This is a genomic window from Sulfurospirillum diekertiae, assembly GCF_011769985.2.
GTDB classification, from domain to species: Bacteria; Campylobacterota; Campylobacteria; order Campylobacterales; family Sulfurospirillaceae; genus Sulfurospirillum; species Sulfurospirillum diekertiae.
The window spans coordinates 1,094,016-1,151,686 of record NZ_CP039734.2; the positions used below are offsets into that span (position 1 = coordinate 1,094,016).

Below are 57,671 nucleotides of genomic sequence, written 5' to 3' on the forward strand. Positions count from 1 at the left end.
TCGCTCAAACTATCCCTATCATCCTTTTATGCATGCAGACACCACCGCCAACACGGTGATGGACTCACTCCGCGCAGCACGCAATACGGCACATCTTCGTGGTATAACCCTCAGTGATAAAGTTATGTTAACAGGCTTTTCGCAAGGGGGACATGCATCACTGGCGACACAGCGTAGGATTGAGGCAGACCATACAGGAGAATTCAATGTCGTGGCGACTGCGCATTTGGTTGGACCGTATGAAGTCTCTAAGGCTTTGATTAACGGTGTGAGTCAACCCATTGGTGGTGTGCAGGCGCTAGTGCCGTTTCAAATTATCTCTTGGCAGAAAATTTACGGTGATGTCTACGCACAGGCATCGGATGTTTTCAATGCACCGTATGATAGCACCATAGAGACACTGATGCCGATAGTAAATTATCCACTTGATTTGGGAAAGCTCCCAAGAGGAACGCCAGAAGAGGCCAAAAATGCAATGTTTAAGCCAGCGTATCTTAGGGACCTTGTAGAAAATCCTGCCAATGGCACTATTGTTGCCGCGAAGAAGCAGGATGTATTGGGCTGGGACCCCAAAGCTCCTATGATGTTATGTTCAGGAAAAAATGACCCCGTTGTTAAATTTTTTCATGCGCAAGATGCCTTCGATGATTTTAGAAGTCGTGGGATGAAGAATATCGCGTTAGTCGATGTCGATAAGAACATTGCACAGACCTTTGGTCATGTGCGAGACACTGATATGCCGACCTATCTTAGGGAATACCATGGCACCTATGATTTCCAGTTTTGCACGCAGGTTGCGAAACACTTTTTTGATGCGTATCAGTAGAAGATGAGCTTATGTGATGCCTGAGGTCTGTTTATTTACTAAAGGAGAAAAAATGAATAAAAGTACATCCGTTCGATGTGTATTGATGCTCTTGAGTATCATGGTTTGGATCAGTTGTGGCAATGCGTCTGAGATAGCGCAACTCGATGAGAAAAATGTCAATCTCATTTTTGTGGTTAGCCCCGATTTAGCGTACCATACGTCAGGCGATATTGACAAAAATACCGCCAATCTCACGCCCCAAGGGCTTAATCGCTCTTTACAAATGGCAACCTACCTGAAAAAGAACCTTCTTCGTTCAAAAAATGCTACGAGTATTTATACCCTAGCGCCCATGACGCATTTACAAACCTCCCATGACTATCCCGATATGACCTCCATTGGCTATATCCAACAGTTTGCTCTTTTGAACCAAACCACGTTGCCTATCAGTGAAACATCATTTTACACGGCAAATACATTGCCCATTAAGGTTTCATACCCTGAGGGCTCTGTGCCTCAAAATGTCTCTGTGCCGTCTTCGTTTTGTACCAATTGTTCAGGACTCGATTTTAAAAATACGAATGGCAGTAACGATGCGTTGGTATCGCATCTTATTCAACAGAACCAATCAGGGTTTTATATTTTCTCCGCGCCATGGGAGACAATCCATGCGATGATGCAAGCTCTGAATGTGCGTTACGGGCATAAACTGGGTCTACCACTTGAGTATCAAGGCTCAAACTATCTCTATGCGATCTCAATTTCTCCCAAGGATGAAGCTCAGCTTATGGTTTATGATAGCCAACTCAAACCATCCAAGGATTACCCTAAATTGCCCAAAAAGGTTGTCAAGGCTTTTTGCAACCATACGCTTCAGCCCTATTTTAATGCGAAACGAACAGGCGGTGTAAGTGATGTTGTGGTTCCTTCCAATGCCAATCAAAATCAAACGGTCTATATCGTGCGTCACGCAGAAGCGCATCCGGATAAAGCGTTTAAGTTTGAAGATGGTAATTACGTTGCCGCAGGTCAGTGGCGTGCTTTGGAACTTTACCGTGCGCTGAAGGGTAAAATGAACCCCGATATGGTCTATTCGATTGATCCCGCACAGTGGTATCACGCAACAGGAGCGTTTAATTTCTCCTATGTCAGACCCTCTCTTACCGTCTGGCCTTTTGCCATTGCCAACAATCTGCCTTATTTTTTGGTCAGCGAGTTTCAACTGATGACAAAGGCAACCGATGTGCCGACCGCTCAAAAAACAAGCGATTTTTTCTTTACAGGCGGTAAGTTTTCCAATAAAACGATCTTGCTCGCATGGGAATCAGGGCATATTAGACCACTCTTAAAATATCTTTTGGATTCGTACGGTGGAACTAATGTAACAGAACTGGATATCGACCTTCCCAATACTGGCTGGCCAGGCAACGACTACGATACGATCTGGCGCGTGAAGCTTGATCATCAAGGCAATCTCATCGTTGATAACGTACTGTGTGAAGGGATAGAAAGTAATCGTTTACCATCCACCGCGCCGATATTTTAGGCATATTAGTCCAATGGGTTTTATGGACTCATTTTCGTGCGTGTGATTGTTTACATGTAAGGTTTTAATCCTTACATGTAAACTCTTTTTGAAGGGCATATCTTCAAGAAGATGATTGGTAGAGAAGTGATTAAGTAGCACAAACACACGATAAGTCAAGATAAATCTAGCAAGAGATAAACCAATCTTTTTTACGTTTTCAATAAAGTGTCGAAATTCTTTTGAATATAATCTGCAACGCGAAAGGCATTGGCGTAAATCGTCCATGTATAAGGGACACTTCCTCCCGTTGGCATGAAGCTACCGTCGGTTACAAAAAGATTGTGTATGTCATAGCTTTGACAATAACGATTGAGTACGTGTTTTTTCGGATCATTTCCAAAACGACATCCTCCTGCTTGAAGATTTTGCGGAGGTAGTGGTGAGATAGCGTAGGTAATATTTTTTGCTCCCATTATCTCAAGCACTTGTACCGCTTTTTTGGCTAAAAATTCTCCTACTATGACATCTTGAGGGTGTGCTCCTATACGAATATTTGCAACAGGAATACCGTATTTGTCCTTGTATGCTTCATCAACAGAGACAAAACAGTTGTCATTGGGCATCCAATCATTAAAGACTTCAAAATTGAGTACCCTTTTTGTTGTTAAGGTTTGAAAAATTTTATCTTGAAGTTTTTTCCCAAAGATCAATGTCCCATCTTCTCTTTTCAGGCTGTTTGCACGTCGTATCGGATTGGCATGTTCAAATAAAAAATCAACAACGCCCCCTTTAAACTCTTTCGTAAAATACCAATCTTTGAGCGCACGATTGACAAAAAGCCCTGCTTGTAACAGTGCCTCTTGATTGAAATGGCTTAAATCAAACTCTCCTGAACCGATACCTCCACCTGAAAAGACCATATTTTTTCCAACAGCCCCTGATGAGTTTGCAAGTCCTTTTGGAAATGCCTTGTTTTTTGAATTTAATAATAAGCGCGAACTCTCCACCGCTTGTGCTGCAAGGATAAAAAGCTTAGCATGGACATACTTTTTCGTCCCTTCTTGTGTGAGGTACTGGGCTCTTTTAATGGTACGGGTGTTATCTGTTTCCAATTTCACAACAAACGCATTGGCGATAATATGCAGATTTCCCGTCGCTAAAGCGGGCTGAATAAGCGCAGCACGTGAACTTCCCTTTGCTCCACTTGAACAAGCATACGAACCGCAGTAATTGGAGTAATAACAAGGGTTTCGTCCTTCCTTGGGCTCTGAGAGAATAGCCCTAGGCGTTTTAAAAGGCGTAAAATGCAAAGCCTTGCAAGCCGTGTCAAAATTTTCAACAATAGGATGTTCCGCTAAAGGAGGGTACGGATATTGCGTGGTACTGCGTGGTTCTTGGTGCGCGTACTCTGTTATCTCGCCTGAGACACCTACGATTCTCTCTGTGCGTTCATAAAAAGGTTCAAGCTCTTCATACGTAATAGGCCAATCTTCAATAGTGGCTCCTTCATAAGCCCCATAAAGAGTTTTTAATTTAAAATCATTGGGTTTGAGGCGATGAAAAAATCCACTCATAAAGTTTGAAGAGCCTCCTAAAAGGCTACCGTTCCAGAAACTCCAGTTATTTTCATACGAAGGTGTTTTGACCCATTTCCCCTCTTCAAAGCTCTCAATGACATGGTATTCGTCTTTTAATTTTGGGGTAAAAACATCACGCTTGGTATAGGCTATCTCATCTTTTGAAAAATCTTTTTCACTGTAGATGTCTCCTTTTTCAAGAATCACCACTTTTTTACCCGCACGAGAGAGTTCATAAGCAAGAGGCCCAGCACCTGCGCCGCTTCCTACAATACACACATCATATGTCATATTTTTCTCCCATAGGTACTTTTTGGACGCGGGTCTCCGTTTACATGTAAAACAGATTTCCATCCCATTTCCTCTGTGTTTCCCCCGTAAATTGGATCACCGAACATTGCTTCAAGCGTGTAATAAATCAGCCGTGAGAGCCATTGCTCCAAATACGCATCCTCACTTGCTAGCTCTACGATACGGTATTGAGCTTCTGCATTTTCTTGAAAAAAATGAGAAAATTTTTGGTTAAAAACAGAAGCCCCTTCGATCAAAAGTTCCAAATCATTTTGATCAAAATAGGAGCTGGTGCTATTGACGATTAAAAAGGAAAGGGCATTGACATTTTTTGCAGAGGGCATCTGCTCGGTTGCAGGCAGTAAGACTTCTTGGACACTTTCGATGGTTCTCCACACAGAAGCAGGAACATCTTTAGCATACGCGTCTATGCTTAAAAAAAAAGGTGATGAAGCACTCAGTGCCATAAATGTACGTCTATTCATAGGGTGCATTCTAACACATGCATGTAAAACTTTTGTGTAATACGACTACATATTCACTACACAAAATGTCATTATACTGTCACTATCCAAACCCAAAAGGAGATCTACAATGCAAGTATTTTCAAACGTTAAACCTCTCGCAGCACTCTTCATCGCGGCTATGTTCGTAAGTGGCGCTATGGCAGCTGATAGTAAATGTGGTGGTGATATGAACACTACGAAAGATGCGAAAGAGATGAAAAAACCAGCTGACGCTAAATGCGGAGGCGACAAAGCGAGTGATGCTAAAAAACCAGCTGATGCCAAATGTGGTGCTGCTAAATGCGGTGGCGAAAAGAAATAATCTGCAATGCGGTTATTTCTTGTTAACACAATGCAATCAATCGTATTGTTGAGCGTCAGAGTTATGTTGGCATATGGATTTTATGAACCATCTGTACGGAAGTGGAGCGATATTCACTCCGTTGCAGAGTGGTTTGAGACACTCAATATTCCTCTGCCTTTACTCAACGCTTACCTTTGCGCAAGCATTGAGAGTGTGGGTGTTGTTTTACTGATTTTAGGCTTGTTAACGAGATGGATTTCGTTACCATTAAGTGCTGTTATGGTGGTTGCAATTCTGAGCGTTCATTTAAGCAATGGCTTTAGTGCAACCGATGGAGGTTTTGAAATTCCTCTTTACTATCTGATATTTCTTGGGGTACTATGTGCCTTTGGCGCAGGAAAAATCAGCGTAGATTATTTTCTTTTTGAGAAAAAAAAGCCATCATCGTGTACGCCATAGCTTTGCAAAAGGCTATGGTATAATTGGCTTAAAAGGAAGTGGTCGATGAAAATTTTATTGCTAGAAGATGATCCAATTTTATCTGATATTCTACTCTGTCATCTGAATCGCCATCTTCATCAAACGACTCACTTTAGCGATGGGCAGTCGGCTTCTGATGCGCTCAGTATCCAAAAATTTGATCTTTTAATTCTTGATATTAATGTCCCAAAACTCAGTGGTATTGATCTTATTAAAGAAATTCGTACCTATAAGGACACGACACCTGCTATTATCATTACCGCATTTCAAGATACGGCTCATTTGAAAAAAGGATTTGAAAATGGTTGCGATGATTACATCAAAAAGCCTTTTGATCTTGAAGAGCTTGACTTACGCATTAAAAACATTCAAAAACGATTTAACCTTATCAATGAACAAGCCATCATTATCGATTCCCATCTTTCATTAATGGCTTCTAAAAACCGCTTGTATGTCAATGAAGTACCTTACACCCTGACGCGTAAAGAGTGCAAAATCTTACTCTATTTAAGTAACCACAAAAGTAAGGTTGTCTCCTCAGAAGAGCTGATGCAAAATTTATGGGATTATGATGAAATGCCTAGCGAAGCGACGATTAGGGTTTATATTAAAAATCTACGCAATATTATTGGAAAAGATAAAATTCAAACCGTTAGAGGGAATGGATATATTTTTGAATAAAGAAGAACAGGGCGCATTATGGCGATTTTTAATCATCTATGTTACTTCTGCACTCTTTCTCATGAGTATTATTGCTATCTTGTACTACAACAATGAAACCAATAAGCTTCATGAAAAACGTTCAATGGAAATTAAAACCGTTGTGATGAGTTACGAAAAAGAGTTGATGCAAGCGGAGATGGATAAAGTGCCGTATCTGTTTCATCCACCCAAAGAATTTTTCACGGTTGCTTTGTTAAAAGAGGATAAACAGACTCTTTTTTCAAGCTTTAAAACTCCGTTGCTTGATTTAAATACAACACCCTATGCTGTTCATCAATTAGCAACTCCCATTAATGGCGTAGCTTACATTGTTGTTGATGAAGACATGAGCGAACGAGAGATACTCAGGCTTAAATTTATTATTTTGTTTACGATGGTTATATCTGCGCTCTTTGTGGGTGTTGAAGGTTACTTTTTAAGCCGTTTGTTGCTTAAGCCAGTTCACTTGCGCATTGAAAAGCTCAATCATTTCATTAAAGACAGTTCTCATGAACTAAACACGCCCGTTGCCGCTTTAATGATGAGCGTTTCAAACTTGAAGCAAAGCTCTTTTAAAGATATACGTGTTATCAACCATATTTCCATTAGCACAAAACTCATTTCTCAAATTTACAATAGCCTGAGTTATATTGCGTTTCATGATATTGATGAAGTGTTTGAAGAGTCATTTGATCTTGCCCTTTTAATTCAAGAGAGTGTTGGATTTTTTAATGAAATAGCTTCCACAAAGGACAATATAATTACGGCACAACTTCAAACAACATTCGTTTACATGGATAAATCACGTATTCAAAAAGTGATCCATAATCTTCTCTCGAATGCTATTAAATACAGTTATCCCCAAACAGCGATTTGCGTTGAGCTTTCAGAACATCTTTTAACCGTTAAAAATGAAGGTATTGGCATTCATAAAGAGAATCAAAAGAGCATTTTTAAGCGTTTTGAGAGACGAAGCAATGCGGTGGGAGGCTTTGGTATAGGGCTGGATATTGTCAATTCTGTTTGTAAAAGGTATGATATAAAAGTATGGGTTGAATCCATCCCAAATAAAGAGACAACCTTCTTTTTACACTTTCCTATCACTCACATAGGTGTAAAAGATTAACTTCATTAATGCATTTATTCAACCAAGCCTAAATTCAAACTGTGCTAAGATGACTCTTATACTTTTACCTCTATTTTGGAAAAGAAAAGGAATTTTTTTATGGGAAACAGTGACGATTTAAAACAGACAAACAAACTGATACTACGTAATTTAGAACTCGAAGATTATGAGCAAGTTAAAAAGATTATGGACAGAGTTTACCCCACTCTTGGGGGTTGGACGATTGCAGAGTTTAGCGCACAACTGAGCACGTTTGCGGAAGGGCAAATCTGCATTGAAGATGATGGCAAAGTGATAGCCGCGGCACAGAGTTTGATCGTCGATTATGATAAATTTGGCGATCGCCATACCTACAACCAAATCACAGACAATGGACTCATCTCCACACACGATCCCAAAGGCAATACGCTGTACGGGTTAGACATTTTTGTTGACCCCGATTACCGAGGGCTTCGCCTAGGGCGCAGGCTTTACGATGCGCGTAAAGAGCTCTGCTACCGTCTGAATCTCAAACGTATTATCGCGGGAGGGCGCATTCCAGGCTACGCGGAACATGCGCATGAGATGACCCCTTCCAAATACATTGAACTCGTCAAAGACAAAGAGCTACGGGACCATGTTTTAGGCTTTCAACTGGCCAATGACTTTCATGTCAGGCGTGTTTTAAAAGGCTATCTCAAAGGGGACGCCGCATCTCGCGAGTATGCCACGCTTCTGGAGTGGAGTAATGTGGACTATGAAGAACCGCATACAAATCCAACGGTCAATCGTGGTATCGTGCGTGTGGGTATTGTGCAGTGGCAGATGCGCAGTGTTAAAAGTGTCGAAGAGTTTTTGGATCAAGTCGAGTTTTTTGTGGACGCGATGGCGGGCTACAATGCTGACTTTGTCCTTTTCCCTGAATTTTTCAATGCTCCACTCATGGCTTTACGCTCCGATGAAAACCCTGAAACGGCGATTCGTACTGTTGCGGCACACACAGACACCTTAGTTGAGAAAATAGGGCAATTTGCGGTGCGTTACAACATCAACATCATCGCAGGCAGTATGCCCGAATACGATGGCAATACACTCTACAACGCCAGTTATTTGTGCCGTCGTGATGGTACGAAAGATTCACAGAAAAAACTGCACATCACGCCCGATGAAGAGGCGTACTGGGGCATGCACGGAGGGGACAAACTCTGCGTGTTTGAAACCGATGTGGGACGTGTGGGCATTTTGGTCTGTTACGATGTCGAGTACCCCGAACTTCCACGCCTCTTAGCCGATCAAGGCATTGATATTCTTTTTGTGCCGTATTGGACAGATACCAAAAACAGTTACTTACGTGTGCGTCGTTGTGCACAAGCAAGGGCGATTGAAAACGAGTGTTATGTCGCTATTTCAGGCAGTGTCGGCACGCTTCCAAGGGTTGAAAACATGGATATTCAGTACTCTCAATCCGCGGTCTTTAGCCCGTCTGATTTTGCATTTCCGCACGATGCCACCATCGCCGAAGCAACGCCAAATACAGAGATGACCTTGGTCGCCGATCTTGATCTCAGTCTTTTAAAAGAGATACGTGAACGAGGAAGCGTGCGCAATTTACATGCACGCCGTAATGATTTGTATAGCTTGCGTTGGAAGGGTGACAAAGATGATTTTGTTGTCGTTAGCGGCTAGGTGATACGACTTTTTAGCGATGGCAGTGTCAATACCCAAACCCACGTTGGGTTTGGCGCGTATCTCATTGTGCTTGAAAATACGACGTTAGAAGCGCTTAAGACTTTACATGTAAAGGTCAAAGCCTTTACACAAACCTCTTCAACGAAGCTTGAACTTCAGACGTTACTATGGGCATTGGACGAGGTCAAAGATTTGGCGGATGAGATTGTGATTTACACCGATTCCCAAAATATTATCGGTTTGCCGAGCAGAAGAGAGCGGTTTGAGCGCAATGAGTATGCGACAAAACAGAAGAAGGTTCATGAGCATGCCGCGTTATACCAAACGTTTTACAGGGTAATGGATGAACTGAAGTGTTCTTTGGTGAAAGTAAAAGGGCATAAGCTCTCATGCGATAAAGATGAAATCGATCAGTACTTTACCTTAGTAGACCGTGCCTCGCGTGAAGCCCTTCGAAAAAGTAGTCTTTCCTAGTTTACATGTAAAACACGAAGAGAAAGTTAGGGGAGAACTTTCTCTTCGTGAGTGGCAAAAATTATTTGCCGAAATGTTTTGAAGCGTGGTGAAGCGTCGATTTGGTGGATTGCCAAATAGATTCAACCCCTTTTTTCATCTCATCAAATTTCTCTTCGCTTGCATCGGCAAGCTCTTGAAGTTTGGTTTTACCCTCACTCATTTTTTCTTCAAGTTGTTTGATCTGTTTATGCATCTCTATTTGAGCATTGGCACTCGCACCTGAAGCTTCCGCTTTAAATTTATCTACTTGTGCTTTGCAGGTGTCAAATTCTGCTTGTATTTTTTGTTCGTAAAGTTTTTTATCACTCATATTCGATCCTTTAGTTGTTTGTTATCATAAATATTGATGCAGATGCACGACACACAATGGAATAGAAAACTATGCAGTAGCTTTGAATCTTACAGAAGCATCTTCGAAGGCAATGACAATAGAATCCCACGTCTCTTCAAAGCTTTTTTTAGTTGATTCAAAGTTGCTTCCTGTCGTTTTATTGAGCTCTGCAAGTTTGTTTCTCCCTTCTTCAAGCTTACTCTCAAGCATTTTAACATGCTGGTTGAGTTCCACTTGAACATTGGTTCTAGCTGCAAATGATCGTGTTCGAAAGAGGATCATTCCCATTTTCCATTCGTTAAGTTGCGTCTGTTTTGTTTGTTCGTAAAGTTCTTTACTGCTCATTGAAATCCTTTTTTAGGGTAGATTTTATTCGTGTTAGTGTGATACGTCATCTGTCCTTGGGTTGGTTCGTACGTAGATAGTAAAAAAGTGTTGAAACGTGAAGTGCGCAGGGCTTACAAATGTTATTGAGCGATTCTTCCTCTCAGGACACGCTCGAATACGCCTCATTGTAAAAAATGACATTTAGAATACGGACGATGAGGGGTTGTGACTGATGTTACAAAGCCAGTGTTCCTATCAACCTCTTTCACTATACTCTTATTTGAACGATTGTGGTGCTTTTTGAAAATAGAATGGAAATAGAGGGGCGTTTCTTCTTAAAGTACCCATTATCATTTTTTGAAAACGGTTTGAGAGGTTACATGTAACCTCTCTTTTAGACTTTAAATTCATTCAGTTTTTCTTGGAGTGTCACACCCCATTTATCAAGCACGGTTGTAATTTCCATAATCTCTTCACTTTTTTGATAAGTTGCATGAAAGATTGTCTCTATTTGCAGTGAAGCTTCTTTGATTTGCTCCGTTTCTTCTTTGAGGTTGATGGATTTTGTTGCAATATCATTGGAGAGAGCTATGTTTTTATCGGCTACGTTGACGAGTTGCTCAAGTACGACGTTCGCATTGGTAGAGACATCTTGAAGAATGTTGATCTCAGAAGCATTGTCTTTCATCTGCTGACTGATGGAGGTGATGGAGCTCACGATGGAGGTAATGGTTGTATTGATCTCTTCAAGGCTTTTTTGTGTCTTCTCTGCCAAAAGTCTTACTTCATCCGCAACAACGGCAAATCCACGACCGTGTTCGCCTGCACGCGCTGCTTCAATGGCAGCATTAAGTGCCAATAAATTGGTTTGATCGGCGATATCGTCGATGACGCTGAGAATATTTTTGGTCTCTTGGGTATCTTTACTCAAAGCGTTGAGTTGTATGACGAGAAGATTCTCTTTTTGAACACTTTGAGCAATCTTTTCACCTAATTCGATGATGTTTCTTTGTGTATCGCCAAGATACGTACCGATCTGTTGCATCTGTGTTTTACTCGCATGCGCGTTGTGACTGATGTCGTCAAAAACAACTTGCATATTGTTGACATGCTTAGTACTCTCATCGATGATGATCTTCTCTTTTTGGGTTTGAGCATGAAAAAATGAGACGATGTGTTGCAGTTGCGCTGAGATTTGACTGTGCGTTGTGGCATGCGCTTGAAAGCCAAGAATGGCATGTCTGATTTTCTCTTTGAAAAAGACAACAGAGTCAAGCATTCTGGCAGATTCAGCATTGAAGCTGGTGTTGATCTTGATCTCTTTGGTCAGATCCATTGAGGCTAAAGCTTGGTTTATTTTAACACTGAGATCCACGCCCCATTTTTTTTCATCAATATCATGCACGATGAGGATCACGGCAATAGCGTATTGAATGATAGCTCCTAGTGTGCTGGTTGTAAAAAAATAGGCATTGAGTGGAAGGATCAAAAAAGCTGCAATGTGGATAACTCTCATTCTAAGAAACAGAGATTTCATTGTATTTCTCCTGTATGAAATAGAATTCACATTCTACTTCATACGCAAAAATAAAAGATTGATCTGTATCAAAAAATAAGATAATTTTACTCTCTTTTTAAAATAAACAGTTAAAAGTCTTTACATGTAAAAAATATGAAGAGAAAATATGAATACTTTCTCTTCGTTTTGATAGATTAGCGGTCGTATTTTTTAGCGTACTCCGCATCATTATAAATAGCTTCACCGTAAAGTTCTTTACCAAAGCTACGGATCACTTTTTGTCCATCCCCTTTGGTCACAAATTCAATAAACTTAGCACTCATGTTTTTTTGAGGTGTCTCTAAACCATTTTGTTTGAGAGCGTTATAGGTATTGACTAAGAAAATATCACCTCTAAAAAGGATTTTCATGTTTTTAAGCTCTTTTTGTGCTGCGACCCATGTGCTACTATCGGTCATAAAGTAAGCTCCTGTGGTATCGGCTTTTTTTAGCGTTGCTAACATGAAATCTTTGTTGATGGTATACCAACTACCTTCAGGTGAAATATTGGCTTTTTTCCAAATTTCAAGCTCTTTTTTATGCGTTCCTGAGTTGTCTGCACGGGTATAAAAAAGGGCTTTTTTGGCAGCAATGCGTGAGTATGCTTCGACGACACTGGAAGAGTCTTTAATGAGAGCCGGGTCTTTTTTGGGACCTGTAATGTAAAATTCATTCGACCCAATGAGAGAACGATCGCTTGCCCAGCCCTCTTTAAGAGCCTCTTTTTCGCCCTTTGGCGCATGCACCATAATCAAATCAACCTCTTTGTTTTTAAGCAATGAGAGAGATTCTCCCGAACCTGCTTTGATCCAACACAGTGACATATCATTTGATTTTGCAAACTCTTCCGCTAAGGCTTTAACAAGACCCAATTCCCCAGGGCTTCCTGTTGCAAGTTTGATCTCTAGTGCGCCCTTGCCATAACGCTCTGTGCAGTTTGCCGCAAACATGACACTACACAGTGCCAGTGTGGTAATGAGAACTTTTGTAAGCATAGAAACTCCTTTGATATATGTTTAGAATAACGTATCGCAAAGTTACTAATCTCTCATTTAAAAAGATGCGTTTGGTAGTAAAAAAATGACAAATGTTATAAATGAGCCTATTTCTGTTTCTCAAAGAAGCAATCAACCCAAAAGCTTTTACATGTAAAGCTTCTGATCCTCAACGAGTCCTAGTTTTCGTGCGATTGCCACAGCGGCTTCTCTGCCATCAAGGGCGGCATTGACCACCAAGTTTGCACCTCTGACTACATCGCCTCCTGCAAAGATAAATGGATGAGAGGTCTCTTTATGTTCATCCACAATCAGCGTATTGGATTTACCAATGGCGAGGTTGAGTTCATCGTAAAAGTCAAAATGTTTAGCTTGAAAGCCAAGGGCAAGAATGATACTGTCGGCGGGTAGCGTTTGAAAGCTTTGCGGTTTAGTTTGAAGACGGTTATTTTCATCGGTATAGGTTTCAAGAATTTCAAGCCCAACGACACGATGCTCAGCATCCACAATCGCTTTTTTAGGCAGTGCGTTAAAGATAAACTGCACCCCTTCTTCTTTGGCGTTAATCACTTCTGCTCGACTTCCCGGCATACTCGCTTCATCTCTTCGGTACACACAGGTGACACTTTTGGCTTTATGACGAATGGCAGTACGAAGGGCATCCATCGCAGAGTCACCACCACCGATAACGACAACATGTTTATTGCGTAAGATTGATTTTTGAAGCGCATGGTCGAAAAGATTTTTTTGCGTCTGAGTGAGTAGGGTCATGACTTGATAAACCCCATTGGCATCTTCATTTTCCATGTCGGCACTGCGACCTTTAGGCACACCAAGCCCCAAAAAGACGGCATCAAATTTTTCTTGAAGCTCACTGAGGCTTACATCTTTTCCCACTTCGGTATTAAGATGCACTTTCATGCCTGCTTCTTTCATCCACTCAAAACGTCTTAAGATGACGCTTTTAGGAAGTTTAAAATTAGGAATGCCGTACATTAATAGCCCACCTACACGGTTTTCTCGTTCAAACATTTCCACTTCAATGTTGGAGCGCAGTAAAAAGGTCGCGCAGCTAAGACCTGCTGGTCCACTGCCGACAACGGCAACTTTAAACTTTCGTCCATCTGCTTGACCATAATCAGGAATAGCCCCTTGCTCATACGCTTTTTCATTGAGAAAGACTTCCACATTACCGATGGAAACGGCATGATACTCTGTTTTTTCGAGTGTACATGAACTTTCGCACAGTCCTTTTTTAGGACAAACGCGACCCAGAATTTCAGGAAAAGGAGATCTGGCATTGGAGAACTCAAACGCTCCTAGATAGTCGTGTTCATAGGTTTTTTTAAGCCATCTTGGAATGTTGTTATTGAGAGGGCACCCCGTGCGACAAAACTTGAATTCACTCTCAAGTCCACGTAAAAGATCAATGGGGCATTGCAAACAACGGCTTGCTTGCGCCTTGGCTTCACTTTCTTCAAAGTTGTGATAGATCGGGTAATAATCCTCAATGCGCTCAACGGCGGGGCGTTTTTTTGGATAGGCTTTTGCGATTGTTTTATATTCTCTCATGCTATTCCTCTATGATCTCTATACTTTTTACATGTAACTCTTGTCCGCCTATCATGGCGACATCCTCGCTATAACATTTCGGACAGATAAAATGGTTCTCTTTTACGACACTTTGCTCATGACACGAGGCGCACAAAAGTACCACGTCACACAGCTCTATACTCAGCGTGGCATCATGGCAGATGGTCTCTTCTTTAAAGGTATCAAAACACTGTTCTAAAAAATGAATTTCAATGCCACTGAGCCTTCCCACACTGATTGTAAGGCTTTTGATTGCTTTGGCATGATGCCTCTTCGCCTCTTTTTCGCACAGATCAATGAGTGAAGCGACGATGGAGTATTCATGCATAAAAACTTAGCCTTTTTGCGCCATCAATTTTGTGTATTCGTCATAATCCACTACCGAAATAGCACTGGTTGTGCAGACACGAATGCACGAAGGTCCCTCTGGGCGTTTAAAGCAGAGATTGCATTTCACAGCGATACGACGATCTTCTTTTTGAATCATCGTAATAGCGCCATATGGGCACACCAACGAACAACACCCACACCCAACACACGCCTCCTCATGAATCTTGATAAAATCATCCATTTTTTCAATGACACCATGCGGGCAGACCGCTAAACACGAAGGTGATTCGCAGTGCATACACTGAAGAGGGGACGTTTTACCTTCAAACTTGATCACACGGTTACGCGAAATAAGCGGTACTTTGGTTTCATAAGCTTCTTCAAACGTAATGCCTTGAAAACTGGCCGCACAGGCTAACTCACAACTTAAACATCCGACACATTTGGTACTGTCAGCAAAGATAAAATGGTTTCGCATCTTAACGCTCGGTACAAGAGATACAAGGATCGATGCTATTAAAAATGAGTGCAACATCCTCAATATTATTGTTTGGCATCATCACTTTAAGCGCCTCCCAGTTCATGTAGGTCGGCACGCGCCACTTCATACGCTCTGGTTTTTGGGTGCCATTGGTTTTGAGATAATAAACCAGCTCACCGCGTGGTGCTTCGGTGCGAGAGACAGCTTCACCTTCAAGAATGTGTGTGCGTGTTGGAAGTACAACATCTCCCGTTGGCATGGAATCCAGTGCCTGATGGAGCAGTTTCATGGACTCTAAGATTTCATACAGTCTTACTTTGGCACGTGAAAGCACATCGCCATCTTTTTGGAGTGCAACATCAAAGTGTAGGTTGGCATATGCGGCATAAGGAGCGCGTTTTCGTACATCATTGTTGACACCACTTGCACGTGCTACTGGACCTACAACGCCTAGTCTCAGGGCATCTTCATAACTAAGTACGCCAACTCCTCCAATACGCACGATCAGCGTTGGGTCAGTTTCAAACAGAGCGATAAACGCTTCAATTTTAGGTTTATTTTTATCCAGCGTCGCTTTGATAGAAGCGATCAGTGTAGCGTCCAGATCAAACTTCACGCCACCAATCGTATTGGCACTTAAGTCCATGCGATTGCCCCAAATGGCTTCTTTCAGGTCTTGAAAATCTTCACGTGTCTCTAAAAACTGTGTCATCAAGGTTTTGTTATGAATGAGATGGCTAAGCATACCAAGGTTAAAGAGATGACTGGCTATACGTTTGATCTCATCGGCCACAACACGTAAGTAAAGGGCGCGCTCAGGCAGGCTGAGTCCTGCGATCTTCTCCACCGCCATGCAGTAGGTAAAGGGATGGTTGTTGGAGCAGAGTGCACAGACTTTCTCAGTGATGATCAGGTTTTGTAAGAAGTTTCGTTGAAGCACGATAGATTCAATGCCACGATGAACAAACCCGTTGATCATATCAACACTGTGAATCGTTTTTCCATCACTGTTGGGTTCGATTTTAAAGTAAACGGGCTCTTCAAGCGCCACGTCAAAAGGTCCTAAAATCACTTTTGTTTTATCCACGGTTGATCCCTTCTTCTGCTTTAACTTTACTCCAAAGTTCTTGGCTTACTTTGCCACTCATGGCTGAAGAGAGCGAGTAATACTCTTCAAGTACGCTCTCCTTAATGGACTCATCCAAAAAGAGGCGTTTGGGATTGGGATGGTTCAAGATGGCTATACCATAGATTTCGCTAAGCTCCCTTTCTGTCCAGTCGGCACTTTTAAACAGAGGCGTGATGGAGGGAACGCTTTTGTCGGTGATGTGCAGTTTCACATTGAGCATGATGCCATCAAGGTCAAAATGGTAGACCAGCTCATGCCCCTTTTCTTTTTCATAAGCAGTGATCATACAGACTCGAGCGTTCATTGTCTGTAAGATCTCTGCAAGTTGTGAAAGCATATTTTTAGCATCTATCTCGCACCAAAGACTGTCACCTTTTACGTCAAAGTGAGCATTAATTTTGAGTGTGGAAAGAATATCGTTTAACTTTACATGTAAAGATTTCATTTAAAGGACTCGCTTTGCAAAAGTATGGTCACGTCTGCATTTAGGACAGAGGTTAAAGAGCGATACAAGCTCTTCACTCACGTTTTTAAACCCTTTTTGCAGCATGGTTTGAGGTACATTTATCATGGGTTCATGACATTTTTGGCATTCACCATATTCGACCATATTGGCAGTAATGGAGGTGTATTTTTCATTTTGCGGTGTTGCTTCCGCCAAGGTATTACTTAAAGCAATAGCGCCTGTGGGACAAAAATAAGTACAGTTACCGCATACGGTACAGGTGTTGTGCCAAATAATAAAGTCATAGCTTTTGTGTGGCTCAACACAGGAGATATTAATCGCTCCAGCAGGGCAGACAAACACACACGTTTGGCAGAGCACGCATAGCTCTTTGTTAAAGGTGATTTTTCCTTTGTAGGCATTCATGCGTTCACCTTCTCTTTCCAAAGCGAACACGCTTGAATGAGTCCATCCACAATGCTCTGAGGGGAAGGAGGGCAACCTGCGATGTTGACATCCACATTCACAAAACGATCGAGTGGTCCTTCGATAGAGTAGCTATCGCGAAACACGCCACCCGTTATTGGACAAATTCCCATCGCAACCACGACTTTTTCATCAGGCAAACGTTTAAGCGTAGCTTCTAAAAAAGGTTTGGAACGTGTGGTGATAGAACCCGTGACGATGACAATATTTGCCTCTTCAGGATTGTTTGTGTAGGTGCAATGAAGGGTATCAAAACCAAATTTAGGAACAAGGATGCTTGCTAAGAGCTCGACATCACAGCCATTGCAGGAACCTGCGTTGATACGATAAACGTTGATATTATCTACCATAAAGGGTCTCTTTAAAGTGCAATTTTTTAAAAATTAATTAATTAAATCTGTAAAGATTGAATTAAAGTTTGTATTGTAACACAATAATGAATGATTTTAGAAGATTTAATCATGTATTACATCACAAAAAAAGCGCTATAGTGCAAAGAATTTTGGGATGAAAAAGGTAAAATACTCTATTTTACATGTAAAGGATAAAAATGCCAAAAAGAGAAGAGGCGTTTGCTTTGCTTAAAGCCTATAACGGCGATGCGCTTGTGACTCATGGTCTTGCCGTTGAGGGAACGATGCGTTACTTTGCAACCAAAGCGGGTGAAGATGAAGAAACATGGGGTATTGTTGGGCTTTTGCACGATATTGACTATGAAAAATTCCCTGAGCTTCACTGTCACAAAGGTGCGGAAATACTCAAAGAACAGGGGTATTCAGAAGTCATTATTCGCGCGATGATGTCCCATGGATGGGGTATTTGCACCGACGTTGAACCACACAGTCAAATGGAAAAAACGCTTTATGCAGTGGATGAACTGACCGGTCTTATTACTGCGTGTGCACTGGTTCGTCCTAGTAAATCAGTCATGGACTTAGAGCTTTCATCGGTGAAGAAAAAGTTTAAGACAGCCTCTTTTGCGGCAGGTGCGAGTAGGGAAGTGATTCAAAAAGGCGCAGACATGCTTGGTGTGAGTCTCGATGAACTTATCGTTGATGTGATCGCTGCCATGAGAGCAATCGCACCAAATCTTGGATTAGAGCTCAAAAACTAATTCAGCGACGACGCCTTTTGGAAGGCGCAGGGGCTTTTTTCACAATAGGGCGGTAATCGACGATGGTTGCTGTCCCTTTTCCCGGGTAACGATTCATCTCAAAATGCTCACCGAGTTTGGCAAGAAGTGATGTGATCTTACTTGAACCATAGGTGCGTGGGTCAAAGTCAGGCGATTGACGTTTGATGTACGCACCCGCAGCCGATACACTTGCCCAACCCTCATCATCTTGAGTCTTTTCCCATCCGATGAGTAGTAGTTTGATAAGCTCTTTGAGACCATCGTCATTGGATGCTTTATTGGTGGTTTTAATTTCTTCTGGCACATCCTCAAGGGGTTCGGCATTGACACTAAGATTTTCGGTGAAGATAAAATCATCGCAGGCATTACGAAACGAAATAGGTGTTTTGTGTTCGCCAAATCCGAAGACATAAATCTCTGATTCTTTCAGGCGAGAGGCAAGCTTGGTAAAGTCACTGTCACTGGAGACCAGTGCGAAGGCATCAAACTTTTGGGTGTAAAGCAGATCCATTGCATCAATAATCATGGAAGCATCTGTCGAATTTTTCCCTGTTGTATAAGCAAACTGTTGAATAGGCTGTACCGCAAGCTCGTTGAGAATCTCTTTCCAGTTTTTAAGGTAACTGCTTGACCAGTCACCATAGGCTCGCTTAACAATGATATGACCATGGGTGGAGAGTTCTGCAAGAATCAGTTCGATCTTGCTTTGTTGGGCATTATCTGCATCTATGAGGACAACAATTCGTTTTTCTTCACTAATATTTTTCATCGAAATGCCTTTAAATCTAATGGAAGCATTATAGCCTAGTTATGATCTCTTAGCGTTTTGTATGCTTCTCCATAAGTAGGGCAAAAAGAGTGCGATGATAAGAAGAGCAGAGCATCCCTCTAAAATAAGAGTTTCCTCTGCTCCTATATAATGAGAAATCGTTCCGATCAAGAGTGCACCGAGAGGTTGCATACCAAAGAAAGCCATCGCGAAATAGCTAATGACACGCCCCCGCATTTCACTTGAAGAGGTGGTTTGAAGCAAGGTATTGATGATGGTAACATGTAACATCATACCAAAGCCCGCAAGGGTGCAAAATAAAAAAGAAAAGCTGAGCGTATGGGAGAGGGCAAAAAAGAGTATGCCTAAGCCAAAAAGCGTGGTAGCGATGATCAGTAATTTTCTGAGATTGTTATTGGTTCTTAAAGAAGCCAACAGTATGGCGCCACTTAAAGCTCCCACGCCCACAAAACTGTTCAAATACCCATAAATCGTCGCATCTCCTCCTAATGTTTCCTTGGCAATAATGGGAAACAAGGTTGTATAAGGAAGTACGAGCAGACTCATAAGAGAAAGCAGTAAGACCAAGACACCAAGAGAGGGCGTTGATTTGAGATAATGCAAACCGTCTTTAAGATCAGCAAATATTTTTTGTGTATGCGCTTGGGGAATATACGCGGGTAATTTCATTGCAAGCAGTGAAACAATAACCGCAATAAAACTCAGAGCATTAAGCATAAAACAGATACCTGCTCCAAACGTTTCGAGGATAAAACCCGCAACAGCAGGACCGATGAGACGGGCTAGATTGACCATGGTCGAATTCAGTGCTATCGCATTGCCCACATCTTCCTTTCGCTCAACCATGTAATGTACTAAAGATTGACGTGCTGGGACATCAAACGCATTGACAATGCCCAATAGGACACTAAGAACAATAAGCTCTACCACCGAATAATCCGTAAAAACAACCACCAACGTCATCGCAATGGCTTGTACCATCGAAGCAATCTGAGTGAGGAGAAGGACTTTAAAACGATCATACCTATCGGCGATCGTACCGCCAAGCAGTGAAAATAGAAACGAAGGAAATTGGCTTGCAAACACACTAAGACCTAGTATAAAAGCAGAGTTCGTTTGCATGTAGATAACCCAATAAACGGCAGTACGTTGCATCCATGTGCCCATCAAAGAGATGGATTGTCCTGAAAAAAAGAGTCGATAATTGCGGCTTTGAAAAGCCCTGAAGGTGTTGATGTTCATTTTTTGCTCTTATTTTCTATTGCGTAATGCTGCAACAATCTGATCTGTATCTCCTATCTCCCCAATACGAGGGAAAATAGTGTTAATACTGTGCTGATGTGCCTCTAAAATTGAGTCACTCATCGCATCGATTGCAAAGCTAATGTTGTAGCCAAGCTCACTGGCTGCGCGTGCTGTTCCTTCCACTCCAATACTTGTGGCAATTCCTGCTAAAACAATGCCTGTGATATTTCGCTTTTGTAAAGCTTCATGCAAAGGTGTATTGTAAAAAGCATTCCATGTCTGTTTGGTAATAAAAACATCCTCAGGCTTTGTGTGAATCTCTTCCACAATTTTTGTAAAATCAGCACTTAGTGTTGGCGAAGAATGTTGAGCATTACCCTCTTTGCGTGACTTTGTCCACGGTGCATTGGTTGGATCAACATTAACGATGACAATGGGGAGTGTTGCGATACGAAAAGCATTGATGAGGTCTATTACTTTGGCAAGAAGTTCTTTTCTTGGGTGAATACGAGGGACATGCACGATACCTTCTTGTAAATCAATTAAAATAAGGGCAGTATGCTTATCAAGAGCTGTTATCATGGCAATATCCTTAGTCTTGTTGGTCTATGAGTTTATGCAAAATAGGGAGTGCTTGTTCCAAGAGTAAAACTTCTTCCTCATTCAAGACAGCTTCAATCGTATTTTTCAGCCATTCATTTTTATCTTTTTTCATCTTCTCTAACATTTGTGTGCCATACGCAGTGAGAGAAATATAGATTTTACGTTTATCTTTTGAACAAGGTTTTCGTTGAATCAACGCATCATTTTCGAGTTTATGCAGTATTTGTGACATGGATTGTGTTTTCACACGTGTTAATGTCGCAAGTTGTGAAGGTAGCAAAGCAGGGTTTTTTGATAAATGTGCGATGGTTTCTAACTCTGTCATAGAATAGATACTGACCAAGGAGATATGCTTGCGTAATTCTTTATGAAGTGTTGTGATCGTTCTTTGCAGAGAAGAAGAGAGCTCAAAAATATCCATAATGCATCCTTTTATTCGTTAAACTTGTAAGTTTAACGAATAAAATTATAACGTTATTTATGCTAGTAGTCAATAAAAATGAATTCAAATAAGTATAATTTTATGTACTATTATATGTAAATCATACAATAGACTTCACACAATATCGAAGAGCGATGGTATAAAAAGGCTTTACATGTAAACATCAAGTAGATATGCAAACACCAATACTACGTTTTTATGGCTAGAAAAAGACTTTGTTAAAAGACTCACCTTATGGGTACTTTATTTTAAGAACCTATACGTAGCGTACAAATATCTTTGTCTTTTACCAGCCATTTTTTAATTTGAGGAGAAAAAGACCGCCAATTGAAGGTTTTATCTGTAGCGGTCTTTTGCGTGTTATTTATCTTGCGTGCTCTTCTTTGATCTCTTTTGCGGTAGCTTTACGCACGTCTAATACTTTGGCTTTAAAGATAACATCAATGCCTGCGAGTGGGTGATTGCCATCTAACGTGACATTGTCTTTGGTGATCTCTTTGATGGTGTAAGAAATTTTTTTGATCTTCCACGGCATCGTCTTCATCTTCAATGATTTCAACAAATTGCTCTCCAACAAAGATTTGGTCATCAAATTCACCACGCTCTTCGATGGTGACTAACGATTCATCGTATTCACCAAAGGACTCTTTTGGGCTTAGTTGTACACTGATGCTATCGCCTACTTTTTTGCCATCAAGCTCTTTTTCGATTTTAGCAAAAATATCGTTGTAGCCACCGTGAAGATAGATGAGCGGATCAGCGCCTGAATCAAGCAAGTTTTTTGTTGTATCGGTAATGGTATATTCAAGTGTTACCACCGAATTTTTTGAAATGGTCATCGTTCTTCCTTCTGTATATTTGAGTGGATTTTATCTTCTTTTGGACAAATAATCCCTGAGTCGTTCAATGCCTTTTCGCATATGTTCTATATTTCGTGTGTAGGCAAAGCGAAGGTAGCGGTTTGTGCCATTGCTTCCAAAGTCAATACCCGGTGTTGTCGCAACATGGATATTTTCTAAGAGTTCTTTAGCAAATGCAAAACTATCATTGGAATATTTCGAAATATTGGCCCAGATGTAAAATGCTCCCTCAGGCTTTGCATCAATCTCAAAAAGTGTGGAGAGTTCGGTGTATAAAAAATCACGTCGGGCTTTGAATTCGGCTTTTATTTCTGTGAGATACGCTTCATCAAAGGCTTCAAGTGCTCCGTATTGGCTAAGCGTGGGTGCTGAGATGAAAAGGTTTTGCGCGACGATTTCGGCATGGCGAACTTTTTCTTTAGGAACAATCACCCAACCCAAACGCTGACCAGGCATACAGTAATACTTCGAAAAGCCATTAATAACCAAGACATTTTTGCTAAACTCAAGCGCACTGTGGGCGTTTTCTTCATAGGTTAACCCATGGTAAAGCTCATCGGAGATAAAGGCGATATTTTCTTTTTCGCAGTACTCAACCAACGCTTTGAGATTCTCTTTTTTATAAATATTGCCCGTAGGATTGGCAGGTGAAGAGATTTGAAGGGCATCAAGTTGATGTGGTTTTAAATCCTTTACATGTAATTCAAACTCATCTTCTTTACCGATGGACATAAACAGAGGTTTGATATCAAGAAGATGTGCAAAATTTTTGTAACACGGATAGGAAGGATCACTTAGTCCAAGTGTTGCGCCACCTTTGAGGGTGAGGGCATAGGCGATTAAAAAAGCACCGCTGGTTCCTGGAGTTAAAAAGATTTGATCGATGTCTATGCTTACACCATAGGTTGTCGCATAATGGTTCGCTATTTTTTCACGAAGTGCTATAAGACCGTGACTTTGTGTATATGAAAAGCGGTTTTCATCAATGCTTACATGTAACGCTTTTTTAACCTTAGGAGAGGGCGGAAGGTCGGGCTGACCAATCTCAAAATGGATACTATCTTCAAACTTTTCAGCCTCTTTGACAATGTCCATAACAATAAAAGAACTCATTTCGTTGCAACGCATATACTTACCTTTTGATTTTAAAGCGGATATTATAGCTCATTTGAAAGCAGAGGGAAGTGAAGGCTTCCCTGAAAAAGTTTACGAAGCTACGGTTTGAAGAAATTCGGTTTTGAGCTTTTCGTAAGGCAGATAACGACCAATGACGACAAGTAAAGATTTGCGCTCGCCCTCAAAAGGTGCTCCAAAATCAAAGCCAACGACTTTATGAACCCCTTGAACAATTAACCGTCGCTCATCGCTAGAAACCGCTAAGACACCTTTGTAGCGTAGCATATCGTTTCCATACTCTTCAACAAGGTTTTCCATAAAGGTACCGATTTTTTTGATATCAAGTTCTCCCGCCTCAAAGACATAGGAAGTAATATCATCATTCCAAGATTGTGTCTGTTTTTGAGCACTAAAACTCTTAAATTGGATGTTTTGAACATCACGAGCTTGATAGAAACCTTGGTTTACATGTAAAGCATCACTCAGATCAAACGCTCCAATTCCTATCCAAATCTCTTTTGGGAGTGCGCCATTAAATGCTTCAAAAATCTCAGCTTTAGAGTTGATGGCATTAACACGTGAGAGTACACGCTCTTTATGCGTTTCATCAACGCTATCTGCTTTAGTTAGGATGATGCGATCTGCAAAACCAATTTGGGAAGCAGCCACTCGGTGTTCATCCAACTGTTTGATGATATGAATGCTATCGACTAAGGTAATCACCGCATCTAACATGATGCGCTCACGAATAATTTCATCAACAAAAAAAGCTTGAACGATGGGTGCGGGATCAGCCAGTCCTGTTGTCTCTAAAAGCAGGCGATCAGCCTTAAAAGCACCAGAGTCTATTTTGGCAAGCAATTCGTGAAGTGCTTGGGTTAACTCGCCTCTAATGCTACAACATACACATCCATTGCTGAGTTCAACGATTTCAACATCGGAGTCTTTTTTCAACAGTGCGCCATCGACATTGACGGCACCAAACTCATTTTCGATAATTGCGATACGTTCACCGTGATTGTGTTCTAAAAGATAATTGATTAGTGTGGTCTTGCCTGCTCCTAAAAACCCCGTAAGGATTGTCACAGGAAGGGGTGTAGTATAACTTAAATTCTCATCAACAACAGCGTCCGCCATTTTTGCCTCCATAACGTGCTTCAACTCTCTCTCTATAAAACTCTTCGTAACTCATAGGTGTTTGTTCAGGATGCGTTAGACGGATATGTTGTACATACGTGTCATAATCAGGCACTCCCACCATTAAACGTGCGGCTTGACCCAAATATTTTCCAGCTTTTGCAAGATTTTCAAACATCGTTTTCCTTTAAATATCTGAAGAGGTGTTACCACCTCTTCATGTTTAGTAATTAGTGTGCAGTACCACTCACAATTGCTTCTGCATTCGCAGGCATTGGAGCATAAGGAACTTCAACCGCTGTTGGTTTATCAGATGCAAGTGCTTTAAAGCACGCTTGGAGTGTAAAGCCAATCATGACAACAACAACAACCATAAATCCAATGATCAAAATGCCATCCAATTGATTGTTGAAGATAACGCGTTCAACAGCCTCTTGAGATTTAAAGACAGCATTGGGTTTAAAATTACCACTTGCAAGAAGTGCTTGTAGTTGGTTTGCTTTAGCAAAGAAACTGATGGCTGGATCAGAACTAAATGCTTTCAACCAACCAGCACTCATAGTACAAATCACCAACCAAATCGTTGGAACAATAGAAACCCATGCAAAAGCTTGTTGTTTCATTTTGAAAAGTACCACAGTACAAAGCATCAAGGCAATTGCGGCTAGCATTTGGTTGGTAATACCAAAGAGTGGCCATAAGGTATTAATACCGCCCAATGGATCAACAACACCCACATAGAGGAAGTAACCCCATGAAGCAACAACCAACGCCGTTGCAAGTAGGTTTGCAAACCATGAGTTTGTACGTTTAAGGTTTGGATTGATGAGTCCGAGTAAATCTTGTAGCATAAAGCGTGCTGAACGCGTTCCTGCATCAACGGCTGTTAAGATGAAGAGTGCTTCAAACAAAATGGCAAAGTGATACCAGAAAGACATAGAGCCAAGTCCACCAAGAGCGCCATGAATGATATGTGCCATACCAACAGCGAGTGTCGGTGCACCACCTGCACGAGAGATGATACTTTTTTCACCCACGTCGGCAGCAATTTGAGTCAGAATATCAGGAGTGATAACAAATCCCCAAGTACTCACAGTTGAAGAAGCTGCTGCTGCAATATCTGCCAATCCTGTTGGATTAAGAGCACCCATAGGAGAGTTCATTGCAAAGTAAACACCTGGATCAATGATAGAAGCTGAAATCAATGCCATCATTGCGACGAAAGATTCCATAAGCATACCACCGTAACCGATCATACGTGCTTGAGTTTCATTGGCAAGCATTTTGGGTGTTGTACCTGAAGAAATAAGAGCGTGGAAACCAGAAACGGCACCACATGCAATCGTAATAAACAAGAATGGGAAGAGTGTTCCTGCCCATACTGGACCATGACTATCAAAAGCGTATTTGGTAACAGAAGGCATTTGCATCGCTGGCATCATGACAACAATACCAATGGCTAAGCCAACAATAGCACCAATTTTTAAGAAAGTAGAGAGGTAATCACGAGGGGCAAGGAGTAGCCATACGGGAAGTACGGAAGCTACGAAACCATAAATAACCAATGCCCATGTTAAAGTAACCCCGCTAAGATCAAAGAAAGGTGACCATGTTGGGCTAACTGCAACTTGTCCTCCAAGGATAATTCCAAAGATAAGACCTGCAATACCAAACACTGAAGCTTCAAGAATTTTACCTGGACGAATAAAGCGGAGGTAAATACCCATAATGAAAGCGAGTGGGATTGTAAATGCAACGGTAAAGGTTCCCCAAGGACTGTGTGTAAGAGCTTTAACAACAACCATTGCAAGGACGGCTAAGATAATGATCATAATCATAAAACAAGCGATCAAAGCAATAACACCAGGAATTGTTCCCATCTCTTCTTTGACAAGCTCACCGAGTGATCTACCATCGCGTCTTGTGGAAACAAAGAGAACCATATAGTCTTGTACAGCACCTGCTATAACAACACCGATTAAGATCCAAAGCATACTTGGAAGGTAACCCATTTGTGCCGCTAAAACGGGTCCAACGAGTGGACCAGCACCTGCGATGGCTGCAAAGTGGTGACCAAAGAGAATGACTTTGTTGGTTGGGACATAATCAAGTCCATCATTATGACGAAATGCTGGCGTCATACGTGTCGCATCAACTTTTAAAACCTTGTCCGCGATGTAAAGGCTGTAGAAGCGGTATCCAATTAAATAGACACACACTGATGCGGTCAATACCCACATAGCATTAATCGATTCACCTCGATTTAACGCAATATAGCCAAACGCAAAAGCGCCTAAAATGGCTACAAATAACCAAGCGATCTTCGTTGAAGTGCTTGTACTGTTTGTCGACATATCTTACCTCCGTATAAAATTTGCAATCGTAACGCGCTCAAGGTAACCCTGAACATTGTTAAAGTGTCTCTAATAAGCGAAATACCTTAACAACGCCAAAAGTTAGCATATATTTTTTTAGTTTAGCTTTAATTGTGCGTATCTTTAATAAAAGATAACGTATTTGAGGGAACAGTGTTTCAAAAAGTGTTTTTCTCTCAAACTAGGGAGTTTCGGCAAATTTATAATAACCTAAAAATTGTTTTTTATAGGGTCAATTTAAGGTTAAAAGAACTTGCACGGAACGCTTCTTGTATAATAACAACGAGGGTCTATTTTAAAGCAAATTCAATTTATGTGAGGTACACAATGCGTTTTTCTCATGCAACTCCTGAAGCGACTTATGGTTTTGCCAAACGTTTTGCGCATTACAAAGACTTTTATGCAAGGCATGATGGACTTATATTTTCTAAACTTGGCTTTGGAACCTTTAAAAAAGAGCCTTATAAAGAGGAAAATTATACATTTGACTATAAAGATGCTCTCAAAACAGCCATACACCATGGCGTGAATGTCATTGACACTGCCATTAACTACCGATATCAACAAAGTGAACGTGAAATTGGTGAAGTTTTAGAAGAACTTTTTAAGAATGGTGACGTGAAGCGTGAAGAGCTGATCATCTGTTCAAAGGGTGGATTTGTCCCGCTTGATTTTCCTTTCCCTGAAAACCCCTATGAGTGGATTAATGAGCATATCATTCAGAAAGGTTTAGCAACTTCTTCTGACATCGAATTGGATCAGCACTGTATGACGCCAGCTTTTTTGAATAACTCATTAGAACGCTCCCTTGCTAATTTACATGTAAAGTGTTTGGACATCTATTTTTTGCACAATCCAGAGACACAACTGACTAAAATTGGTTATAACCATTTTTTGAAGCAGCTTGAAGAGATTTTTGAAAGTTTTGAAGCGCATGTGAGAGAGGGAAAGATCAAAGCGTATGGAATTGCCGTGTGGAATGCGTTTACGTATGAAGAAGGCAATAGTGAGTATATTAACCTTGAAGAAGTGTACGATGTTGCGCGTAAAGTTGGTGGGGCTAGCCATCATTTCAAATACATTCAACTTCCGTTTAATATTGCAAAAACAAACGCGTACAGTGTACTCAATCAAAAAATGTCTGATGGCAAGTATTACACGCCATTGCAAGTAGCTCATAAACTAGGGCTTGGTGTGATGAGTAGTTCTTCATTGTTGCAGATGCACCTTTTTCAAAAACCTTTTAAGCCTGAAGTGGGTTATTTATTGGATTCACATATGGAGTTACAAAGCGACATTCAGTTAGCCCTTCAATTTGTACGCTCAACAAGGGGTATTGTAACGTCACTGTTTAGTTCGAGCAAGCGTGAACATGTCAGTAGCAATCTAGAAATTGCCACGATAAATGCTACCAACACTACAAAATACAATCTTCTATATAAAGTGGAGCGATAACATGACATATGATGTAGTCGTAATTGGCTCAGGGATTGCGGGTCTCATGGCGGCAATCGAAGCAAAAAGTGAAACGAACAGTGTCGCCATCATGACCAAAAGCAATATTTTTAAATCTAACAGTGCCGTTGCCAGTGGTGGTATTAATGCTGTTTTAGATGAAAAAAATGAGGTAGAAATTCAAAAGCATATCGATGACACGATGAAAAGCTCTAAAGAGCTGGGAGATAAAAAAGCAATTAGTTATCTTTGTCATCAAGCACCTTTGATTATCAAAAAATTAGAAGCATATGGTGTCGCGTTTGATCGTGATGAAAAGGGAAAAATTTTACAACGCAGTTTTGGTGGTGGAAGTTCCAAACGTACCTGCTTTGTCGGTGATAGTACCGGTTCAGCCATTACTCAAGCACTCATTAAAAAAGCAAAACTGGTAGGTGTTGATTTTTTAGTCAATCATTTTGTGATGGATATTACGAAAATAGAAGAGTATGTCAGTGGAGTGGTTGCGCTTAAAAAACTAGACTCTACCGTAACCGTTTATCCTGCTAAAGCGGTTGTCTTTGCAGGTGGCGGCTATGCTGGAATTTACAGGGGGTTTAGTACCAATGCACAAGATTGTACGGGGGATCTTTTAAGTATAGCGCTTCGCGCTGGCATGAGTTTAAAAGATATGGAATTTGTGCAGTTTCATCCAACAGGTTTTGCAAAGACCAGTTACCTAGTCTCTGAGGCAGCACGTGGCGAAGGTGGGTATTTGGTTAACAGCGAAGGTGAACGCTTCGTCAATGAACTTGGCACTCGTGATGTGCTTGCACGCGCCATTTTTGAGCAGATTAGATCAGGTCAAAAAGTTTATCTTGATATGCGTCATATCTCCAAAGATATTTTAGAAACACGTGTTCCGTCTTTATACAAAAGTGCTTATACCCAAGTTGGCGTTGATTTGTCCTGTGAGCTTTTAGAGATCAAACCCGTGGCGCATTACAGTATGGGTGGGATTGCTTCTTCGTTGACTTCAAGTGAAGTTAAAGGGCTTTTCATTTGTGGTGAATGCGCTGCGCTTGGTGTGCATGGTGCCAATCGTTTAGGTGGTAATTCACTCTTAGAAGGAGCCGTTTTTGGCGAACTCGCAGGAAAAAAAGCGAGAGAGTATGCGTTTAATAAAGAGTTCTTACCCATTGATTACAATGTGGTGATTAAAAATATGGATTTGGTACAACGCATTTTTGATGGAGATTGTTCCAAAAACTTCAATGCAATGCGTATCTCTGTAGGAAAAATTATGTTTGATAAAGCAGGGATTTTTCGCAATGAAAACTCCTTGCAAGAGGCATTTGATTATATGAAATACTTACGTCTTGAGTCCAATACTCTGCATTGTATTGATAAAGGCAAACACAATAATGTAGAGCTTATCTCTATTTTAGAGCTTAGAAATGCGCTTGAACTTTCTGAAGCGATTATTCTCTCCGCTATGCAACGACGTGAGAGCAGAGGAGCACATTTTAGAGAAGATTTTGCCTTTACATGTAAAGAGGGAAAAGATCATGTTTTGATTAAAGAGCTTCAAAAAGGGTTTTTTAAAGTACATTACGAAGAGAGTGGATTGACCAAGTGGTTGAAAAAAATCTTAACATAAGGAAAAATGAATGGCAAAAGTAATGCTAAGAGAAGAAAATGGGGAAATCTGCTTTTATATCGCCAAGAAAGATATGGAAGAAACAATTACAAAAATTGAGTTTAGTTCAGAAGAAAATTGGGGTGGCGAAGTCGTGCTAAGCAATGGTGAAACGTGGTGGATTCAGCCAGGTCGTAAAAGTCTTCCGAAAGAGGAAGTTTGTAAGAAATTATCGGATTGATTTGATTAAAATATAAACATAAAAGGTGAGCATAAATGACTCATCTTTAAGTATAATATTTTAAACAGATGAAGGAGTGCAAAATGGTTCAATTTGATGCTAAGTGTGGAGATTGCCTCACTACCAGAGAACTCATGACACTCTATGAGACAGCAACTGTCGTTTCAAACTCATTGGATTTAGTTGCTTCGCTCGAAAAAGCATTACTTATTTTAAAAAATAGATTACATTTAGAAAAATGTGTGATTCATACGCTGGGTGAAGATAATCTTTTAACGGTTTATGCTGGTATTGATTTTAGCAAACATCAAAAAGAGTTAGCCACCTATAAATTGGGTGAGGGTGCTACAGGATATGCTGCCGAGAGTAAAGAGCCTGTCGTCATAGAAAATTTACATAACGATATGATGTTTCTGAATAAATCAGGAAATCGTGATCAAAATGCCATTTCATATATTGCTGTTCCGATGTTGGTTGACCAAGAAGTGATTGGAGTATTGGGCGCAAATATTACCAAAACAACTGCCATTAATTTTGAAAGTACCATTCGTGTTTTAACGATTTTAAGTTCAATTTTTGCTCAATCTATTCGGTCACATGACATCAATCTTAAAGAAAAAGAGCGTTTAAAAGAGCTTAAACTTTACTATAAGATGGAGTGGGATTCTAAAGTACACAATTTTGGGGATATCATTGGTGAAAGTCCTAAAATGAAGATGGTGTATAACGTTGTTGAACGTATTGCTGAGAGCAATGTCACCGTTTTAGTGCGTGGTGAGACAGGAACAGGCAAAGAGCTTGTTGCCGCTGCTATTCACAAACGTTCTAAACGTCGTGATGAGCCTTTTGTCAAACTTAATTGTGCCGCTATTACCGATACGCTCATTGAAAGTGAGCTTTTTGGGCATGAAAAAGGTGCTTTTACCGATGCGAAAGAAGCACGTAAAGGTCGTTTTGAATTGGCTGATGGTGGAACACTCTTTTTAGATGAAATTGGTGATATTTCTGCTTCTGCTCAAGTGAAACTCTTACGTGTTTTACAAGAGCGTGAATTTGAACGTGTGGGTGGAAGTAAGACTGTTAAAGTGAATGTGAGGTTGGTCGCCGCAACCAATCGAAATCTTGAAGAAATGGTTAAAAATGGTACGTTTAGAGAAGATTTATATTATCGTCTGAACGTCATTCCCATTGATTTACCTGCTCTTCGTGAGCGTGGCGATGATATTCCCCTTCTGGTCAATTTCTTTTTGCAAAAATCGATGAGTAACCACAAAAAACGTGTTGTTATTACCGATGAAGCGATGGACATACTCTGTCAATATACATGGCCTGGCAATGTGCGAGAACTTGAAAATACTGTTGAGCGTATCGTGCTTATGGGAAGTGAAGATGGCATAACTGCCGATGAGATGTTACTACTGCTTCCAGCCTTTAATCAAAAATTGATGTGTCAACGAAGGATCATGAGTGAAGAAGAGTGAATTAGAAGCACAAATCAAAGAGGGTCGTTTGATTCCATTTATTGGGATGGGTGTCTTTAAAGAGACTAAAACAGAAGATGGTGAGCAAATACCATTTGATAGTGATTCAATGATTTTACGTCTGAATGGTGGTCGCGCAATGTCTCAGCGCTTGATGTATGAGTATTCTCGTGCTGCGATGAGTTTGGAACAACGTAAAGGACGACCTTATATTGAGCAGATGACCAATCATATTTTTACGTTTAAACCTTATCCTATGCCCTTAGTCTATACGTGGCTTAAAACATTAATGCCTCGTTATGTCATTGATCTTAATTTAGATGATTCGCTTTTGAAGCTTTATGCGGATAGAGACCATTTTTTAGTGACAGGTGTGAGCCGCGTTATGGCAGGGTATGATCGCTTTTTGGTATACATGTATACGGCTTCCAGTCAAGAGTATAAACGTGTGGATAAAGAGTTGCTCAGCCAAATGTTACCCATTCTCTTTAAGCCTTTGGGATGTACTGTACCTGAAAAAAGCTTTATTATCAGTGATGCAGACTTTGTGGATTGGCTTACCGAGGCCATGGGTGGTTATGCCCTTCCTCCTTTTTTAAAAACCTTCAAAAATGACAAAAGTTATCTTTTTTTAGGGATTGATTTTGACCGTGATACCTATAGAATGGTGGCGAATGAAGTCACATTAGGATTGAGTGGTGGCTATTTGGTGAATGATAAAGAAGAGATGAGTAAAAAAGAAGAGAAGTTTTTAACATCTCATAAAATTGAAAAATTTAGCACTTCGTTAGAAGCTTTTCTGAAGAGTGCAGAGTAGGTTTTGAGGGTTTTGCAAACTCTCTGTAGTTTTCCAAGCAAAACTTGGAAAACTACACGAATGTTTTAAAGAGATTATTCTTCGACAGTTACTTCGACAGGATCACTTTCCCAAACACCATGTTTTGTACAGTAGCTTTGTGCAACAAGGTTCAGTTTTTTACCTGTTGGAACGATGGTAAAGGTCACTTCAGCTTGTCCTTTTTTATCTTGTCCACCAAGGGTTCCGGCAATAAAATCAGCACGTGCTAACAGTACATCTCCATTGAAAAGTTGTATATTGGCAATGTAATGATCAAAATCATCGGGATGAGTATACGCATTTCCAACTTTTATAGTCACTTTAAACGGCGCATTTTGTTTTGCCGTAGCATTACAGGTAATAAATGGAGAGTGTCTATCGATGTAATCTTTACGTGCTTCTCTCTCAACAGTGTCAATATCAACATAACGATTGATTTTTGGCATTTATAACTCCTTTTTAATATTTAGTGATGAAATGATATTACATTTTCATGCAAATGTCTCTTAAGAAAGGGATAAAATAAGTCTTATTTATATTTGTTTAAGGAGCAGAAAGTTTCTGCCCCCTCATAAGAAAGTTTTAGATAAGTGTAATGGCAACTTTGTGCTGGTCGAGTCCAATGCTCTTTTTATGCGTTTCACCCAAAGCGAGGAGTAGTAGTTCCGCAAGGCTTAAAACACTTAAGCCAATCTCTCGACCTACAATTTTTTCAAGCTCTTTTTGGTAAAAATCAAACATGATAAAGCTACGGGCATCACTCACTAGTACAAAATCAGCAGCATTGTCAAACATATCGAGCATGACTTTTGAAGCAAGTTTTTTAGCCAAAAGAGGCGACGCATCATAGACTTCAAAACCATCACTTTCAAACGTACTCGCATGTTTAATTTGCTTGAGTTTGATAAGATCAAGGAGTTGTGTGAATAGCTCTTCTTTGCGGTATTTTTTGGCACGGCAAGAATTTGAGCCTAAGAAAAGGGCTGTTTGAAAGTTTTCAAATGGTTTTTTGAGTAAACTAGTTAGTTTTTCAGTGCCTATCTCTTCGATAAGAAGTTCTTCCAGTGAAATGACATTCGCATTGAGATTAAGAGAAAGATTGTGCTTTTCCAACCGCAATGCAATTTCAAATTTGAGATTAGAATCATTGAGTAAAATCTCTTTGGTATGGGCATGGCAGACAAGAGAACTTTGTTCAAAACAGAGAATATCACGTTTTTGCTCAGCAGCCAATGTAAGATTGTACGCATAATGCTCTAAAAACTTGAGACGATCAAGTCCCATGTATTCGCTTCCAAGATCATTTTTTGCCCCTTTGAAGGAGATGGCATCTATCTGTAAAAATTCGATGAGTTTTTTTGCGGATGTAATTAAGGGTGCAGTTTTTTCACGGTGAATAATAGCATCAAAAAGAAGATAACTTTTCATAATGGTTTCCTTACATAAGATCGATGTGATGAGAAAATTTTTCAACGAGCGTGTTTGCAAATGGTCGGTGTTTCATCACCTCATTTTTCAGCTCTGTAATTTTTTTCTCAACATCTGCGCCACAAGGATAAATTTTCTTGCACAATCTTACATGTAAAAAGAGACCTGTATGTTCATTGGCAACAATTTCTAGGATTTCACGTTTTCGATCAGGATGTTTTTGGATCATATCGTAGGCAAACGCAAAAAGGGCGTCACCTTGAAAGTCTTCTACAAATTCAAGGACACTGGAAGCATAGTAATAGATGATATACTGATCGTACAGTGCTTTGTCTTTTGCCTCAACGAAAGCTTCAAGCAATTTAAATTTTTTGTCAAAATTGCCGGTATTGATGATCATATCTTTGGTAACATGTTTGGTATTGAGAGGCTCTAACGTCAGTGATTTTCCAAAAGAGTTGATAATGCCATCAATGGAGACATGACTAAAAAGGGCTTTTCCATTGATTTTAAGGGCAGCAAGATCACCTTTTGGATAGTCAAAACTACCATCTTCTATTTGAATAAGTGCTAGAAGGTCATTCACATTTTTACTTCTATCTATGGTAATAAAATGCTTTTTATAATAAGGTAAAAAATCCGTTGTAGCGTCAAAGCGAAAGACGCTCAGCTCGAGTTTACACTCCATAATTGAGGACTCCTTTTAGGTATATGATCTATTTTAGCGCAAGATTACTTAAGTGTAACTCTAATATTTTAAGTGATTTTCGTGTGACGAAGGGGACTAATGGCTTCTTAATGCACAACATCTTACAATAGGAGAGTTTAATCAAAGAGGCTCTTATGTCAAAAGAGGCGTTTTTTATCTCAGAATTTTCCAGTCAACACATTGGCGATGATGGTGCCGTTGTTGGGGATTTTGTCTATTCAAAAGATCTGTTTTGCGAAGATATTCACTTTAAGCGTTCATGGATGAGTCTAACACAGATCGCGCAAAAAAGTATGCTTGTCAATCTTTCCGATGCAATTGCGATGAATGCGAAACCTAAGTGGGTGCTTATTGGCATAGTGATGCCAAAGCATTTTACGTACGAACAACTGCGCGAATTAAGTACAGGGTTTCAAAATGTAGCACGTGCGTATGGGGTCGAGATTATTGGTGGGGATACTACTGCTGGGGATAAATTGATGATTTCCATCACCATCATTGCCAAACGTCCTTCCAAGGTGCTTTACCGTAGTGGCGCAAAGCTTGGAGACTTGGTTGCCTTTACGGGAACACTGGGGCGTTCTTATCAAGAACTTACACGGCTGTTGCGCGGAGGTCATGTAGGGAAAGACTCACGGTTTAAGAAGCCTGTGTTAAAAGCAACTTTTGTCGCTAAAGCTTCTAAGCATCTTAATGCAGGCATGGACATCTCTGATGGTCTTTCCAAAGACCTCTCCAGATTGCTTAAAGCTAGCGGAAATTTAGGTTTACATGTAAAGCATACATTGGCCAAGCAAACGCTGTGTAGCGGGGAAGAGTATGAGATGCTTTTTAGTTTTGATGCACGTAAAAAAAAGATTGTAGAACGTATTGCCAAACAGACACGCACACCGATTACGATTGTAGGAAAAACAGTGCGCAAGCGTTATGTGTGCCGTTGTAAAGAACACCACTTTTGATTTTTACACGCTAAAGCTACATTGACCACTAGGGAACTAAAGCTAGCCTCTTTGAGGCAGAAACATTTTAAGGACAGTTATGAACAGACAATTTTTTCTCACCCATTCGCCGATTAATGCGATGTTTACTAAAAATAGCAGTGACTTCGTTGTCAGTGAAATTCCGCTCTATCCTTTCAGCAGCGAGGGCGAGCATCTGGTTTTACATGTAAGGAAAAAAGATATGACAACATGGGATATGCTTCAGTATCTCAGCGAAGTAACAGGATGCAAAGTGCGTGATTTTGGCTATGCGGGGCTTAAAGATAAAGACGGCATGACGACACAGTACATCTCACTGCATAAAAATTTTGAGCCAAAGCTTGTTAATTTTACGCATGAAAAGATCAAAATACTGGACACAACGTACCATAACAACAAGATTCGTACAGGACATCTCAAAGGCAACCGCTTTTTTATACGTCTGAAAAAAGTCAACCCGATTGACGCCAAAAAACTGCAAGATGGACTTAAAAAAATCAGCAAAGAGGGCTTTCCAAACTTTTTTGGATATCAACGCTTTGGTATCGATGGCGATAATTATATTAAAGGGAAAGCTATCTTAGAGGGAAAACGGAAAGAGCGCAATCCTAAAATGAAAGAGTTTTTTATCAATGCGTACCAGAGTTATCTTTTCAATACATGGCTTTCTAAGCGCATTGAGATCAGCCGTTTGATCGAAGAGTTTAATGTCGCAGATGCAACAAGAGCGACGAATTTGCCCAAAGAGATGGTCGAAAGTCTTAAAAAACAACCCCAATTTTTTAAACTGCTTCATGGCGATGTATTGCATCATTATCCTGCAGGAAAAGCATTTGTGTGTGAAAATGTAGAAGAAGAACTTCCTCGCTTTTTGGAACACGGCATTACGATTGCAGGCTGGTTACTCGGTGGTAAAAATATCCGAGCAGAGTATGAAGCAGGTGTCATTGAAAAGCAAATCTTTGAAGAGTGTGAACCTTTTTTGGACAAACTCAATGGAAGCCGACGTTTTGCATGGAGCTTTGCGGAAGAGGTTGAGGGCGTTTATAAAGAGGAAGAGGCATGGTTTGAAATGCACTTTTCTTTGCCTAAAGGCTCGTATGCAACGGTAATTATAGAAGAGCTAATAAAAGTTTCGCTATAATCTGATCTTCAAAAGGTACAGTAGGTGATTGCTTGAGAGTTTCTCTTAAGAGGAAAGTCCGGGCTGCATATGAGACATGGTTCCGTCTAACGGACGGCTAGGGTAACCTAAGGGATTAGTGCAACAGAAAGTAAACTACCATCAAGCCCCTCTTGCGAAAGCATAGCTTTAGTGAGAGGAATTGGAGACAAGCTTTGCTTGTCTCCAAGAAGACGGTTTAATGGAAAAGGTGAAACGGTGGGGCAAGAGCCCACCAGTGCTTTAAGTAATTAAAGCAGCTATGTAAACCCAACCTGCAGCAAGAAGGGATGGTTTTGGTCTCATACACGATAAACCCTTCGCTAGAGGTCTACCGCAAGATAGATCGTAGATAAATAATCACCCACGACAGAACCCGGCTTATCGCTGTACCTTTTGTCAACAAAGCCTAAAAAAAGGATGTTTTTTGGAAAACCTTATCTTTTTGGCGCATGTTGTGCTTTTAATGGTACTTTCTCCTATTATTTCGCGTGTCTTTCGCCTTCCTACTCCTGTTGTTGAAATTTTGCTAGGCTCTTTTGCCGTATGGGTTGGATTTTTACCTGTAGATAATGAAGTCTTCCGTAATCTCTCAAAAATTGGTTTTTTTTACTTAATGTTTTTGGCTGGCTTAGAGATAGATATTCAGCGTTTTATACGCTATCGAGATCGTTTTTTAAAAAAAGCTATTTTATACTTTATCTGTTTGTACAGTATCTCTTTTATTTTATACCTTTCATTCGGTCTTTCACCTGTTTATATTGTCGCAATTCCAATAGTATCTCTTGGAATGATTATGGCCCTTATCAATGAACATGGACGTGAGCATAAATGGTTGGAGCTTTCGTTAATCATTGGTGTGATTGGTGAGCTTTTAAGCATTGGAGCACTTGTCGTTTTTGATGGCGCTATTACGCATGGTTTGGGGTGGAGCTTTTTCAAAAGTATTTTGATGTTAATTGCGGTTCTGACTTCTTCATATTTTTTATACCGATTGCTCAAAATTATCTTTTGGTGGTACCCAAATCTTAAACGAATTATTATGCCAAATAACGATACGATGCATCAAAGTTTGCGTTTTAGTATGGCACTCTTTTTTGTGTTGATTGCTACGATGCAATGGCTTGAAATTGATATGGTTTTAGGCGCTTTTATTGCGGGTATTTTTATTTCTAACTTTTTTGCACATAAAAAAGAGCTTCCACATCAGCTTTCTATGTTTGGTTTTGGTTTTTTAGTGCCTCTATTTTTTATTTTTGTTGGAACAACACTTGATCTAAAGATAGTCTTTACATCGCATATATTAATGCATGCGATTTGGATTGTTATTGCAATGGTAGGAGCACGCCTTGCGAGTTCATTTGCTGCTTATTACAGTTATTTGGGACTTCGTAGTACCTTTCTTTTTAGCCTTGGTGACTCGATGCCTTTAACCTTTTTAGTTGCTATTGCAACGATTGCTGTCAAAAATGGTGCGATTGGAAGTGAGGAGTATGCTTCTTTTATTGTGGCGGCTTTGATGGAAGGTATTGTTATTATGACTCTAATCCAGATTTTGATGTATCTTTTTAAACGGTATGATAAGCAAAATAAAGAAAAATTTAACGAAGGATAATAGGATGAAGATGCGCCAAAAAATAAGTGTTTTCCGTTTTTTTCATATTATCACTTTGGTTTTATTTTTAACCTTTGCAATTATATTTTTTGTACTGAATTTCTACAATGCACGCATGGCTTTTGAGCGTGAATCAACCAATTTACAAGAGCACTACATTGAAACACAAAAAGGTATTTTAATTGCTCAAGTGGATCAATTTACAGAACATATTATTAATGAGCGTCATAAAGCTTATACAAAAAATCAAAAACTGATCCAAATGCGTGTTAACCGCGCCTATGATATAGCGACACAGATTTATGAAAAATACAAGCAAACACATGATCAAACGTTTATTCAAGAAAAAATTATAGAAACACTTAGATTTTTGCACTATGAAAATGGTTACTATTTTATAACACGATTAGATGGTGTAGAAATTCTCAATGCGGATCAGCCCGAAATGGAAGGTCACAATATGCTCGCGTTAGAAAATCATGATATGGCTTCATCGATTCAACAGATACTCACCATTGCGCACAATAATAAAGAAGGCTTTGATGACTATTTTTGGACTAAACCGCAAAATGATCCTAAAGAGCTTTTTCGCAAAATCACCTATGTAAAACTTTTTGAACCTTATGGATGGGTAATTGGAACAGGCATTTATCTTGACGATATAGAGCATGATCTCAAAGAAGAACTTGCGAATGATAAAGAGCGTTTACTGTTTAATGAAGAGAGTGGCAATTATATTTTCATTGGAACATGGGATGGTATTAGTATTGCTGGTCCAAATCAAGGAGAAAATACCTACAATCTACGAGATAATAATGGGAAATATCTTGTTCAAGAGTTGATTCACAAAGCTCAAGATGGGGGTGGTTTTGTTGAATACGTTACCCCTGATAGTACCAAGCAAGATAAGATGAGCTATGTGGTTCCTTTGTATGGCTGGAAGTGGTATGTTGGTTCAGGAATTCATCTTAAAAATGTGAATGAAGAGATCGCAAAATTGCGTGATACCATGTCTAAAGAGATGCAACATACTTTTTTTACCATCGTGATATGGTTAGTGATATTGAGCGTTCTTACATGGATTTCACATCTTTATGTCGGTCGTAAAATTAGCAAAGATTTTGCTGTTTTTATCGATTTTTTTGATTCTTTAGCCAATAAAGACAAGTATATTGATCTCTCTAAAGTACGATTTCATGAGTTTGAAGAGCTTGCAAATCATGCCAATACAATGTTAGAAGCAAAAATTTTCAGCAACAAACATTTAGAGCAGTACAAAAAAATTGTTTCAAGTTCAGATGATTTTTTAGCGTTAATTGATCGTAACTATACTTATCTTGCCATCAGTGAAGCGTATCAGAAATTTTTCAACAAAAAACAAGACGAGATTTTACATCATACTATGGCTGAGTTACATGGGACACAGTATTTTCTTGAAGACTTGAAACATTTAAGCGATAGAGCGTTATCGGGTGAAAATTTTGAACATGAAATGTGGGTTCTCTCTTCCTATGGTAAGCGATTTTTACATATTAAGTATTTCCCTTATTTTGAGAAAGATGGTGATGCTTTGCCGATTGCCTATGTTGTTTCTGCCCGTGACAATACCGAGAAGCAAGCGAATGAAGAGCGATTGTTGGCTTCTGAAAAAGAGCTAGAATTTTTAGCCCATAATGATGTTCTAACGGGTCTTCCAAATCGATTACTTTTGAGTGATCGTATTGCGCATGCGATCGAAAACAGTAAACGCCAAGGTGGCATGATTGCGGTCTGTTTTCTTGATCTAGACAACTTTAAAAAGATCAATGATAGTTTTGGCCATTCTTATGGTGATGAAATTCTAAAGCAGTTTGCTTTGCGTGTTCGAGGTAAAATTCGACATTGCGATACGCTGGCACGTGTTGGTGGCGATGAGTTTATTTTATTGGTTGAAAATATCAAAGAAAAGCATGAAATTGAGATTATTCTTTCAAAAATTCAAACGATTTTCGAAGAACCATTTGTCAACAAAGCTCAAAAATTCTTTCTTTCTGCCAGTATTGGTATTAGTATTTATCCCGAGCATGGAGCCGATGGGGAAGCGTTGATTAAAAATGCAGATGCTGCCATGTATAAAGCCAAAGATGCTGGTAAAAATACATATCTCTTTTATACGATGGAGATGACAGTGGCGTCTTACGAGCGTATCGGTATGGAAAATGCCTTACGTGAAGCGATTAAAGAGAATCAATTTATGGTTTATTATCAACCACAAATCGATCTTAAAACACATGAGCTTATTGGTCTTGAAGCACTCTTAAGATGGAATCACCCCTTAGAAGGCATCTTACCGCCAGGACGTTTTATTGCTTTTACAGAAGAGACACGGCTCATTGTTGAAATTGGAGCATGGATTTTGAAGCAGACATGTTATGATGTGGTTGCCTTGCATGAAGAGGGGCTTTTCAAGGGTACGGTTTCCATTAATATTTCGGGTGTCCAAATCGAATTCAGCGATTTTTTAAGAACACTTAAAGAGACTTTGAATGAGACAAAGATTGATCCCAAAATCGTTGAGATGGAAGTAACGGAATCATTCATCATGCATGATCCCGAACGTTGGATAACACTCTTAAGAGAGATGCAAACATTAGGACTTAGTATTGCTATTGATGATTTTGGTACAGGGTATTCTTCGTTAAGTTATTTAAGAAAACTGCCCATCAATAAGCTTAAAGTCGATATGTCTTTTGTGAAAGATATTCCAAAACAAGAGGATGCCTGCGCGATTGTAAATTCCATCATTAATTTAGCTCAAAATATGAATATTACGACTTTAGCAGAAGGTATTGAGCATAAAGATCAAGAGGATTATTTGGCGGAACATGGATGCAAGCAAGGACAGGGGTATTTGTATGCAAAACCATTAAGCCTTAGTGATCTCAAATCTTGGATTAAAATACATTTTTAGATGCTAGGCGGTATGAAAAATTCACAGATATCGACTTCTAAAACTGCTGCAATTTTATAAAGATGTTCAATGTTATAATGTTTATTTTCTAGTCCAGCTTCAATTTTAGCAATTGTGCTGACAGATTTATGTCCAATCGTGAGGGCTAAGTCCAGTTGTGTAATTTTTTTCATTTTGCGTATTCGTTGAACATTATGTGCAATGCATCGATAAAAATCTTCAATTTCATCTTTTGTAAACTCTTTGTACATAAGCATTTTATTTCCCTATAGTGAAGTATTATTTAAGTTTATAATGGTTAGAATCATTTATAAATTCCCTATAGTGAATATTTAAAATAAATTTTTTGGTAAAAATGAATGATGGATCAAGAGACGCTTTATGAACTTGTTATTGTAGTATTAGCCATTTTTATGACCGCACTATATTTTTACTACAAAAAGAAAGTATGTGCATTAAAGTTACATAACATTCAATTAGAACAGTTAAGTCAATACGATGACTTAACACAAATATTTAATCGACGTTATTTTTTGGAGATCGTTAACTATCATTTTAGGATCATTCACCAAAAAAATACCTCAGCTGTTATGATGATTGATATTGACAATTTTAAACAGATTAATGATACCTATGGGCATCTTTTAGGTGATGATGTTTTGAAATATACGGTAAAGCAAATTAATGAAAATTTACGAGAGGATGATATTTTTGCCCGTTATGGTGGTGATGAGTTTATTGTCTTTTTTCCCTTTATCTCCAGAAAAGATATTCATATGATTGCTACACGCATCCAATCTAAACTTGAAGAACATAAAATATATGACTTTTCAGTAACATTGAGTATGGGAATATGCCTTTTTAGCACATTTACACCACTTCTAAATGTAATAGAATATGCAGATAATGCGCTTTATTTAGCGAAAAGTAAGGGACGCAACCGCATCGAGTTTTATTAAGCTTGAAAAAACCAATAAATCAGAGTACAATTGTCCTTAATAGTTCGTGCTAGGAGGGCTGGTAAACCAGCTGAGATAAAGAATGGTGATTCTTTGATCCTTGTGACCTGATCTGGGTAATGCCAGCGTAGGAAAGCTCAATCAAATCAACACACATCCTCTTTTTTACATCCTCCCACGATCTCTTTTATCTTTACATGTAAAGCTTACATGTAAAAGCAAACCAATCTATTTTACGAGGAAAATGTATGAAACATTGTTTAACCATAGCAGGCTCAGACAGCTGTGGTGGTGCGGGTATTCAGGCCGATTTAAAAGCGTTTAGTGCCAATGGAACGTATGGCATGAGTGTTATAACTGCCATTACCGCACAAAATACCCAAGGTGTTTTTGACGTTCAAGACATCAGTCCTTCGGTGATTGCTCATCAAATCGAAGCGATTTTTGACGACATTCGTGTGGATGCGATCAAAATTGGTATGGTCTCCAGACCTGAAACGATTGAGACCATTGCAGTAACGCTTAAAAAATACTCCTTACCGCCGCTTGTCATCGACCCAGTCATGATTTCCAAAAGTGGGTATGATCTTTTACAACCCGAAGCCAAAAAGGCACTTATTGAAATTCTTTTACCGATGGCTACGCTTATTACCCCCAATCTTCCTGAAGCAGAAGTGATTGTCGGTTATAAGATCGACACGATTGAGTTGATGGAAAAAGCCGCCATTGATCTGCATAAACTGGGTTGTAAATACGTGTTGGTTAAAGGAGGGCATTTGGAAAATGATGCCACCGATGTTCTTTACGATGGTGAAGCGTTTCATCTTTTGCACTCTAAGCGTTTAGAAACGATTAACACGCATGGAACGGGGTGTACACTCTCATCAGCGATTGCTGCTAACCTCGCAAAGGGTTTACATGTAAAGGCAGCGGTTGAGGAAGCCAAAGCGTATATCACCGAGGCAATCACGCATGGATTTAAACTAGGGCATGGCGTGGGTCCAGTGCATCATTTTTACGCACTTTACACAAAAGCAGGGATTGAGTCATGATGGAAGAAAAAACAAGTTTAAGCGGGTTTGGACTCTTTGCACTTTGGTTTGGTGCGGCAGTTTCAATGGCAGAGATTTTTACAGGGGGGCTTTTAGCACCGCTTGGGTTTATCGAAGGTTTAAAAGCGATTCTTTTAGGGCATCTTATCGGCGGTATGATTTTGATTTTGGGTGGTTATATTGGAGCCAAAAGCAAGCTTCCCGCCATCATGTCCACACGCATCTCGTTTGGGCGTTATGGCTCTTACCTTTTTTCACTTCTCAATGTACTTCAACTCATCGGCTGGACAGCGGTGATGATCATTTCAGGTGGGCGTGCTGCCAATGAGCTTGGCATTAGTTTGTTTGGATTTGATAGCATCAACACGTGGGCGATAGCCATTGGCATTTTGATAGGGCTTTGGATTTGGCTCGGAAAAGTGGGCTTTCAAAAGCTCAATGTTGTGGCGGTTGTGCTTCTCTTTGCGCTCACATTGGTTTTGTGTGGCGTGGTTTTTCAAGAAGGAAGCATTTTAAATGTTATGCCAACGGATGCGATGAGCTTTGGCTCTGCGCTTGAACTGAGCGTCATTATGCCGCTTTCATGGTTACCACTCATTTCAGACTATACACGTTTTGCAAAGAGTAAAAAAGGTGGACTCATCGGCAGTTTTACAGGGTATTTTATAGGAAGTTCTTTGATGTATGCCATTGGTCTAGCCATTGCCCTTTATGCTCAGGATGCCAGTGTGGGAACGATGATGATGGCACTGCATTTAGGTTTTGCCGCTCTTGGCATCGTACTTCTCTCCACTATTACCACTACTTTTTTAGATGCTTACTCAGCAGGTGTCACGTTTACCAATATTTTTCCAAAAATGAGTGAGCGTAAAATTGCTTTTGTGATGGCACTACTAGGATTGGTCGTGGCGCTTATGATGCCTATTGAGGAGTACGAAACCTTTTTGTACGCGATAGGTTCTGTGTTTGGACCACTCTTTGCGATACTGTTGAGTGATTATTTTATTTTTAAAAAAGTACAAATTGAGCCTACATTGGCGTTACATGTAGGCGCATTGATCGTTTGGGTTATAGGTGTTGGCTTGTATTATTGGATGATGACGCTTGATCTTCCATTAGGTTCAACCCTTCCAACGATGCTGGCAACAAGCATTATTTTTATCATTACAAAAAAGGTTATGGCATCATGGACATTAAAGAGCAACTAAACGAAGTATTTAAAGCACTACAAGCTAAGCGTGCGCTTATTCATCATATTACCAATTATGTAACAGTCAATGACTGCGCCAATGTTGTTTTAGCCATTGGGGCTTCACCGATTATGGCTGATGAGATCAGCGAAGTTGAAGAGATGGTGGGCATTTGCGATGCGCTGGTTTTAAACATTGGAACGGCGAATGAGCGTACCATCACTTCCATGTTAAAAGCAGGACGTGCAGCAAATACCAAAGGGATTCCCGTTGTGCTTGATCCTGTCGGTGTTGGAGCGACTTCTTTTCGCCATGAGAGTGTCGCCAAACTTATGAAGGCGATCTCTTTTAGCGTGATTCGGGGCAATATGGCGGAGATCAAAACGATTGCAGGAAGCGAAGAGTGCAGGGGTTGACTCTTTAGAAGAAGAGAGTGATGGCGCTAAAATCGCTTTGAATTTGGCACAAAAACTAAACTGTGTGATTGCGATTACGGGTAAAACTGACATGGTATCCGATGGTAAAATTTGCTATGCCCTAGACAATGGCACTATTGCATTAACACAACTAACAGGTACGGGTTGCATGAGCACCTCACCTCATTGGGAGTTTTATGGGTGCTTCTAAAAATGCCTTAGGTAGTGCTGTTGCAGGTATTTTAACGATGTCTATAGCTGGTGAAGTGGCTGAAAAAAGCAGAGGATTGGGAACATTTCATACGTCATTGATTGATGCTATCAGTCAAATGGATGTGAAAACTATTTTTGATAAATGTAATGTAAGCTTGATTAAACAATAAAAATTATTATTTAATATATAGTTTAGTTTTTCTACTGTAAGATTGTTCCATTACCTCAAAGGAGTCAGTCATGGCAAGAGTTGGAAATTCAATTATCAAAGGGATCGAGGTTCAAGAGATTATCACAACGCTCAATCGTGCGTATGCGGATGAATGGTTGGCATACTATCAGTATTTCATTGAAGCAAAAGTGGTCAAAGGTTTGATGAAAGATGCGGCAATCGCTGAATTAGTACAACATGCTGCTGATGAACTTCGTCATGCCACGATGGTAGCTGATCGTATTATTCAGCTTGGAGGATCACCTCTTCTTCATCCTGCAGATTGGCTTAAACAGACGAATTGTGGATACGATGCTCCCAATGATTTTGATGTCGTAGCCGTTTTAAATGATGCGATTAAAGGAGAGCAATGCGCCATTGCCACTTACTCAAGTATCGTTGATTTGACACGTAACAAAGACATCGTTACCTACGACATGGTCTCTCAAATCTTAGCGGATGAAGTTATGCACGAGGAAGATCTTCAAAACTTGCACGATGACATTACTGAATTTATCAGCGATCTTAAAAAATCAATGCAATAGGTACTCTTAAAACACTTCTTTAAAGGGTGCAGGTATGAATGATTTTGGTTGAAAACTTCATACCTCACTTTTTTTACTTAACGAATACCTCTCCTCTTTACTCTAAAATTATAGTTTCACTGTAAACTTTTTACGTCATTTGGTTACATTATGAATCTTAATTTGAATTTTTTTTGTCACACTGTAAAATCGTGAGAGAGCATGAATAATATTGTGTTAACATTAGAAGTTTTCTTTATGGAATTTTAGAAAATAACTACAATGAATAAGGGGTACTTGTGTTTGGAAATAATAGGGCTTTAGAAGATATCAATAAGAATTTGAATAAAGAAAATGAAAATTTAAAAGATGAAATTCTTTCGCTTAAAGCAGAGATTGAAAAATTAACAGAACAAAATGAAAAAAACAAAAGTTTATTACACGGGAATAATCTTTTTCAAGAGTTAAACAGTAGTATGCTGGGAGGCTGTAAAAAAGGTATCAGCGAAATTCAAAAAGATATTGAACAGAATTTAGAGGCATCCAAAGAGATCGTTGATATGAGTGAAGCGACGGTTTCTACCATTTCTACACTTGATTCAACGACTTCTGAGCTCATTGCTTCACTGACACATATCAATGAATCTGCTAGCGAATCAAGGCAACTTGCTGAAAATCTCCATCACAGTGTGGATGAAATTTCGAGTGTGATCAATCTTATTAAAGATATTTCTGATCAAACCAATCTTTTAGCGCTTAATGCTGCCATTGAGGCTGCGCGTGCGGGGGAGCATGGTCGTGGTTTTGCGGTCGTTGCGGATGAAGTCCGAAAACTTGCAGAGCGAACGCAAAAGGCAACTTCAGAAGTTGAGATGAACATCAATGTTTTGAAACAAAATGCAGGCTCTATGTTTAAGCAAAATGAAGAGGTTGAAAGTGTTGCTTTAGCATCAAATCAGCATATAGAAACGTTTAAACAAGAGTTACAAAAGATTCAAACCAGTGCGGTAGATATTCAAAATGACTCTTCCAATATATCGTATGCAATTTTTGTCGCACTTGCTAAGTTAGATCATATGTTCTTTAAAACTAACGGTTATGGTGCTATTTTTGATGCAGAACACAAGGTTATGTCAGATCATTATAATTGCCGTTTAGGCAAATGGTATGCCGGTATTGGTAAAGAAAATTTCCAAAATACAGCTGGCTATAAAGGTCTTGATGAACCCCATAAAATCGTTCATGAGTCGGTTAATAAAGCGATTATGTGTGTCAAAGAAGGGACGTGCTCTAACGATCCTTCTTTGGTTATTAATTATTTTAAAGAGGCTGAAAAGGCTTCTGTTAAGCTCTTTGAGTTACTCAATCAAATGCTTTTAGAAAAGAAACAGTAATTTTTGTATAATTTCACATTTTTTAATAAGGCAATAATGTGAAATTCGAGCTTCTAGGAACGGCAGATACCGGGGGAATTCCTCTGCATCAGTGTCACTGTGAGATGTGTGAGGCAGCAAGGCAAAAAGGGGTGAGCAATCGCTCCACAAGTGCTTATTTAGAACTGGATGATGGCAGTGTTATTTTGTTTGATGCTGGGTATGACCTCTTATGTGATCGGTTTAATACAACACGTATCAGAGCCGTTTTTCTCACTCATTTTCATGCCGATCACTGTTTAGGTCTCATTCGTCTTCGCAAATCAGTGGACGCCATTACGTGCTATATTCCTGATGATAGACAAGGATTTGGTGACCTTTTTATTCATAAAGACTCCATCAATTATCAAGTTCTTCAACCGTTTGAAACTATAGAAATAGAAGGTGTGAAAATTGTAGCAGTTCCACTGTTGCACTCTAAGCTGACACATGGCTACGTGATCTTTACATGTAAAGGTGTTGTAGCGTATTTGACGGATTGTGCGAGCATTTCCTCGGAATCACTTGCTTATCTGAAAGCTCAAAAAATTGACCATCTTTTTTTAGATGCGGCGTATACGCCATGGTTTGCTTCCAATAAACATTTGAATTGGGAAAGTGCAGGGGAATATATTGAGAGTATTAGTCCAAAAAACGGCTATCTCATTCATGCGAGTTGTAAAACCTTACTCCCTTTACATGTAAAGAAAATAAGGTTGAAATATCCTTATATTGAACAAGGATTTGCGGTCGAGGTGTGAAGATTATTCTTCATCCTCATCATCGTCAAAAGCTTCTTCGCCATCTTCATCTTCAAAGTAGATGTTATCTTCATTGCCATCGTAGTTATAGTCACTTTGATAGATGGGGTCGTCTTCATCTTCATCTAAATCGTCATCATCCTCTAGGTCTTCTTCGTACTCTTCTTCATTCATTAAAATATCTTCAACTTTGTCGAGGAACGCATCAATATCACCGGTAAAGAGGTGTTCAAAACGCATTGCATCAAGAATAAATTCACTCGAACAACCGCTTTCAAGGAGGAGTTCTTTTAAGTCACGCATACTTTTTACCTTTGCTTTTTCTGCAATTCTACACTAATTTTAAATGTTTTTCAATTGTATTTCGTAAGTATCAAAAAGGGTATCATGGTTTACATGTAACGTTTCAAACTGCTCATAAAGTTTTTCAAGTGACTCTTCATCGCTCTTTATTTCTTTAGAAAGTCGTCCTAGTTCGCCAATATCATTTCCAGAAGAACATGCAATCAGTGCATCGTTTTTTGCTTTGATGCCCTCTTCAAGTTTTATGATTTTTGCTTCACACTGATCAATCTGTTTTTTGAGCGGAGAAAGTTTGGAACTACGTTCCTGAATCAGTTTCGCACGCAGTTTCTTACTTTCATTGTAGTCATTTGAGACTACTTTTTTAGGTGCCACATCGATCTCTTCTTCCCAACCAATTTTCTCTAAAAATTCATCATAATTGCCATCAAAAAATTCCGCTTTATCGTGATGAAAAATGATGAGAGCATCGGCGAGTTCTCGAAGCATCATTTCCGAGTGCGTGACTAAAATGGTAGAACCTTCAAAGTTTTTGATCGCTTCGCATAGAGAGTCGATGGAGTACATATCAAGGTGGTTGGTTGGCTCATCCAAAAAGAGAAGATTCGCCGGTGTTGCGATGATTTTGCCTAGCATTACACGACTGCGTTCGCCTCCAGAGAGAATACTAATCTCTTTTTCTGCCATCTTTCCGCTAAACATCATGCCACCACAGATAGCACGAACACGCGTAATGCCTAGGAGTGGATCTACTTCATAAATCTCATCTATAATGCTATTTTTAAGATTGAGTCTTTGAATATTGGTTTGTCCAAAATGTGCAAAGGTTGTTTCAGGATGAAACGAAAGAGTACCTTGTTGGAGCGGTAATTCTCCTGCTATCACGTTAAGAAGCGTTGATTTACCTTTACCATTTTTACCAATGATGGCAAGACATTTTCCTTTTTCCAATTTAAAAGAGAGATTTTGAAAAAGAGGGTGGGCTGGATCATATCCAAAGCCGACATCTTTTGCTTCAAGCATGATTTTAGCAGGCGTTTTTTTATAGTTAAACGAAAAGTGAAGGCTACTTTCGACCTCAAGATCATCCATTTCGCCCATTTTTTCAAGCTGTTTTGCTTTACTTTGTGCCATGACTGCTTTAGATGCACGTGCTTTCTGCCGTGTCACAAAATCTTCAAGTTCGGCACGTTTTTTATCTAAATTGGCTTTGGTTTTAAGATAACGCTCATCGTCTTCTTCTAATTTTGCATAGTATTTTGAGCTGTTGCCCTCAACGATCATCAAGCTTTTTCGCCTCAGTCCCATAGTATGCGTGGTGACAGCATCCATAAAATCACGATCATGGGTAATCAAAATAATCTCACCTTTAAACTCTTTGAGAAACGTTTGGAGCCAACGCATTGAAATAATGTCAAGGTAGTTGGTCGGTTCATCTAAAAGGAGTAAAGAGGGGTTTGTGGCAAGTAGTTTGACTAAATTAAGGCGAATTTGATAGCCGCCTGAAAAATTCATAGGATCTTTGTCTAAATCTTCTTGCGAAAAACCAAGTCCGAAAAGCATTTTTTCGATTTTGTAAAGATCAAACGCTTCATCACCATGCAGTGCAGAAGCACACTCTTCACGTACCGTTTTATGGGTAAAAAGAATGTGTTGTCTGAGCGTTCCAATCGTGTAGTTTTTAGGGATAAGAATATCACCAGAATCGGCTTCTTCTTCTCCTAAAAGAATTTTAAAAAGGGTGGATTTTCCTGAACCATTACGCCCAACAAAGCCTATTTTATTGCCATGGGCAAGGGTGAAACTGATATTTTCAAAAAGGGTTTGTACACCAAAGTGTTTAGAAAGATTAGTGACTTGAATCATAGGTCAAACTCATTACATGTAAAATTTTTTCTTCAAGAAGAAGTGCGTGGTATTATAAAAAAAGTTTTGCAAGAACTTGATTAAACGTTATTGTTATTGATGAGTGTAGTTTAGAAAGCTTGAAAATAAAACTTATTCAGCTTTCTTATTGATGGCATTGAGTGTATCTAAGATAGACTCTTTTTTTGTCGAATTATCCGGTCCTGAAATACGCATTGTAAATTCAACGCGACCATTCTTGTCACGACCTTCCGCCGTATCGTTATTTGTGAGAGGTTTTGTATCTCCATAACCTGCTGAGCTTAAACGATCTTTGGCAATACCATTACGAATGAGGACACGGATAACAGCATTGGCACGAGCACTGGAGAGTTCAAGGTTGTCTTGGTATTTAGAGCCATTTGGAAGTGCCGTTGCGTCAGTAAATCCTTTAACGATAACTTCAACATTTTTAGGAAGCATTGCAATAATGTCAGAAACACGTTTGAGGAAAAGCATGGAGTCACTGTTAACAATCTCAGCAGAACCTGGTGCAAAAAGAAGTTTAGTAGGGAGTTTTAAAATCGCACCATCAACTTTTTGCTCTAATGATCCTTCTCCAATATTCATTTTCTCAATCATTTGTGCTAAACGAGCAATTTCTTCAAGTTGCGCAGAAGTTCCACCCGCATTGCCTTTGTCTTTATCTTTAGCCGCATCTCCCGATTTAATAGACATGCTCATAACAGGAGTTGCTTCTTCAGGTTTCGCGCTGTAGTCGTAGATTTTGACAAACTCTTCTTTGAGGGCTTTCATTTTTTCAGTGTTAGTAGAGGCAATAGCAAAGAGTGCGATAAAAAGGGCAAGTAAAAGACTAAAAAAGTCCGCAAAAGGTACGGCCCATTTTTCACCTGCTTCACATTCGACTTTTTTGCACTTTTTACCCACTTAGTATCCCTTATTTGTCAAATTGGCTTTTTTTCTCTTCAAGAGGAGAAAGATAATTGAGAAGTTTCATTTCAAGCGTACGAGGATTGTCACCATGAGAAATACCTAAAATTCCTGCTAAGATGACACGTTTTTCTTTTACAATATCTATTGATTTTCCCTTAAGTTTATGTCCCCATGGACCTAAGAAGATATAAGAACCTGCAATACCAAAAACAGTCGCAGTAAAGGCACCACCAATACCCATCGCCATTTCAGCAGGGTTGTCTAATTTTTGAAGTGCCAAGATCAGACCCAAAACAGCGCCAATGAGTCCCATAACGGGGCAGGTTTCCCCTGCATGTACCCAATAGTGTGCAGAACCATGGTAATACTCTTCCGTCTGTTCAATCAAAATATCGAGTGTCTCTTCAATCTCATGCGCTTCAACACCATCAACGGCCATACTAAGACCTTTTTTGAAGAACTCATCGTCCATTTGATTGGCATGGGATTCAAGCGCTAAAATGCCATCACGTCTGGCAATAATGGCAAAGTCAATAATTTGTTTAATACGTGCATGAAGATCAACTGATGATTTTTTGAAGATAACTTTAAACTCTTTAAAGGCACCTCTAACATATTCTTGGGGAGTTGCAGACATCGCTGCTGCCATAGCGGTTGGAATAACGATAATAAATGAAGTGATATGCAAAATATGAAGAGGATTTCCACCTTCCATAATATCGCCCGTAGAAATAGTGGTAATGGCAATTACCATGCCCAAGATGACGGTTAAGTCCATAAAGTCAGCTCCAAAAAATAGTATAAAACGTTTTCAAGCATTATCGGTTAAAATGCAAAAAACTTTACATGTAAGGCAATAATATAACAATCTTCCTTAGATAAGATGCTATTATTGCTACGCTTAAAGTAGAAAAATTGATTTGTAGTATAATTGCAAAAAGTGTCAAATAAAGGAGTAAGTTAACATGAGTGAAGAGAAATGCAGATGTTTTATCAGTTCTCTCGTTGATCGACTCAGTGGTAAAGCCGAATCACGTTGCACGAAGATTATTGATGTGGCGTATCGGCTTTTTTTAGATAATGGCTATGAAAACGTCAGTATGAATGATATTGTCAAGCATGCAGGGGGGTCACTCGCGACATTGTATAAGCATTTTGGCAATAAAGAACAACTGTTTATTTACATTTTGGAACAAAAATCAGAAGAAGTTTTTGGCGAATGGGGTCGTAAAAGTGTCTGTTATGAGGGGCGTATTGAAGAATTTTTAACGGAAACAGGAAGGATGTTTTTAGATTTGGTGACAACACCAGATGCCATTTTATTTCACCGTTTACTTATATCAATAGGGTATATTAATGATTCCAGACTCAATAAAACGCAGATCCAGAACCTTATGTCGGTTCCCGTCATTATTATTGCAAATTATTTAGAAAATGAAAAAGTAAACGGTCATATCGAAGTTGAAGATACCTATTTAGTGGCAGAGCAATTTTTAAATGCTGTCAAAGGGCCATTTCTTTTTCAGACAATTTTGGGGATTCAAATTGATATCTCTGAAGAAACGCGTTTAAAAGCTTTAAAACAAGTCGTAACCATTTTCTGTCGCGGCTTACATGTAATACAATAGTTACTTTTTTTTCCGTTAGTGAAATTAGCTTGATTTTTTTACTTTTTTCGGATACAATTTCGCCCATAAAGTGTAATGTATATTACATTACATAAAATTGGGAGCGAAAAATGACAACAAATAGAGTGTATTTAACATATGCTAGATATGCATTAATAGGTGTTTTGGGAGCTTTTTTGGTAACAGGATGCTCAAGCCAAGATAAAAAAGCAGCAGGGATGCCAGCGATGCCTCCTTTAAGTGTATCCACCTATAAAGTGATCACCAGTGATGTTCCTGTTTCATTAGAATATCCAGCAAAAGTAAAAAGTATGCAACAAGTGAGTATTGTTGCACGTGTCAGTGGTGTTTTGGAAAAGAAATACTTTACTGAAGGTAGCTTTGTAAAAGCAGGTGAAACACTCTATCAAATTGACTCAGACCGTTATGAAGCATTGATGCAAGAAGCGGTGGCAGATGTTGGTGTAAAAGAAGCGACCCTTAAACAAGCAACACGTGATTGGGAACGTACCAAAGCCTTGTTTGATCAAGATGCTGTGAGCCAAAAAGAGCGTGATGCCGCACTCTCTGCCTATGAGTCAGCAGGAGCTTCGCTCAAATCTTCACAAGCAGCGCTTAAAAAAGCAACGATTGATTTTAACTATACCAAAGTTAAAGCAACCATTAGTGGTATGACAAGCCTCAATGCTCAAGATGTTGGAAGTTATGTCGGTTCTAGTAGTGATACGATGACACTAACGACGATTACCCAAACCGATCCTATCTATGTTGAATTCTCCTTACCTGATATTGAACTTTTGAAAAAACGTTATGTGATGGGAACAGGTAACTGGAATAGTTTAGCGCAAGCAAAACTTCCTATTCAACTCTCTACCCCCGATGGCACCAAATATGCCAAAACGGGAACTTTAGATTTTATCGATAGTTATGTGGATGCTGAAACTTCTACGATTAAAGCAAGAGCCACCTTTGCTAATCCCAATAATATTTTAATACCCGGTCTGTTTGTACGTGTGAATGTAGAAGGCTTGGTCTATAAAGATGCGATTAGTATTCCTCAAAAGGCATTGTTACAAGAAGCCATTGGTTCGTTTGTGTATGTTGTCAAAGAGGGCAAAGCGACTAAAGTTCCTGTCAAAGCAGGAACCGTTCATAATGACACCTATATCATTGAAAGTGGTTTGAGTGCAGGAGATGTTGTCATTACCGATAACCTCACGAAACTGCGCCCAGGTTCTGCGGTTAATGTTATAGAAGCGAAGGAATAAAGTATGTTTTCTAAATTTTTTATCAACAGGCCTATTTTTGCAACCGTCCTCTCGATTGTTGTGATTATAGCGGGCTTGATGGGTATAAAAGGCTTGCCTATTGAGGAGTATCCTCAAGTAACGCCTCCTCAAGTTACCGTCAAAGCAACGTATGCAGGAGCAAGTGCTGATACCATTTCTAAAACGGTTGCAGCACCGATTGAGCAACAGATAAATGGTGTTGAAGATATGATTTATATGTCTTCAACGGCTTCATCAACAGGCTCTTTATCGATCAATGTTTATTTTAAAATTGGAACAAACGCCGATCAAGCGACGATTAACGTCAATAACCGTGTTCAAGCAGCCCTTAGCAGTCTTCCAAGTGAAGTACAAGCGCAAGGCGTCACGGTACGTAAACAATCATCTACGATTTTAAAAGTTATTTCGATTATTTCACCAAACAATAGCTATGACAAAATTTACATGGCAAACTATGCACTTGTCAATGTTATTGATGAACTTAAGCGCGTTAATGGTGTGGGTGATGCCTCTTTATTTGGTAACCAAGATTACTCTATGCGTATTTGGATGAAGCCTGATCAACTTGCTAAATACAATCTCTCACCAACAGATGTTATTAATTCGATCTCAGAACAAAATGCTCAGTTTGCAACAGGACGTTTCAATCAAGCTCCTACGAAAGCGGCTCAAGCCTATACCTACACGGTAACAACACAAGGGCGATTTGATAAAGTCGAAGAGTTTGAAAATATCATCTTAAAATCGAACAAAGATGGTTCAACTTTACGCCTTAAAGATGTTGCACGTCTTGAACTCGGTGCTGCATCGTATGATGTATCGGCAACGCTTAATGGACAAACGATGGTACCGATTGGCATCTACTTACAATCCGGTGCAAATGCGTTGGAAACAGCCAAAAAAGTCGATGCGGTCATGGAAAAACTTTCAAAATCTTTTCCTGAAAATATGACCTATGTAACGCCATACGATACAACAAAATTTATTCAAATTTCGGTACATGAAGTGGTAAAAACACTCATTGAAGCCCTTCTTTTAGTTGTTATTATTGTTTACATGTTCTTGCAAAATATGCGTGCGACAATTATTCCTATTTTGGCGATCCCTGTTTCGATTATTGGATCATTTGCAGGTATGTATGCACTGGGTTATTCGATTAACCTTTTAACCTTATTTGGTTTGGTACTTGCCATTGGTATCGTTGTCGATGATGCTATTATCGTTATTGAAAACGTTGAACGTATCTTGCATTCTGAAAAAGATATTACCGTTAAAGATGCAACGATTAAAGCGATGCAAGAAGTAACTGCTCCTGTTGTTGCCATTGTTCTTGTTTTATGTGCTGTTTTTATCCCTGTATCGTTTATGGGTGGTTTCACAGGACAAATGTACCAACAATTTGCGATTACGATTGTTATTTCAGTTATTATTTCAGGTATGGTAGCGTTAACCTTAACACCTGCATTGTGTGCCATTTTCCTAAAGAAAAAAGAGCCACAACCGTTTTGGTTTGTCAAAAAATTTAACGAGTTTTTTGATGCTTCAACCAACTGGTTTACCAGTGGGGTTAGTTTGGTGGTACGCCATGGCATCATTAGTATTATCATCTTTGCCGCATTGATGGGCATGACATATGAACTTTTCCAAAAAGTACCTACAAGTCTTGTCCCAATGGAAGACAAAGGTTTTTTACTTGCCGTGACTGCATTGCCTCCTGCTTCTTCACTCAATCGTACAGAAGGTGTGAGTGCGGAACTCAGTAAAATCACAGCAAACGTGCCTGAAATCGAATACACTATTGCTATTTCAGGATTTGATCTTATCAGTGGTGCAGCTAAAACCAATGCCGCAACAGCCTTTATCAATCTAAAAGATTGGAGTGAGCGAAAAGCAGCAAACCAAAATTCAGAAATACTGAGCGGTGCACTCAACGGCGCCTTCTTTGGTGTGCCGGATGCCACCATCTTTGCACTGAATCCTCCGCCGATTATGGGACTAAGTATCTCAGGTGGTTTTGAGATGTATTTGCAAGATCGAACGGGTGGTTCATTGGAAGAGCTCGGTAGAATTACCAATGCCATTGTCGCAAAAGCGAGACAAAGACCAGAGCTTACGATGGTGAGAAGTACCTTTGATACGGCGGTACCTCAATTTAGTGTTACATTAGATCGTGAAAAAACGAAAGCATTGGGTATTTCAATCAAAGATGTCTTTACCACATTGCAATCAACCTTTGGCGCCTACTACGTCAATGACTTTAACCTCTTTGGTCGCACCTATAAAGTCAATATTCAATCAGAAGCTGATTTTAGAGAAAAACCTGAGGATATGAAAAATATCTTTGTGAAATCAAATACGGGGAAATTGATTCCTATCAGTTCATTGGTGACGTATGAACGTACCATAGGACCAGATATTGTAGATCGTTTTAACATCTTTACCGCGGCAAAAATTGTCGGTGAGCCAAAACCTGGTTATACATCAGGGGATGCGATTAAAGCAATTGAAGAAGTGGTAAAAGAAGTTGCACCTGAGGGTTATACCACAGGTTGGGCGGGAACGTCATTTCAAGAAAAAGAGATGGAAGGCAGTGGCTCACAAGCGTTTATCTTCGGACTTGTCTTTATCTTCTTGATTCTATCAGCACAGTATGAGAGATGGCTCATGCCTCTCGCGGTTATTACCGCTGTTCCGTTTGCTGTCTTTGGAGCGATTATGGCGGTTTATTTACGAGGACTGAGTAACGACATCTATTTCCAAATCGGTCTTTTGGTACTGATCGCTTTATCGGCTAAAAATGCGATTTTGATCGTTGAGTTTGCAATGCAAGCCCAAGAAAAAGGTAAGTCAATTTTTGACGCAACTCTTGAAGCGGCACGTTTACGTTTCCGTCCGATTGTTATGACATCACTTGCCTTTACTATTGGTGTTTTACCGTTGGCGATCAGTTCAGGTGCCGGTGCAGGAAGTCGTCATGCGATTGGTACAGGTGTTATTGGTGGTATGATTGCCGCAACAACGATTGCGATCTTCTTTATTCCACTCTTTTACAACTGGCTCGCGCAGCTCAATGCGAAGTTTTCACGTAAAGGAAAAAAAGATGAAGAATAGTCTTTATTACAGTGCTGTACTAGCCTTAATTCTAAGTGGATGTTCGCTCTCTCCAGAGCTGAACGTCCCCACAACACAGTTTCCGCAGACGTACCGTGCAGATGTGAAAAGTGAAACAAGCTATGTTGATGCGGCATGGTGGAGTAATTACCATGATGCAAAATTAACCGCTTTAATTGAAGAGGCATTGACAAATAACTATGATCTTCAATCAGCGATGGCCAATATCTCTTTAGCGCGTGCAACGCTTTCACGAAGTACATCGGATCGTTACCCAAGTCTTGATGTCCAGGGCTCTGGCCAACGTATCAGAAGCAGTGGCGATACGTTTAACTCTAAAGCGCATAATACGTACAATGATTTTTCACTCAGTGCAGTCCTTAGTTATGAGCTTGATCTTTGGGGTAAATACAAAGAAGCTGAAGCTTCCTCTCGTGCTTCT

The 57,671-nt window shown here is 39.7% G+C and carries 59 protein-coding genes, 1 other RNA gene, 1 pseudogene and 1 riboswitch (2 of these 62 cut by a window edge); of the genes and pseudogenes, 31 read left to right on the top strand and 30 right to left on the bottom strand.

Translation table 11 applies throughout. The features are described 5' to 3' along the window. Together FA584_RS05570 and FA584_RS05575 are read left to right on the top strand one after the other, a co-directional pair. A protein-coding gene (locus FA584_RS05570) for a lipase family protein (RefSeq protein WP_167750472.1) crosses the window boundary here: on the top strand, positions 1-826 show its 3' portion. The gene continues 32 nt to the left of window position 1, outside the view; the window shows 826 of its 858 coding nt (coding positions 33-858); the start codon falls outside the window, past its left edge; the stop codon is at positions 824-826. 52 nt (positions 827-878) lie between these two features. Then, the gene (locus FA584_RS05575) at positions 879-2,354 is read left to right on the top strand and encodes a hypothetical protein (RefSeq protein WP_167750473.1); all 1,476 of its coding nucleotides are present in this window, start codon (positions 879-881) and stop codon (positions 2,352-2,354) included. A 191-nt stretch (positions 2,355-2,545) separates the two neighbouring features. Here the strand turns inward: FA584_RS05575 and FA584_RS05580 are convergent, their stop codons facing one another. Together FA584_RS05580 and FA584_RS05585 are read right to left on the bottom strand one after the other, a co-directional pair. Continuing rightward, entirely contained in the window at positions 2,546-4,204 is a 1,659-nt protein-coding gene (locus tag FA584_RS05580) for a GMC family oxidoreductase (RefSeq protein ID WP_167750474.1), read from the bottom strand. Beyond that, on the bottom strand, positions 4,201-4,689 hold the full coding sequence (locus tag FA584_RS05585) for a gluconate 2-dehydrogenase subunit 3 family protein (RefSeq protein WP_167750475.1): 489 nt from the start codon (positions 4,687-4,689) through the stop codon (positions 4,201-4,203). The genes FA584_RS05580 and FA584_RS05585 overlap by 4 nt, the downstream gene beginning before the upstream one ends. 109 nt (positions 4,690-4,798) lie before the next feature. Here FA584_RS05585 and FA584_RS05590 point away from each other — a divergent pair, with 109 nt between their 5' ends. The 6 genes from FA584_RS05590 (at position 4,799) to FA584_RS05615 (ending at position 9,464) form a co-directional block, all read left to right on the top strand. Beyond that, positions 4,799-5,032 (top strand): hypothetical protein, encoded by a 234-nt coding sequence (locus tag FA584_RS05590; RefSeq protein WP_167750476.1) that lies wholly within the window; start codon positions 4,799-4,801, stop codon positions 5,030-5,032. A gap of 6 nt (positions 5,033-5,038) precedes the next feature. Further along, entirely contained in the window at positions 5,039-5,473 is a 435-nt protein-coding gene (locus FA584_RS05595) for an HvfX family Cu-binding RiPP maturation protein (RefSeq protein ID WP_167750477.1), read from the top strand. A gap of 45 nt (positions 5,474-5,518) precedes the next feature. Continuing rightward, positions 5,519-6,175 carry a response regulator transcription factor gene (locus FA584_RS05600; RefSeq protein WP_167750478.1) on the top strand — a complete coding sequence of 219 codons (657 nt, stop codon included), beginning with the start codon at positions 5,519-5,521 and terminating at the stop codon, positions 6,173-6,175. Then, on the top strand, positions 6,168-7,322 hold the full coding sequence (locus tag FA584_RS05605) for a sensor histidine kinase (RefSeq protein ID WP_167750479.1): 1,155 nt from the start codon (positions 6,168-6,170) through the stop codon (positions 7,320-7,322). The genes FA584_RS05600 and FA584_RS05605 overlap by 8 nt, the downstream gene beginning before the upstream one ends. A gap of 99 nt (positions 7,323-7,421) precedes the next feature. After that, the gene (locus FA584_RS05610) at positions 7,422-8,987 is read left to right on the top strand and encodes a bifunctional GNAT family N-acetyltransferase/carbon-nitrogen hydrolase family protein (protein ID WP_167750480.1); all 1,566 of its coding nucleotides are present in this window, start codon (positions 7,422-7,424) and stop codon (positions 8,985-8,987) included. After that, entirely contained in the window at positions 8,988-9,464 is a 477-nt protein-coding gene (locus FA584_RS05615) for a ribonuclease HI (RefSeq protein WP_167750481.1), read from the top strand. It begins immediately after the preceding gene. 61 nt (positions 9,465-9,525) lie between these two features. On the opposite strand, the gene FA584_RS05620 is transcribed toward FA584_RS05615, so the two are convergent. From FA584_RS05620 to FA584_RS05670, 11 genes are all read right to left on the bottom strand, one after another. Continuing rightward, complete coding sequence (locus FA584_RS05620; protein WP_167750482.1) at positions 9,526-9,816, bottom strand: sll1863 family stress response protein; 291 nt, start codon at positions 9,814-9,816, stop codon at positions 9,526-9,528. 69 nt (positions 9,817-9,885) lie between these two features. Next, complete coding sequence (locus tag FA584_RS05625; RefSeq protein ID WP_096046482.1) at positions 9,886-10,182, bottom strand: sll1863 family stress response protein; 297 nt, start codon at positions 10,180-10,182, stop codon at positions 9,886-9,888. 376 nt (positions 10,183-10,558) lie between these two features. After that, a complete protein-coding gene (locus FA584_RS14780; RefSeq protein WP_167750483.1) occupies positions 10,559-11,701 on the bottom strand; it encodes a methyl-accepting chemotaxis protein in 1,143 nt (380 codons plus the stop codon). A gap of 176 nt (positions 11,702-11,877) precedes the next feature. Beyond that, positions 11,878-12,717, bottom strand: a complete 840-nt coding sequence (locus tag FA584_RS05635) for an ABC transporter substrate-binding protein (RefSeq protein ID WP_167750484.1) — start codon at positions 12,715-12,717, stop codon at positions 11,878-11,880. Between the two features lie 147 nt (positions 12,718-12,864). After that, positions 12,865-14,289: a glutamate synthase subunit beta gene (locus tag FA584_RS05640; protein WP_167750485.1), complete on the bottom strand. Its 1,425-nt coding sequence runs from the start codon at positions 14,287-14,289 to the stop codon at positions 12,865-12,867. Between the two features lies 1 nt (position 14,290). After that, positions 14,291-14,638: a hydrogenase maturation nickel metallochaperone HypA/HybF gene (locus tag FA584_RS05645; RefSeq protein ID WP_096046486.1), complete on the bottom strand. Its 348-nt coding sequence runs from the start codon at positions 14,636-14,638 to the stop codon at positions 14,291-14,293. 6 nt (positions 14,639-14,644) lie between these two features. After that, positions 14,645-15,118, bottom strand: a complete 474-nt coding sequence (locus FA584_RS05650) for a 4Fe-4S dicluster domain-containing protein (RefSeq protein ID WP_096046487.1) — start codon at positions 15,116-15,118, stop codon at positions 14,645-14,647. A 1-nt stretch (position 15,119) separates the two neighbouring features. After that, positions 15,120-16,208, bottom strand: coding sequence for a hydrogenase large subunit (locus tag FA584_RS05655; RefSeq protein WP_167750486.1), 1,089 nt, complete (start codon positions 16,206-16,208; stop codon positions 15,120-15,122). Beyond that, positions 16,201-16,695, bottom strand: coding sequence for an NADH-quinone oxidoreductase subunit C (locus FA584_RS05660; protein ID WP_167750487.1), 495 nt, complete (start codon positions 16,693-16,695; stop codon positions 16,201-16,203). The genes FA584_RS05655 and FA584_RS05660 overlap by 8 nt, the downstream gene beginning before the upstream one ends. Then, the gene (locus FA584_RS05665; protein WP_167750488.1) at positions 16,696-17,121 is read right to left on the bottom strand and encodes a 4Fe-4S dicluster domain-containing protein; all 426 of its coding nucleotides are present in this window, start codon (positions 17,119-17,121) and stop codon (positions 16,696-16,698) included. Continuing rightward, entirely contained in the window at positions 17,118-17,531 is a 414-nt protein-coding gene (locus tag FA584_RS05670) for an NADH-quinone oxidoreductase subunit B family protein (RefSeq protein ID WP_167750489.1), read from the bottom strand. Before FA584_RS05670 ends, FA584_RS05665 begins: the two co-directional genes overlap by 4 nt. 200 nt (positions 17,532-17,731) lie before the next feature. Between FA584_RS05670 and FA584_RS05675 the strand changes: the two genes are divergently transcribed. Beyond that, the gene (locus tag FA584_RS05675) at positions 17,732-18,295 is read left to right on the top strand and encodes an HDIG domain-containing metalloprotein (RefSeq protein ID WP_167750490.1); all 564 of its coding nucleotides are present in this window, start codon (positions 17,732-17,734) and stop codon (positions 18,293-18,295) included. Position 18,296: 1 nt separating this feature from the next. Here the strand turns inward: FA584_RS05675 and FA584_RS05680 are convergent, their stop codons facing one another. The 9 genes from FA584_RS05680 to cstA form a co-directional block, all read right to left on the bottom strand. After that, the gene (locus tag FA584_RS05680) at positions 18,297-19,085 is read right to left on the bottom strand and encodes an NYN domain-containing protein (RefSeq protein ID WP_167750491.1); all 789 of its coding nucleotides are present in this window, start codon (positions 19,083-19,085) and stop codon (positions 18,297-18,299) included. A gap of 39 nt (positions 19,086-19,124) precedes the next feature. Next, positions 19,125-20,348 (bottom strand): MFS transporter, encoded by a 1,224-nt coding sequence (locus tag FA584_RS05685; protein WP_167750492.1) that lies wholly within the window; start codon positions 20,346-20,348, stop codon positions 19,125-19,127. 9 nt (positions 20,349-20,357) lie between these two features. Next, the gene (locus FA584_RS05690) at positions 20,358-20,933 is read right to left on the bottom strand and encodes an isochorismatase family protein (protein ID WP_167750493.1); all 576 of its coding nucleotides are present in this window, start codon (positions 20,931-20,933) and stop codon (positions 20,358-20,360) included. Positions 20,934-20,943: 10 nt separating this feature from the next. Next, positions 20,944-21,375 carry a MarR family winged helix-turn-helix transcriptional regulator gene (locus FA584_RS05695; protein WP_167750494.1) on the bottom strand — a complete coding sequence of 144 codons (432 nt, stop codon included), beginning with the start codon at positions 21,373-21,375 and terminating at the stop codon, positions 20,944-20,946. 461 nt (positions 21,376-21,836) lie between these two features. Beyond that, positions 21,837-22,235 carry an FKBP-type peptidyl-prolyl cis-trans isomerase gene (locus FA584_RS05700; protein ID WP_228448601.1) on the bottom strand — a complete coding sequence of 133 codons (399 nt, stop codon included), beginning with the start codon at positions 22,233-22,235 and terminating at the stop codon, positions 21,837-21,839. A gap of 30 nt (positions 22,236-22,265) precedes the next feature. Continuing rightward, positions 22,266-23,384: a pyridoxal phosphate-dependent aminotransferase gene (locus tag FA584_RS05705; RefSeq protein WP_167750495.1), complete on the bottom strand. Its 1,119-nt coding sequence runs from the start codon at positions 23,382-23,384 to the stop codon at positions 22,266-22,268. A 78-nt stretch (positions 23,385-23,462) separates the two neighbouring features. Then, positions 23,463-24,509, bottom strand: coding sequence for a CobW family GTP-binding protein (locus tag FA584_RS05710; protein WP_167750707.1), 1,047 nt, complete (start codon positions 24,507-24,509; stop codon positions 23,463-23,465). Further along, entirely contained in the window at positions 24,490-24,687 is a 198-nt protein-coding gene (locus FA584_RS05715; RefSeq protein WP_087438488.1) for a YbdD/YjiX family protein, read from the bottom strand. Before FA584_RS05715 ends, FA584_RS05710 begins: the two co-directional genes overlap by 20 nt. A gap of 52 nt (positions 24,688-24,739) precedes the next feature. Beyond that, positions 24,740-26,863, bottom strand: coding sequence for a pyruvate/proton symporter CstA (gene cstA, locus FA584_RS05720; RefSeq protein WP_096046499.1), 2,124 nt, complete (start codon positions 26,861-26,863; stop codon positions 24,740-24,742). A gap of 348 nt (positions 26,864-27,211) precedes the next feature. On the opposite strand from cstA, the gene FA584_RS05725 reads away from it, so the two are divergent. The 5 genes from FA584_RS05725 to FA584_RS05745 all read left to right on the top strand — a co-directional run bounded on the left by FA584_RS05725 (position 27,212) and on the right by FA584_RS05745 (position 32,496). Further along, on the top strand, positions 27,212-28,339 hold the full coding sequence (locus FA584_RS05725) for an aldo/keto reductase (RefSeq protein WP_167750496.1): 1,128 nt from the start codon (positions 27,212-27,214) through the stop codon (positions 28,337-28,339). A 1-nt stretch (position 28,340) separates the two neighbouring features. Continuing rightward, a complete protein-coding gene (locus FA584_RS05730) occupies positions 28,341-29,978 on the top strand; it encodes an FAD-dependent oxidoreductase (RefSeq protein ID WP_167750497.1) in 1,638 nt (545 codons plus the stop codon). A gap of 10 nt (positions 29,979-29,988) precedes the next feature. Next, a complete protein-coding gene (gene nifT / locus FA584_RS05735) occupies positions 29,989-30,198 on the top strand; it encodes a putative nitrogen fixation protein NifT (protein ID WP_087438491.1) in 210 nt (69 codons plus the stop codon). 83 nt (positions 30,199-30,281) lie between these two features. After that, positions 30,282-31,679, top strand: a complete 1,398-nt coding sequence (locus FA584_RS05740; RefSeq protein WP_167750498.1) for a sigma 54-interacting transcriptional regulator — start codon at positions 30,282-30,284, stop codon at positions 31,677-31,679. Further along, positions 31,666-32,496 (top strand): SIR2 family protein, encoded by an 831-nt coding sequence (locus tag FA584_RS05745; RefSeq protein WP_096046503.1) that lies wholly within the window; start codon positions 31,666-31,668, stop codon positions 32,494-32,496. Before FA584_RS05740 ends, FA584_RS05745 begins: the two co-directional genes overlap by 14 nt. 74 nt (positions 32,497-32,570) lie before the next feature. Here the strand turns inward: FA584_RS05745 and FA584_RS05750 are convergent, their stop codons facing one another. From FA584_RS05750 to FA584_RS05760, 3 genes are all read right to left on the bottom strand, one after another. Next, positions 32,571-32,963 carry a class II SORL domain-containing protein gene (locus tag FA584_RS05750; protein ID WP_167750499.1) on the bottom strand — a complete coding sequence of 131 codons (393 nt, stop codon included), beginning with the start codon at positions 32,961-32,963 and terminating at the stop codon, positions 32,571-32,573. Positions 32,964-33,099: 136 nt separating this feature from the next. Beyond that, the gene (locus FA584_RS05755; protein ID WP_167750500.1) at positions 33,100-33,945 is read right to left on the bottom strand and encodes an HdrB C-terminal domain-containing protein; all 846 of its coding nucleotides are present in this window, start codon (positions 33,943-33,945) and stop codon (positions 33,100-33,102) included. Between the two features lie 10 nt (positions 33,946-33,955). Continuing rightward, a complete protein-coding gene (locus FA584_RS05760) occupies positions 33,956-34,633 on the bottom strand; it encodes a DUF5644 domain-containing protein (protein WP_167750501.1) in 678 nt (225 codons plus the stop codon). Positions 34,634-34,788: 155 nt separating this feature from the next. Here FA584_RS05760 and FA584_RS05765 point away from each other — a divergent pair, with 155 nt between their 5' ends. The 5 genes from FA584_RS05765 (at position 34,789) to FA584_RS05785 (ending at position 41,361) form a co-directional block, all read left to right on the top strand. Next, entirely contained in the window at positions 34,789-35,613 is an 825-nt protein-coding gene (locus FA584_RS05765; RefSeq protein WP_167750502.1) for a thiamine-phosphate kinase, read from the top strand. 79 nt (positions 35,614-35,692) lie between these two features. Beyond that, a complete protein-coding gene (gene truD, locus FA584_RS05770) occupies positions 35,693-36,778 on the top strand; it encodes a tRNA pseudouridine(13) synthase TruD (RefSeq protein WP_167750503.1) in 1,086 nt (361 codons plus the stop codon). Positions 36,779-36,790: 12 nt separating this feature from the next. Continuing rightward, positions 36,791-37,196, top strand: an RNA gene (gene rnpB, locus FA584_RS05775) — RNase P RNA component class A. A 27-nt stretch (positions 37,197-37,223) separates the two neighbouring features. Continuing rightward, on the top strand, positions 37,224-38,411 hold the full coding sequence (locus tag FA584_RS05780; protein ID WP_096046509.1) for a cation:proton antiporter: 1,188 nt from the start codon (positions 37,224-37,226) through the stop codon (positions 38,409-38,411). A gap of 10 nt (positions 38,412-38,421) precedes the next feature. After that, positions 38,422-41,361 (top strand): cache domain-containing protein, encoded by a 2,940-nt coding sequence (locus FA584_RS05785; protein ID WP_167750504.1) that lies wholly within the window; start codon positions 38,422-38,424, stop codon positions 41,359-41,361. Here FA584_RS05785 and FA584_RS05790 read toward each other — a convergent pair. Further along, positions 41,358-41,618, bottom strand: coding sequence for a helix-turn-helix domain-containing protein (locus tag FA584_RS05790; protein ID WP_096046511.1), 261 nt, complete (start codon positions 41,616-41,618; stop codon positions 41,358-41,360). The two genes, FA584_RS05785 and FA584_RS05790, sit on opposite strands and share 4 nt — an antisense overlap. 102 nt (positions 41,619-41,720) lie before the next feature. On the opposite strand from FA584_RS05790, the gene FA584_RS05795 reads away from it, so the two are divergent. From FA584_RS05795 to FA584_RS05825, 8 genes and pseudogenes are all read left to right on the top strand, one after another. After that, positions 41,721-42,320 (top strand): GGDEF domain-containing protein, encoded by a 600-nt coding sequence (locus FA584_RS05795; protein WP_167750505.1) that lies wholly within the window; start codon positions 41,721-41,723, stop codon positions 42,318-42,320. Positions 42,321-42,361: 41 nt separating this feature from the next. Next, positions 42,362-42,471: riboswitch (TPP riboswitch) on the top strand. Positions 42,472-42,568: 97 nt separating this feature from the next. Continuing rightward, positions 42,569-43,372, top strand: coding sequence for a bifunctional hydroxymethylpyrimidine kinase/phosphomethylpyrimidine kinase (gene thiD, locus FA584_RS05800; RefSeq protein ID WP_167750506.1), 804 nt, complete (start codon positions 42,569-42,571; stop codon positions 43,370-43,372). After that, positions 43,369-44,580 (top strand): putative hydroxymethylpyrimidine transporter CytX, encoded by a 1,212-nt coding sequence (cytX, locus tag FA584_RS05805; protein ID WP_167750507.1) that lies wholly within the window; start codon positions 43,369-43,371, stop codon positions 44,578-44,580. Before thiD ends, cytX begins: the two co-directional genes overlap by 4 nt. Continuing rightward, positions 44,559-45,189: pseudogene (gene thiM, locus FA584_RS05810) on the top strand (hydroxyethylthiazole kinase). Before cytX ends, thiM begins: the two are co-directional and overlap by 22 nt. Next, a complete protein-coding gene (locus FA584_RS14695; protein ID WP_256431240.1) occupies positions 45,176-45,361 on the top strand; it encodes a carbohydrate kinase family protein in 186 nt (61 codons plus the stop codon). Before thiM ends, FA584_RS14695 begins: the two are co-directional and overlap by 14 nt. A 70-nt stretch (positions 45,362-45,431) precedes the next feature. After that, positions 45,432-45,947 carry a ferritin-like domain-containing protein gene (locus tag FA584_RS05815; protein WP_087438507.1) on the top strand — a complete coding sequence of 172 codons (516 nt, stop codon included), beginning with the start codon at positions 45,432-45,434 and terminating at the stop codon, positions 45,945-45,947. Between the two features lie 278 nt (positions 45,948-46,225). After that, positions 46,226-47,320 (top strand): methyl-accepting chemotaxis protein, encoded by a 1,095-nt coding sequence (locus tag FA584_RS14785; RefSeq protein ID WP_167750508.1) that lies wholly within the window; start codon positions 46,226-46,228, stop codon positions 47,318-47,320. A 38-nt stretch (positions 47,321-47,358) separates the two neighbouring features. Further along, a complete protein-coding gene (locus FA584_RS05825; protein ID WP_096046517.1) occupies positions 47,359-48,099 on the top strand; it encodes an MBL fold metallo-hydrolase in 741 nt (246 codons plus the stop codon). A gap of 3 nt (positions 48,100-48,102) precedes the next feature. Here FA584_RS05825 and FA584_RS05830 read toward each other — a convergent pair whose 3' ends face one another. From FA584_RS05830 to motA, 4 genes are all read right to left on the bottom strand, one after another. After that, positions 48,103-48,402, bottom strand: a complete 300-nt coding sequence (locus tag FA584_RS05830) for a hypothetical protein (RefSeq protein WP_087438510.1) — start codon at positions 48,400-48,402, stop codon at positions 48,103-48,105. A gap of 39 nt (positions 48,403-48,441) precedes the next feature. Then, positions 48,442-50,268 (bottom strand): ABC-F family ATP-binding cassette domain-containing protein, encoded by a 1,827-nt coding sequence (locus FA584_RS05835; protein ID WP_096046518.1) that lies wholly within the window; start codon positions 50,266-50,268, stop codon positions 48,442-48,444. 132 nt (positions 50,269-50,400) lie between these two features. Further along, a complete protein-coding gene (gene motB, locus FA584_RS05840; RefSeq protein ID WP_096046519.1) occupies positions 50,401-51,195 on the bottom strand; it encodes a flagellar motor protein MotB in 795 nt (264 codons plus the stop codon). Positions 51,196-51,205: 10 nt separating this feature from the next. Beyond that, positions 51,206-51,979, bottom strand: coding sequence for a flagellar motor stator protein MotA (gene motA / locus FA584_RS05845; RefSeq protein ID WP_167750509.1), 774 nt, complete (start codon positions 51,977-51,979; stop codon positions 51,206-51,208). A gap of 187 nt (positions 51,980-52,166) precedes the next feature. Here motA and FA584_RS05850 point away from each other — a divergent pair, with 187 nt between their 5' ends. The 4 genes from FA584_RS05850 to FA584_RS05865 all read left to right on the top strand — a co-directional run. Continuing rightward, on the top strand, positions 52,167-52,829 hold the full coding sequence (locus FA584_RS05850; protein WP_088437331.1) for a TetR/AcrR family transcriptional regulator: 663 nt from the start codon (positions 52,167-52,169) through the stop codon (positions 52,827-52,829). Between the two features lie 110 nt (positions 52,830-52,939). Beyond that, positions 52,940-54,097: an efflux RND transporter periplasmic adaptor subunit gene (locus tag FA584_RS05855; RefSeq protein WP_096046520.1), complete on the top strand. Its 1,158-nt coding sequence runs from the start codon at positions 52,940-52,942 to the stop codon at positions 54,095-54,097. A 3-nt stretch (positions 54,098-54,100) separates the two neighbouring features. Further along, positions 54,101-57,229, top strand: a complete 3,129-nt coding sequence (locus FA584_RS05860) for an efflux RND transporter permease subunit (protein ID WP_167750510.1) — start codon at positions 54,101-54,103, stop codon at positions 57,227-57,229. After that, on the top strand, positions 57,219-57,671 hold the beginning of the coding sequence (locus FA584_RS05865) for an efflux transporter outer membrane subunit (RefSeq protein ID WP_167750511.1). 972 nt of this gene lie beyond the right edge of the window; the window shows 453 of its 1,425 coding nt (coding positions 1-453); it begins with the start codon at positions 57,219-57,221; its stop codon lies beyond the right edge, outside the window. Before FA584_RS05860 ends, FA584_RS05865 begins: the two co-directional genes overlap by 11 nt.

Excerpts from the sequence above, each read along its gene's own strand:
- motA (WP_167750509.1), bottom strand. The coding sequence starts at position 51,979 with ATGGACTTAACCGTCATCTTGGGCATGGTAATTGCCATTACCACTATT.
- cytX (WP_167750507.1), top strand. The coding sequence starts at position 43,369 with ATGATGGAAGAAAAAACAAGTTTAAGCGGGTTTGGACTCTTTGCACTT.
- FA584_RS05625 (WP_096046482.1), bottom strand. The coding sequence starts at position 10,182 with ATGAGCAGTAAAGAACTTTACGAACAAACAAAACAGACGCAACTTAAC.
- FA584_RS05725 (WP_167750496.1), top strand. The coding sequence starts at position 27,212 with ATGCGTTTTTCTCATGCAACTCCTGAAGCGACTTATGGTTTTGCCAAA.
- FA584_RS05730 (WP_167750497.1), top strand. The coding sequence starts at position 28,341 with ATGACATATGATGTAGTCGTAATTGGCTCAGGGATTGCGGGTCTCATG.
- FA584_RS05740 (WP_167750498.1), top strand. The coding sequence starts at position 30,282 with ATGGTTCAATTTGATGCTAAGTGTGGAGATTGCCTCACTACCAGAGAA.
- FA584_RS05600 (WP_167750478.1), top strand. The coding sequence starts at position 5,519 with ATGAAAATTTTATTGCTAGAAGATGATCCAATTTTATCTGATATTCTA.
- FA584_RS05670 (WP_167750489.1), bottom strand. The coding sequence starts at position 17,531 with ATGGTAGATAATATCAACGTTTATCGTATCAACGCAGGTTCCTGCAAT.
- FA584_RS05650 (WP_096046487.1), bottom strand. The coding sequence starts at position 15,118 with ATGCGAAACCATTTTATCTTTGCTGACAGTACCAAATGTGTCGGATGT.
- thiD (WP_167750506.1), top strand. The coding sequence starts at position 42,569 with ATGAAACATTGTTTAACCATAGCAGGCTCAGACAGCTGTGGTGGTGCG.
- FA584_RS05765 (WP_167750502.1), top strand. The coding sequence starts at position 34,789 with ATGTCAAAAGAGGCGTTTTTTATCTCAGAATTTTCCAGTCAACACATT.
- FA584_RS05665 (WP_167750488.1), bottom strand. The coding sequence starts at position 17,121 with ATGAATGCCTACAAAGGAAAAATCACCTTTAACAAAGAGCTATGCGTG.
- FA584_RS14780 (WP_167750483.1), bottom strand. The coding sequence starts at position 11,701 with ATGAAATCTCTGTTTCTTAGAATGAGAGTTATCCACATTGCAGCTTTT.
- FA584_RS05755 (WP_167750500.1), bottom strand. The coding sequence starts at position 33,945 with ATGAAAAGTTATCTTCTTTTTGATGCTATTATTCACCGTGAAAAAACT.
- FA584_RS05640 (WP_167750485.1), bottom strand. The coding sequence starts at position 14,289 with ATGAGAGAATATAAAACAATCGCAAAAGCCTATCCAAAAAAACGCCCC.
- FA584_RS05715 (WP_087438488.1), bottom strand. The coding sequence starts at position 24,687 with ATGTTTGAAAATCTTGCAAAAGCTGGAAAATATTTGGGTCAAGCCGCA.
- FA584_RS05580 (WP_167750474.1), bottom strand. The coding sequence starts at position 4,204 with ATGACATATGATGTGTGTATTGTAGGAAGCGGCGCAGGTGCTGGGCCT.
- FA584_RS05610 (WP_167750480.1), top strand. The coding sequence starts at position 7,422 with ATGGGAAACAGTGACGATTTAAAACAGACAAACAAACTGATACTACGT.
- FA584_RS05835 (WP_096046518.1), bottom strand. The coding sequence starts at position 50,268 with ATGATTCAAGTCACTAATCTTTCTAAACACTTTGGTGTACAAACCCTT.
- truD (WP_167750503.1), top strand. The coding sequence starts at position 35,693 with ATGAACAGACAATTTTTTCTCACCCATTCGCCGATTAATGCGATGTTT.
- FA584_RS05695 (WP_167750494.1), bottom strand. The coding sequence starts at position 21,375 with ATGGATATTTTTGAGCTCTCTTCTTCTCTGCAAAGAACGATCACAACA.
- FA584_RS05590 (WP_167750476.1), top strand. The coding sequence starts at position 4,799 with ATGCAAGTATTTTCAAACGTTAAACCTCTCGCAGCACTCTTCATCGCG.
- FA584_RS05850 (WP_088437331.1), top strand. The coding sequence starts at position 52,167 with ATGAGTGAAGAGAAATGCAGATGTTTTATCAGTTCTCTCGTTGATCGA.
- FA584_RS05660 (WP_167750487.1), bottom strand. The coding sequence starts at position 16,695 with ATGAAATCTTTACATGTAAAGTTAAACGATATTCTTTCCACACTCAAA.
- FA584_RS05620 (WP_167750482.1), bottom strand. The coding sequence starts at position 9,816 with ATGAGTGATAAAAAACTTTACGAACAAAAAATACAAGCAGAATTTGAC.
- FA584_RS05860 (WP_167750510.1), top strand. The coding sequence starts at position 54,101 with ATGTTTTCTAAATTTTTTATCAACAGGCCTATTTTTGCAACCGTCCTC.
- FA584_RS05685 (WP_167750492.1), bottom strand. The coding sequence starts at position 20,348 with ATGAACATCAACACCTTCAGGGCTTTTCAAAGCCGCAATTATCGACTC.
- FA584_RS05705 (WP_167750495.1), bottom strand. The coding sequence starts at position 23,384 with ATGCGTTGCAACGAAATGAGTTCTTTTATTGTTATGGACATTGTCAAA.
- FA584_RS14695 (WP_256431240.1), top strand. The coding sequence starts at position 45,176 with ATGGGTGCTTCTAAAAATGCCTTAGGTAGTGCTGTTGCAGGTATTTTA.
- FA584_RS05700 (WP_228448601.1), bottom strand. The coding sequence starts at position 22,235 with ATGACCATTTCAAAAAATTCGGTGGTAACACTTGAATATACCATTACC.
- FA584_RS05790 (WP_096046511.1), bottom strand. The coding sequence starts at position 41,618 with ATGCTTATGTACAAAGAGTTTACAAAAGATGAAATTGAAGATTTTTAT.
- FA584_RS05750 (WP_167750499.1), bottom strand. The coding sequence starts at position 32,963 with ATGCCAAAAATCAATCGTTATGTTGATATTGACACTGTTGAGAGAGAA.
- FA584_RS05690 (WP_167750493.1), bottom strand. The coding sequence starts at position 20,933 with ATGATAACAGCTCTTGATAAGCATACTGCCCTTATTTTAATTGATTTA.
- FA584_RS05710 (WP_167750707.1), bottom strand. The coding sequence starts at position 24,509 with ATGGCGGACGCTGTTGTTGATGAGAATTTAAGTTATACTACACCCCTT.
- FA584_RS05815 (WP_087438507.1), top strand. The coding sequence starts at position 45,432 with ATGGCAAGAGTTGGAAATTCAATTATCAAAGGGATCGAGGTTCAAGAG.
- FA584_RS05595 (WP_167750477.1), top strand. The coding sequence starts at position 5,039 with ATGCGGTTATTTCTTGTTAACACAATGCAATCAATCGTATTGTTGAGC.
- FA584_RS05645 (WP_096046486.1), bottom strand. The coding sequence starts at position 14,638 with ATGCATGAATACTCCATCGTCGCTTCACTCATTGATCTGTGCGAAAAA.
- FA584_RS05680 (WP_167750491.1), bottom strand. The coding sequence starts at position 19,085 with ATGAAAAATATTAGTGAAGAAAAACGAATTGTTGTCCTCATAGATGCA.
- FA584_RS05760 (WP_167750501.1), bottom strand. The coding sequence starts at position 34,633 with ATGGAGTGTAAACTCGAGCTGAGCGTCTTTCGCTTTGACGCTACAACG.
- FA584_RS05635 (WP_167750484.1), bottom strand. The coding sequence starts at position 12,717 with ATGCTTACAAAAGTTCTCATTACCACACTGGCACTGTGTAGTGTCATG.
- FA584_RS05575 (WP_167750473.1), top strand. The coding sequence starts at position 879 with ATGAATAAAAGTACATCCGTTCGATGTGTATTGATGCTCTTGAGTATC.
- FA584_RS05585 (WP_167750475.1), bottom strand. The coding sequence starts at position 4,689 with ATGAATAGACGTACATTTATGGCACTGAGTGCTTCATCACCTTTTTTT.
- nifT (WP_087438491.1), top strand. The coding sequence starts at position 29,989 with ATGGCAAAAGTAATGCTAAGAGAAGAAAATGGGGAAATCTGCTTTTAT.
- FA584_RS05830 (WP_087438510.1), bottom strand. The coding sequence starts at position 48,402 with ATGCGTGACTTAAAAGAACTCCTCCTTGAAAGCGGTTGTTCGAGTGAA.
- FA584_RS05785 (WP_167750504.1), top strand. The coding sequence starts at position 38,422 with ATGCGCCAAAAAATAAGTGTTTTCCGTTTTTTTCATATTATCACTTTG.
- FA584_RS05795 (WP_167750505.1), top strand. The coding sequence starts at position 41,721 with ATGATGGATCAAGAGACGCTTTATGAACTTGTTATTGTAGTATTAGCC.
- cstA (WP_096046499.1), bottom strand. The coding sequence starts at position 26,863 with ATGTCGACAAACAGTACAAGCACTTCAACGAAGATCGCTTGGTTATTT.
- FA584_RS05675 (WP_167750490.1), top strand. The coding sequence starts at position 17,732 with ATGCCAAAAAGAGAAGAGGCGTTTGCTTTGCTTAAAGCCTATAACGGC.
- FA584_RS05855 (WP_096046520.1), top strand. The coding sequence starts at position 52,940 with ATGACAACAAATAGAGTGTATTTAACATATGCTAGATATGCATTAATA.